At 37.6% G+C, this 52,296-nt stretch carries 48 protein-coding genes and 1 tRNA gene; 30 read left to right on the top strand and 19 right to left on the bottom strand.

Going from position 1 to position 52,296, the window contains the following annotated elements:
* Window positions 1-5,362, top strand: a 5,362-nt coding sequence (locus VIH09_RS02670) for a LamG-like jellyroll fold domain-containing protein (RefSeq protein WP_331577609.1), incomplete at its 5' end; no start/stop codon positions are given.
* A 124-nt stretch (window positions 5,363-5,486) separates the two neighbouring features.
* A complete protein-coding gene (locus VIH09_RS02665; RefSeq protein ID WP_331577607.1) occupies window positions 5,487-5,771 on the top strand; it encodes a hypothetical protein in 285 nt (94 codons plus the stop codon).
* A 95-nt stretch (window positions 5,772-5,866) separates the two neighbouring features.
* Here the strand turns inward: VIH09_RS02665 and VIH09_RS02660 are convergent, their stop codons facing one another.
* On the bottom strand, window positions 5,867-6,319 hold the full coding sequence (locus VIH09_RS02660; RefSeq protein WP_331577605.1) for a DUF4442 domain-containing protein: 453 nt from the start codon (window positions 6,317-6,319) through the stop codon (window positions 5,867-5,869).
* Between the two features lie 195 nt (window positions 6,320-6,514).
* On the opposite strand from VIH09_RS02660, the gene VIH09_RS02655 reads away from it, so the two are divergent.
* The 6 genes from VIH09_RS02655 to VIH09_RS02630 all read left to right on the top strand — a co-directional run bounded on the left by VIH09_RS02655 (window position 6,515) and on the right by VIH09_RS02630 (window position 13,262).
* Window positions 6,515-6,970 carry a DUF4870 domain-containing protein gene (locus VIH09_RS02655; RefSeq protein WP_331577603.1) on the top strand — a complete coding sequence of 152 codons (456 nt, stop codon included), beginning with the start codon at window positions 6,515-6,517 and terminating at the stop codon, window positions 6,968-6,970.
* 147 nt (window positions 6,971-7,117) lie between these two features.
* Window positions 7,118-7,447: a PadR family transcriptional regulator gene (locus VIH09_RS02650; RefSeq protein WP_007136354.1), complete on the top strand. Its 330-nt coding sequence runs from the start codon at window positions 7,118-7,120 to the stop codon at window positions 7,445-7,447.
* Between the two features lie 5 nt (window positions 7,448-7,452).
* Entirely contained in the window at window positions 7,453-9,180 is a 1,728-nt protein-coding gene (locus VIH09_RS02645; RefSeq protein WP_331577598.1) for a PspC domain-containing protein, read from the top strand.
* A gap of 2 nt (window positions 9,181-9,182) precedes the next feature.
* Window positions 9,183-9,923 (top strand): head GIN domain-containing protein, encoded by a 741-nt coding sequence (locus VIH09_RS02640; RefSeq protein WP_331577596.1) that lies wholly within the window; start codon window positions 9,183-9,185, stop codon window positions 9,921-9,923.
* 129 nt (window positions 9,924-10,052) lie between these two features.
* Window positions 10,053-12,329, top strand: a complete 2,277-nt coding sequence (locus VIH09_RS02635; protein WP_331577594.1) for a M1 family metallopeptidase — start codon at window positions 10,053-10,055, stop codon at window positions 12,327-12,329.
* A 99-nt stretch (window positions 12,330-12,428) separates the two neighbouring features.
* Window positions 12,429-13,262, top strand: a complete 834-nt coding sequence (locus tag VIH09_RS02630) for a GIN domain-containing protein (RefSeq protein ID WP_331577592.1) — start codon at window positions 12,429-12,431, stop codon at window positions 13,260-13,262.
* A 106-nt stretch (window positions 13,263-13,368) separates the two neighbouring features.
* Here VIH09_RS02630 and trxB read toward each other — a convergent pair whose 3' ends face one another.
* Window positions 13,369-14,316 carry a thioredoxin-disulfide reductase gene (gene trxB / locus VIH09_RS02625; protein ID WP_331577590.1) on the bottom strand — a complete coding sequence of 316 codons (948 nt, stop codon included), beginning with the start codon at window positions 14,314-14,316 and terminating at the stop codon, window positions 13,369-13,371.
* Between the two features lie 132 nt (window positions 14,317-14,448).
* A tRNA-Pro gene (locus VIH09_RS02620) sits at window positions 14,449-14,523 on the bottom strand.
* Between the two features lie 390 nt (window positions 14,524-14,913).
* Between VIH09_RS02620 and VIH09_RS02615 the strand changes: the two genes are divergently transcribed.
* From VIH09_RS02615 to VIH09_RS02590, 6 genes are all read left to right on the top strand, one after another.
* Window positions 14,914-15,681 (top strand): AAA family ATPase, encoded by a 768-nt coding sequence (locus tag VIH09_RS02615; protein ID WP_331577588.1) that lies wholly within the window; start codon window positions 14,914-14,916, stop codon window positions 15,679-15,681.
* 4 nt (window positions 15,682-15,685) lie between these two features.
* Window positions 15,686-16,585 (top strand): ParB/RepB/Spo0J family partition protein, encoded by a 900-nt coding sequence (locus VIH09_RS02610; protein WP_331577586.1) that lies wholly within the window; start codon window positions 15,686-15,688, stop codon window positions 16,583-16,585.
* Window positions 16,585-17,145 (top strand): DUF5683 domain-containing protein, encoded by a 561-nt coding sequence (locus VIH09_RS02605; RefSeq protein ID WP_331577584.1) that lies wholly within the window; start codon window positions 16,585-16,587, stop codon window positions 17,143-17,145. Before VIH09_RS02610 ends, VIH09_RS02605 begins: the two co-directional genes overlap by 1 nt.
* A gap of 49 nt (window positions 17,146-17,194) precedes the next feature.
* Window positions 17,195-17,896 carry a 4-hydroxy-tetrahydrodipicolinate reductase gene (gene dapB / locus VIH09_RS02600; protein ID WP_331577582.1) on the top strand — a complete coding sequence of 234 codons (702 nt, stop codon included), beginning with the start codon at window positions 17,195-17,197 and terminating at the stop codon, window positions 17,894-17,896.
* A 68-nt stretch (window positions 17,897-17,964) separates the two neighbouring features.
* Window positions 17,965-19,539, top strand: coding sequence for a signal peptidase I (gene lepB / locus VIH09_RS02595; protein WP_331577580.1), 1,575 nt, complete (start codon window positions 17,965-17,967; stop codon window positions 19,537-19,539).
* 87 nt (window positions 19,540-19,626) lie between these two features.
* Window positions 19,627-20,244, top strand: a complete 618-nt coding sequence (locus tag VIH09_RS02590) for a WbqC family protein (RefSeq protein WP_331577578.1) — start codon at window positions 19,627-19,629, stop codon at window positions 20,242-20,244.
* Between the two features lie 14 nt (window positions 20,245-20,258).
* On the opposite strand, the gene VIH09_RS02585 is transcribed toward VIH09_RS02590, so the two are convergent.
* From VIH09_RS02585 to VIH09_RS02560, 6 genes are all read right to left on the bottom strand, one after another.
* Window positions 20,259-21,305 carry an endonuclease/exonuclease/phosphatase family protein gene (locus tag VIH09_RS02585; protein WP_331577576.1) on the bottom strand — a complete coding sequence of 349 codons (1,047 nt, stop codon included), beginning with the start codon at window positions 21,303-21,305 and terminating at the stop codon, window positions 20,259-20,261.
* 67 nt (window positions 21,306-21,372) lie between these two features.
* Window positions 21,373-22,236, bottom strand: a complete 864-nt coding sequence (locus VIH09_RS02580) for a rhomboid family intramembrane serine protease (protein WP_331577574.1) — start codon at window positions 22,234-22,236, stop codon at window positions 21,373-21,375.
* A 44-nt stretch (window positions 22,237-22,280) separates the two neighbouring features.
* Window positions 22,281-23,030 carry a rhomboid family intramembrane serine protease gene (locus VIH09_RS02575; protein WP_331577572.1) on the bottom strand — a complete coding sequence of 250 codons (750 nt, stop codon included), beginning with the start codon at window positions 23,028-23,030 and terminating at the stop codon, window positions 22,281-22,283.
* Window positions 23,027-24,877, bottom strand: coding sequence for a DNA mismatch repair endonuclease MutL (mutL, locus tag VIH09_RS02570; protein WP_331577570.1), 1,851 nt, complete (start codon window positions 24,875-24,877; stop codon window positions 23,027-23,029). The genes VIH09_RS02575 and mutL overlap by 4 nt, the downstream gene beginning before the upstream one ends.
* A 163-nt stretch (window positions 24,878-25,040) precedes the next feature.
* Complete coding sequence (gene ribH, locus VIH09_RS02565; RefSeq protein ID WP_331577568.1) at window positions 25,041-25,616, bottom strand: 6,7-dimethyl-8-ribityllumazine synthase; 576 nt, start codon at window positions 25,614-25,616, stop codon at window positions 25,041-25,043.
* 100 nt (window positions 25,617-25,716) lie between these two features.
* Complete coding sequence (locus VIH09_RS02560; RefSeq protein ID WP_331577566.1) at window positions 25,717-26,490, bottom strand: tetratricopeptide repeat protein; 774 nt, start codon at window positions 26,488-26,490, stop codon at window positions 25,717-25,719.
* Window positions 26,491-26,735: 245 nt separating this feature from the next.
* Between VIH09_RS02560 and recF the strand changes: the two genes are divergently transcribed.
* From recF to VIH09_RS02500, 12 genes are all read left to right on the top strand, one after another.
* On the top strand, window positions 26,736-27,815 hold the full coding sequence (recF, locus tag VIH09_RS02555) for a DNA replication/repair protein RecF (protein ID WP_331577564.1): 1,080 nt from the start codon (window positions 26,736-26,738) through the stop codon (window positions 27,813-27,815).
* 72 nt (window positions 27,816-27,887) lie between these two features.
* Entirely contained in the window at window positions 27,888-28,583 is a 696-nt protein-coding gene (locus tag VIH09_RS02550; protein WP_331577562.1) for a thioredoxin domain-containing protein, read from the top strand.
* Window positions 28,584-28,594: 11 nt separating this feature from the next.
* The gene (locus VIH09_RS02545; protein WP_331577560.1) at window positions 28,595-29,272 is read left to right on the top strand and encodes a DUF2461 domain-containing protein; all 678 of its coding nucleotides are present in this window, start codon (window positions 28,595-28,597) and stop codon (window positions 29,270-29,272) included.
* Between the two features lie 9 nt (window positions 29,273-29,281).
* Window positions 29,282-30,349, top strand: a complete 1,068-nt coding sequence (locus VIH09_RS02540) for a glycosyltransferase (protein WP_331577558.1) — start codon at window positions 29,282-29,284, stop codon at window positions 30,347-30,349.
* A gap of 188 nt (window positions 30,350-30,537) precedes the next feature.
* Window positions 30,538-31,551, top strand: a complete 1,014-nt coding sequence (gene murB, locus VIH09_RS02535; RefSeq protein ID WP_331577611.1) for a UDP-N-acetylmuramate dehydrogenase — start codon at window positions 30,538-30,540, stop codon at window positions 31,549-31,551.
* Between the two features lie 30 nt (window positions 31,552-31,581).
* The gene (locus VIH09_RS02530) at window positions 31,582-32,196 is read left to right on the top strand and encodes an FMN-binding negative transcriptional regulator (RefSeq protein ID WP_331577556.1); all 615 of its coding nucleotides are present in this window, start codon (window positions 31,582-31,584) and stop codon (window positions 32,194-32,196) included.
* Between the two features lie 73 nt (window positions 32,197-32,269).
* Complete coding sequence (locus VIH09_RS02525) at window positions 32,270-33,376, top strand: glycosyltransferase (RefSeq protein ID WP_331577554.1); 1,107 nt, start codon at window positions 32,270-32,272, stop codon at window positions 33,374-33,376.
* Window positions 33,367-33,918, top strand: a complete 552-nt coding sequence (locus VIH09_RS02520) for an RNA polymerase sigma factor (RefSeq protein ID WP_331577552.1) — start codon at window positions 33,367-33,369, stop codon at window positions 33,916-33,918. The genes VIH09_RS02525 and VIH09_RS02520 overlap by 10 nt, the downstream gene beginning before the upstream one ends.
* 168 nt (window positions 33,919-34,086) lie before the next feature.
* Window positions 34,087-34,899 (top strand): energy transducer TonB, encoded by an 813-nt coding sequence (locus VIH09_RS02515; protein WP_331577550.1) that lies wholly within the window; start codon window positions 34,087-34,089, stop codon window positions 34,897-34,899.
* Between the two features lie 339 nt (window positions 34,900-35,238).
* Window positions 35,239-36,108, top strand: coding sequence for a lipoyl synthase (gene lipA / locus VIH09_RS02510; RefSeq protein WP_331577548.1), 870 nt, complete (start codon window positions 35,239-35,241; stop codon window positions 36,106-36,108).
* A gap of 87 nt (window positions 36,109-36,195) precedes the next feature.
* On the top strand, window positions 36,196-37,200 hold the full coding sequence (gap, locus tag VIH09_RS02505) for a type I glyceraldehyde-3-phosphate dehydrogenase (protein WP_331577546.1): 1,005 nt from the start codon (window positions 36,196-36,198) through the stop codon (window positions 37,198-37,200).
* Between the two features lie 10 nt (window positions 37,201-37,210).
* Window positions 37,211-39,400, top strand: a complete 2,190-nt coding sequence (locus VIH09_RS02500) for a tetratricopeptide repeat-containing hybrid sensor histidine kinase/response regulator (protein WP_331577544.1) — start codon at window positions 37,211-37,213, stop codon at window positions 39,398-39,400.
* Here the strand turns inward: VIH09_RS02500 and VIH09_RS02495 are convergent.
* On the bottom strand, window positions 39,375-40,187 hold the full coding sequence (locus VIH09_RS02495) for a purine-nucleoside phosphorylase (protein WP_331577542.1): 813 nt from the start codon (window positions 40,185-40,187) through the stop codon (window positions 39,375-39,377). The two genes, VIH09_RS02500 and VIH09_RS02495, sit on opposite strands and share 26 nt — an antisense overlap.
* Window positions 40,159-41,184: a tetraacyldisaccharide 4'-kinase gene (gene lpxK, locus VIH09_RS02490; protein WP_331577540.1), complete on the bottom strand. Its 1,026-nt coding sequence runs from the start codon at window positions 41,182-41,184 to the stop codon at window positions 40,159-40,161. Before lpxK ends, VIH09_RS02495 begins: the two co-directional genes overlap by 29 nt.
* 111 nt (window positions 41,185-41,295) lie before the next feature.
* Between lpxK and VIH09_RS02485 the strand changes: the two genes are divergently transcribed.
* The 4 genes from VIH09_RS02485 to rluF all read left to right on the top strand — a co-directional run bounded on the left by VIH09_RS02485 (window position 41,296) and on the right by rluF (window position 45,065).
* On the top strand, window positions 41,296-42,390 hold the full coding sequence (locus VIH09_RS02485; protein WP_331577538.1) for a Nif3-like dinuclear metal center hexameric protein: 1,095 nt from the start codon (window positions 41,296-41,298) through the stop codon (window positions 42,388-42,390).
* A 3-nt stretch (window positions 42,391-42,393) separates the two neighbouring features.
* Window positions 42,394-43,173: a hypothetical protein gene (locus tag VIH09_RS02480; protein WP_331577536.1), complete on the top strand. Its 780-nt coding sequence runs from the start codon at window positions 42,394-42,396 to the stop codon at window positions 43,171-43,173.
* Window positions 43,174-43,302: 129 nt separating this feature from the next.
* On the top strand, window positions 43,303-44,151 hold the full coding sequence (locus tag VIH09_RS02475; protein WP_331577534.1) for an alpha/beta fold hydrolase: 849 nt from the start codon (window positions 43,303-43,305) through the stop codon (window positions 44,149-44,151).
* A gap of 101 nt (window positions 44,152-44,252) precedes the next feature.
* On the top strand, window positions 44,253-45,065 hold the full coding sequence (gene rluF, locus VIH09_RS02470; RefSeq protein WP_331577532.1) for a 23S rRNA pseudouridine(2604) synthase RluF: 813 nt from the start codon (window positions 44,253-44,255) through the stop codon (window positions 45,063-45,065).
* Between the two features lie 47 nt (window positions 45,066-45,112).
* Here rluF and VIH09_RS02465 read toward each other — a convergent pair whose 3' ends face one another.
* The 8 genes from VIH09_RS02465 to VIH09_RS02430 all read right to left on the bottom strand — a co-directional run.
* Window positions 45,113-46,501 (bottom strand): DUF4153 domain-containing protein, encoded by a 1,389-nt coding sequence (locus VIH09_RS02465; RefSeq protein ID WP_331577530.1) that lies wholly within the window; start codon window positions 46,499-46,501, stop codon window positions 45,113-45,115.
* Between the two features lie 54 nt (window positions 46,502-46,555).
* Entirely contained in the window at window positions 46,556-46,849 is a 294-nt protein-coding gene (locus VIH09_RS02460; RefSeq protein ID WP_331577528.1) for a transcriptional regulator, read from the bottom strand.
* Between the two features lie 2 nt (window positions 46,850-46,851).
* Window positions 46,852-47,466 (bottom strand): hypothetical protein, encoded by a 615-nt coding sequence (locus tag VIH09_RS02455; protein WP_331577526.1) that lies wholly within the window; start codon window positions 47,464-47,466, stop codon window positions 46,852-46,854.
* 105 nt (window positions 47,467-47,571) lie between these two features.
* Window positions 47,572-47,979, bottom strand: a complete 408-nt coding sequence (locus VIH09_RS02450) for a DUF1801 domain-containing protein (protein WP_331577524.1) — start codon at window positions 47,977-47,979, stop codon at window positions 47,572-47,574.
* Window positions 47,980-48,023: 44 nt separating this feature from the next.
* Complete coding sequence (locus tag VIH09_RS02445; protein ID WP_331577522.1) at window positions 48,024-48,911, bottom strand: bifunctional 5,10-methylenetetrahydrofolate dehydrogenase/5,10-methenyltetrahydrofolate cyclohydrolase; 888 nt, start codon at window positions 48,909-48,911, stop codon at window positions 48,024-48,026.
* Window positions 48,912-49,040: 129 nt separating this feature from the next.
* The gene (gene ffh, locus VIH09_RS02440; protein WP_331577520.1) at window positions 49,041-50,393 is read right to left on the bottom strand and encodes a signal recognition particle protein; all 1,353 of its coding nucleotides are present in this window, start codon (window positions 50,391-50,393) and stop codon (window positions 49,041-49,043) included.
* A 124-nt stretch (window positions 50,394-50,517) separates the two neighbouring features.
* Window positions 50,518-51,231, bottom strand: coding sequence for a hypothetical protein (locus tag VIH09_RS02435; RefSeq protein ID WP_331577518.1), 714 nt, complete (start codon window positions 51,229-51,231; stop codon window positions 50,518-50,520).
* Between the two features lie 53 nt (window positions 51,232-51,284).
* A partial coding sequence (locus tag VIH09_RS02430) for a hypothetical protein (RefSeq protein ID WP_331577516.1) occupies window positions 51,285-52,296 on the bottom strand: 1,012 nt, incomplete at its 5' end.

Below are 52,296 nucleotides of genomic sequence, written 5' to 3'. Positions count from 1 at the left end.
GTCTGCAACGGATGGCGTTACTACTGCTGTTACTTGCAGCTTTACAGTAACAGTATCGGATAATCAGGTTCCAGTAATCACTTGTCCAATAGCTACAAACAAAAATGTAAACACAGGGGCTTGTACCTACACCGCTGTTGGTGCAGAATTTAATGCCACAGCTACCGATAACTGTGCAGTAACTTCTTTGACTTACGCTTTAAGCGGGGCTACTTCTGGAACAGGAACAAGCCTGACAGGAGTGGTTTTCAATAAAGGAATAACTACCGTAACTTGGTCTGCAACGGATGGCGTTACTACTGCTGTTACTTGCAGCTTTATAGTAACAGTATCAGATAATCAGGTTCCAGTAATCACTTGTCCAGCTAATATTTCTGTAAACAACACTCCTGGAACTTGTGGAGCAGCAGTAACCTATACTACTCCTGTTGGAACTGATAATTGTTCCGGTACAACCGTTACTAAAACAGCAGGACTTGCTTCCGGTGCAACTTTTCCAGTGGGAACCACTATCAATACATTTGAAGTAACCGATGCAGCAGGAAATAAAACTTCTTGTAGTTTTACCATTACTGTGGTTGACAATGAAAACCCTACAGCCCCAAACCCTGCTCCAATTGTAGCATCAGGATCAGCACCGCCACCAGATATTACATTGGTTATCAATGAAACCGATAATTGCACTGCCAATCCGGTGGTTGCATGGGTAAGTGACAGTTCTTCCGGATCTTGTCCGGTAACAGTAACTAGAATTTATAAGGTGACTGATAATGCAGGAAATAGCATAAATGTCACTCAAACGATAACCGTTAACGATGGAATAAAACCTATAGCCAGATGTATTGGTGACAATATTCTTGTTGTTACTTTAGATGGAGTTACAGGACAAGCAACTATTTTAGCCAGTCAAATAAACAATGGTTCTACCGATAATTGCGGAACAATAACACTTAGTCTTAATAAGTACACGTTTGGTTGTAATGACGTTGGTGTTAATACTGTAATACTAACGGTTACCGACAGTCAAGGCAATTCTGATACATGCGCCACTAAAATTAGGGTAGACGCTCCTATTATTAATAGCGGAACGTTTACAGGTTATAATGTACAAACGAAAACAGCTGCTGATGCCGCCGATGTTATTGAAATAACGGCTTGCCCAGTAGATATTGATGGAAATACCATACAGCAGGATGTAACTCTATCATTGACGGGTATCGATCCTTCACTAAATGATAAAATAAACCGCTGGGAATATTCTACCAATGGCGGGGTGACTTGGGCGACAATAACTGGCACAACTAATACCACTAATACCTATACCGTTATGGATGTTCAAGTTACAACCCTTGTAAGAGTTGTAATAAATGTTGGTGATTGTGAAGGATTCTCACCGATTGCAATTATAACCGTTATTCCGCCAGATATACCACCTAACATTATTAATGGTACCGCATCTAATACCATTTGTTTGGGGACTTCAGTATCAGTAGTCGTAGAAAGTGAATTTGGTGTTGGTTCAGCCGTAAACCAAGGTGGTCTGTTTAATACTGCTAATCTTGATCAATTAGGATGGAAAGTAGATGGCGAAGCCGAAATGTCCGCTGGGGGTGATAATGGTAAGAACACCTATTGGAAGGAAACCAATGGCCCGACCGCATATAACGGTCGTTGTTATGATAGTAATGACATGAAATTTGCTATTGTTGCTGGAATTCCTCAATATGTAGACAAACCAAACGATCAGCACCTTATTACCCCTAAATCTACATTAGAGACTCCAATTTTTAGCACCCTCGGATTAACCACGATGCAATTAGAATTTGATCAAGCCTACTATCTTGAAGCTGGCGCTTGGATAAAAATAGAAATTTCAACTGATGGCGGAACAACTTACAGTGTTGAACTTGATCCAGGTGCAGCTTATGATTACACGGGGCCAAGTAGTAATAGTTTTACTTCAGCTTACGGTTGTATTAAAGGCCCTTTAGGTGGTGCTCTAGTTAATAATAATCATGTATCAATTGACCTACAAGAATATATTGGTTTAACAAATTTAAGAATTCGTTTCACTTATTATGGTACGGCAAATAGTGCATGGGCGATTGATAATATTCAAATCCCAAACAAGCCTATTAATGAAGTGATAGAATGGACAGATGATTACGGTGTGGTTGTAGCTACAGGTTCAACGGTCGCCATAAAACCTGTGACTCCAGGAATTCAAAATTATGGCGCAACTTCATTAATTAATGGCTGCAGAAGTAATGATATAAAAGGTACTGAATTCATCAAAATAGACGCCACCTTAGCTTATGCGGGAAAAAACATAGCCCCTATTATTGGTGAATGTGGTGAAGACACGGTAAACTTGTCTGCTTACGATAACACCCTTACGGCTCAAGAAAACTATGACAAAGGCGTTTACAATAATAATTATAAAGTTCCTAACATAGCTCCTATGTCTCCTGATTATCCCCCAACTGGTAAAATCGGTACTTGGAGTGTAGCTTCTGCGCCTGTTGCATGTACCGGAACCACTACCTTTTCTGACATAAATGATCCAAACGCAACTTTTACAGGAAAGCCTGGAACATATAAACTGGCATGGACTGTTAATGGATGTGTTAGCACTGTAGACGTAATTATAAACAGTTGCGATCAAATTGATTTCGACGGCATAAATGACTACATCACCTTTAAAGATAACTATGACCGAGAAGCACCTTTTAGTATAGAGATGTGGGTAAAAGCGGGCGACCTGGCAGGGACACAGGCCCTACTATCTAAACGCGATGCCAATGATTTAGCTTCTGGATATGATTTGAGATTGAATGGGGGTTCCGTTGAATTTCATTGGGGCGCAACTAGTTACATATCAACTACTGCCATAGACGCAACAACATGGCATCATATAGCAGTGACTTTTAATGGCAGCACCTACAAATTATATCTGGATGGTGTTGAAAAAGCAAATGCAAATGGAACTGCCCCTACCAAAAACAGCATGCAATGCATGTTAGGAGCAATGGACCAGGCTAATAACGCCCCTAATAAACCTATTAACTATTACCATGGCTGGATAGATGAATTGCGAATTTGGAACAAGGCATTAAATATTGAACATATACGCCAAATGATGAATCAAGAAATAAAACTGGACGGCGGTGATGATGTGATGGGAGAAATAATACCTATAAAAATTCACGGTCCTGATTTAGCACAAAATGGCACTGACGATGATAAGTTACTTTGGTCCAATTTAGATGGCTATTATCGTATGACGGTGAATTGTGGATATTTATCTCCTTATAAAGGTAGCCTTGATGGCAGGTTAAGAAATATTTATTCTGCACAACCAGAAACAGCACCCTTACCATACAAATCAGCTAATGACGGTCAATGGAGTAGCAATAACACATGGGCACAACCGGTAGTTTGGTATACTCCAAACAGCACCATATTTGGAACCAAGATTGACTGGAATATTGTACAAACAAGTCACAACATTAATTCTGGCGATAAGGACATTACCTTATTGGGTTTAATTTCAACAGCCGGCAAATTGACAATAGCTGATCCCACAGTAACAAATCCGATTGAAAAAAATGACGGTCAGGGCTTATTCATTACTCACTATTTAAAATTAGACGGTAATATTGATCTGGTTGGCGAATCACAACTGGTGGAAAAAAGGTGGGGCACCTACGATACAAACGGCAACTTTACCACCACCCAATTCAGCGAAAGTATTCTTCATGAAACAAGTTCGGGATACATCGAGCGCGACCAGCAAGGTAAAAAGAACAGCTTCAATTACAATTATTGGTCTTCTCCTGTAAGTACAATTCAAACGGTCATTAATAACACACCGCACTCCATCGCGGGCATTTTAAGGGACGGCACAAATTCTGCCGCTCCGAAAGTTATCAATTTTGGAGGTAGCGCTTTTTACGCTGATGGTGATTTGGAAACTCCCATAAAAACCAGTAACCGCTGGATATGGTCCTACAATTCCCAAACGCCTGATTCCAATTCGGATTGGCAAAATTACTTTCAATGGAATTTTATCCAAAGCTTTGGATTATTAAAAGTTGGTGAGGGATTCACGATGAAGGGCACTGGCGGTAAAGCTGCGATTGATGCGACACAAAATTACGTTTTTATAGGAAAACCCAATTCTGGAACGATCACATTAAACATGGCTCCGATTCAGACCTATTTAGTTGGAAACCCCTATCCATCCGCTATTGATGCCAACGAATTCATCAAGGACAATTTGGCGGGCAGAAATGCGGAAGGTAAAAACGTCTTTAATGGCGCACTCTATTTCTGGGATCATTTTGGTTTGTCAAACAATCATAATTTGGCTCAGTATGAGGGTGGTTATGCAACCTATACTTTAACGGGAGGAGTTCCGGGCATCAACAACAGTTCACTGACATTAAATGACGGCGTAAGCGGATTAAAAACGCCTGGACGCTATATCCCTGTGGGTCAAGGTTTCTTTGTTGATGGTGATCTCGCTCTAACTCCTGCCATATCGGGGACAACCGCAACGGTTGAAGGCGGTAAAATACTCTTTAAAAATAGTCAACGTGTATTTGTCAGAGAAGCTCCTGTGACTTCTTTGTTTATGAAATCAAGCGGTTCTAAAAATGCAAAGACAACGGGAGATAGTCGCCTAAAAATCAGATTGGGTTTTGATTCTGCTGTGGGTGCTCACCGTCAATTACTGGCTGGAGCTGACAGCAATAGCACGAGTCAATTTGATATTGGTTATGACGCACAGATGTTTGACACGAACGCTAATGACATGTATTGGGAATTAGGTGATCTCCAGCTTGTGATTCAAGCGGTACCTAATTTCAGTGTTGACCAAATAATTCCTTTCGGAGTTGTTGTGCAAAATCAAGGTAAATCCACCATAAAAATAGATGCTTTAGAAAATATACCAGAAAGCCTTCAAATTTATGTGCATGACAACGTAACGGGAATTTATCATGACATTAAAAGTAATGATTTCCCACTTTCACTGGCTATTGGAGAATACAACAACCGATTCTCTCTCAGGTTTACGGATAAAACCCTAAATGTTGACGATTTTAATTTACCCGATGGCCTTATAGTGTACTTTAAAAATACTGATAAAATCCTGAATATAGAAAACAACCTTATAGACGGAACGGTGAATAAAGTATATCTGTTTAATATATTGGGGCAAAATATTTCTAATTGGGACGTTAAAGAGCAAACACAGACTAACATTCAAATTCCAATTAAAAATGTACATTCAGGAGTCTACATTGTGAAACTCAAGACGACTGAAGGAGATTTCAGTAAAAAAATAATCATTCAATAAACCGAAAAAATCCTTCTCGAATAATAGCTTTTAACTACAGTACATAATTTAAAAAGTAACATTAATTTAAGTAAAATCCAGTTGATTTTTATTTATATTTGATAAAGATTTTAAACTAAAAAATATGAAAAAGATAATTACAATTGTGGCGTTTGGGTTATTTACATTAAATGCCGCCGCACAAGAAGCCAAGCCTGTTGTACAAGAAAAAGCTAAAAAAGAATCGTGCTGCGCTGCAAAAGCTTCTGATGAAAAAACGATGACCGCTGCTGAAGTAACAAAATGTCAGGCAAAATGTAAAGCAGAAGGCAAAAAATGCGAGGCAACGATGGCTCAGAATGAAGGAAAAAAATGTGATGAAAAAATGGCCACAGCCGAAGGAAAAAAATGCTGTTTGAAGAAAGCATAATCCATTTTAATAAAAAAGAACGCCGCTAAAATTAACGGCGTTTTTTTTTATCTAATTCTGGTTAAACTACAAACAGCGTTGCAATCTAACTTTATTTATTTTACCCTTACACTCCACTCAAAATCCATTTCGGACACCTGATCACCCTTTTCGTCAGTTCCAATGGACTTCATCCAGAACGTCTGCCCTTCACCAGTGGCAATGGTTTGCTGTATGGCGCGTTCTATTAAATGACCGTCATTGCAAGTAAAAGTTATTCTTCCGGTCGCCTTTTTTGTAAAGTTCCCTTTATTATTGGCAACCAACATGGAAATCTTTTTACCGCTTTTTTGAATTTGATTTATTACCAATGCCCCGGTTGACAGTTCGGCTGCCATTGCTTGAACAGCAAAATACATGGAGTTGAACGGGTTTTTATTAATCCAACTGTGCTTCACTGACACTACACATTTACTATCATCTATTTCCTTTACCCTTACCCCACATAAAAATGCAGAGGGCAATTTGAAAAATAGGAATTTATTGAGTTTAGACGCTGTAACAATCATTATTGCTGGTTTTTTTGCTAATATACGAAAAAATACTATGCGTACATATTAAATTATTTTGTTAAAAAAATGTTAATATTTGGTACTATGCGATACAAGATACTGTCTTTTGGACATATATTTGCATAAGAAATTACTATGTAAGCTAATCGAAATTAGTTTTGGTTTTTCAATCATCAATCAAATTCAAAAAAAATGGAAACAATCAGCGAAAAAAATGCAGCCACCTTTATTCACTTAAGCACGTTAACCCAATATTTTTTCCCTTTTGGAAATTATATCTTTCCAATACTTATTTGGTCTTCAAAAAAAGACAAATCGGAATTTGTGGATTACAACGGCAAACAAGCCCTTAATTTTCAGTTGAGTTTGTTATTGTATTCGTTAGTACTTATCGCGATAGCGGTTCCCATTTTCATTATCACCATTTTCAATAACGTACCCTTTGAAGCCTTAATCCACGACGAGAGTTTTGTTATCAATAACTTTAATTTTGACAACAGCTTTGGTTTACTGACAATCGGAATAATGGCTGTTATTATTTTTGGCTGTTTGAAAATAGCCGAATTCTTTTTAATCATTTATGCAGCAATAAAAACGTCAAACGGTGAACGATTTAAATACCCCATCACTATTCCATTTATAAAATAATGAGCCTAGCCCTGATGGAAGCGGCATCCTTTTACTGGCTTCTTTAGGCAGGAAAAGATAGAGCGAAAAGCAGGAATAGCTTCTAAAAATAATCATCAAAAATCAATCAAAAAATGAACAGTTTAATCACAAAACAAAAATGAAATTATGAACATTGAAAACACAAAAGCACAGATGCGTAAAGGTGTTCTCGAATTTTGCATCCTATCTGTTTTAAAAGAAAAAGACGCATACACATCGGAAATATTGGACACTTTAAAAAACGCAAAATTACTCGTAGTAGAGGGCACCATTTACCCACTGCTAACTCGACTAAAAAATGACGGATTGCTAAGCTACCGTTGGGAAGAATCAACATCAGGACCGCCAAGAAAATATTATGGTCTTACTGAAATAGGACAAACTTTTTTAAACGAACTAAATGGCACCTGGACTGAATTGTCTGATGCCGTAAACCTAATAACAAACCAAAAATAAAAGTCATGAACAAAACTGTAAATATAAACTTAGGCGGCATGTTCTTTCATATAGATGAAGATGCATACCAAAAACTAACGCGCTATTTTGACGCGATCAAACGTTCTTTATCCAATTCATCTGGACAAGATGAAATCATCAAGGATATCGAAATGCGTGTTTCGGAATTATTAAACGAGAAACAAAAAAGCGAAAAGCATGTCGTAGGTTTGAAAGATGTCGATGAAGTGATTACTGTCATGGGACAACCCGAAGACTACATCATTGAAGAAGACAATAATAAGTCACAAGCATATAGCGACAACTCAAGCAGAAGAACAAAAAAACTGTACAGAGATAAAGAAAAAGGAATGATTGGTGGTGTTGCCGCCGGGCTGGGACATTATTTTGGCGTTGATGCCGTTTGGATCAGAATCGTACTAATATTATTAGTTTTCGCCGGATTTGGAACCGGTATTCTTGCTTACATAATCCTTTGGATTGTGACTCCGGAAGCCATAACAACATCGGAGAAACTAGAAATGACCGGGGAGCCGGTAAACATTTCGAACATCGAAAAAAAAGTTCGGGAAGAATTTGAGAACGTTTCTGACAGAATAAAGAATGTCGATTATGACAAATATGGTAACCAAATAAAATCTGGTGCCGGAAAATTTGGAAGTTCATTAGGTGATTTTATCATGACCGTTTTCAAAGTTTTTACCAAATTTCTAGGCGTGATTTTGATTATGACCGGATTATCGATACTGATCCTATTATTAATCGGCGTTTTCACATTAGGTTCATCCTCTTTCATTGATTTGCCATGGCAAGGTTTTATCGAGGCGGGAAACTTCACTGACTATCCTATTTGGTCTTTCGGTTTACTGATGTTCTTTGCGATAGGAATTCCATTCTTTTTTCTAACATTATTGGGCTTTAAATTACTGGCTCCAAACATGAAGTCAATAGGAAACATTGCCAAATACACATTGCTTGCCCTTTGGATAATAGCTGTCGCACTGGCAATTTCAATCGGAATAAAACAAGCATCAGCTTTTGCGGTTGACGGAAGGATTGTACAAAAAGAGAATATCGTACTGCAGCCAACAGATACCCTGCTCATCAAATTCAAACACAATGACTATTACGCCAAAAATGTTGAGGATCGAAATGATTTCAAAATCACCCAAGACTCTACGAATACGGACGTCATCTATTCAAATGAAGTTCGATTTGAAATAAAAAGAACGGACGAAAAAATTCCTTATATCCAAATTGAAAAAGAGGCCAAGGGAAAATCGCTATCTGAAGCCAAAAGGCGTGCAGAACAAATTAAATACAGTTATAAAATTGTTGGAAATCAATTAATACTAGACAATTACCTATTGACTGATTTGAAAAACAAATTCAGAGATCAAGAAATTGAAATTACTTTATTCTTGCCTGAAGGAACTTTGTTCAAAGCCGATTCTAGCGTGCAAAACTACGACCGATCCGATGATGAATTCTTCAACTTGCACTACAGTTCAGACAAGTACCTGTACAAAATGACAGAAAGCAATGTACAATGCCTGGATTGTCCAGCCGACGAAAATGACTATAATGATGCTGACAATGACGAAGACGAGCAAACTGCAGTAACTATCAATGAAAATGGCATTTCAATTACAAATGACACTACAATAAGTAATAACAATGATATCAAAGAGCTGAAAATAAATAAAGACGGTATCATCATCAAAACTAAATAGTCATGCTAAAAATCATCACAATCATCACAAAATTCATACTGGTTGCATTAAGCGCATTATTGTTTGCATCCTGTAACTATTCCGTCAATTCAAAATCGATAAGAGGTAGCGGTCAGGTTACGACCGAAAATAGAACTGTAGAGGAAGACTTTAAAAGTATTGAAGTAAGCAACGGTATTGATCTGGTTGTTGAGCAAGCCGACAAAACGGAAATCATTGTAGAGGCCGATGATAATTTACAAAATAGCATCACGACAAAAGTAGATAACGGAGTCCTTATTATCACCTCCGACTACAATCATTTTATTAATATTGAATCGAAAAAAGTTACAGTGAGAATGCCAATAATTGAAGATCTAAGAGCTTCGAGTGCTTCATCAATTACCAGCGCAAATACTTTGAAAGGCGAAAACATCAGCCTGAGGGCTTCTAGTGCCGCCAATATCAATGTAAAAATAGAATCAGACGAGGTTAATTGCAAATCAAGCAGCGGCAGTACCATCACCGTAGAAGGTTTAGCGTTGCATCTTGATGCCGTTGCCTCAAGCGGGAGCAATATTGATGGGTACAAATTACTGGCGAATGAAGTGACTGCAAAATCCTCAAGCGGCTCATCAATACAAGTTCATCCAATCGTAAGTTTAAAAGCCACAGCTTCCAGCGGCAGTTCCATTTCTTACAATAATACCCCCCATTCGATAGAAAAAAAATCCAGTTCTGGAGGTAGTATTGACAGAGAATAATTAAAATAACGAAAGAGCATCCCTTATCGGGCTGTTCTTTTTTAAATTCAAAATCGAATTAAGTAATCAATAATTCGATTTAAAATAAAATCAATCAATCAATCAATCAATCAATCAATCAATCAAATCATGAAAAACAATTTCTTCAAAGCCACCTCTCTTGTGGCCTTGCTTATCGGAGTTACGACTTTGCAAGCTCAAGAGAAACCCGCTACGGCCCAATCAACGAGTAAAGAAATATCAAAGTACAACTATCACGATGCTTTTGGCCCCAATTTTTATTCAAAAAACGGAACCGATACTCATAGTGCTAGTGGCCAACCAGGCGCAAAATACTGGCAAAACAGAGCTGATTATCAATTAACGGCTACATTGAATGAACATTCCAATGAGATTATTGGGTCTGAAATTTTGACTTACACGAACAATAGCCCAGACAAGATTTCCTTTTTATGGCTGAATGTTGATCAGAATTTGTTCAAAAACAATTCTCGTGGAGAAGCGGTAATTCCTGTAACGGGCAGCCGTAATGGAGACAAGGGACAAGTTTTTGATGGCGGGCATAAAATAAAATCCATAAAAGTGCTCACTACCCAAAAAGGCAGAACTGTTGAAAAAGAGGCCGAATTTGTTGTTACGGATACCCGAATGCAGGTTTTTCTTCCGCAGGATTTGAATCCAAACGGTGCAACGGTAAAACTTAAAATTGAGTTTTCCTTTATCTCACCAGATTTCGGTTCAGACAGAATGGGCGTTTTAGAAACAAAAAACGGCAAAATATTTACCATGGCACAATGGTATCCAAGAATGTGTGTTTATGACGATGTCAAAGGATGGAATACCTTACCCTATTTAGGCGCTGGCGAATTTTACCTTGAATACGGCGATTTCGATGTGACCATTACCGCTCCGGCTAATCATATCGTAGTTTCCTCCGGAGAACTACTAAATCCTTCAGAGGTATATACAGTCGAACAACAAAAGCGTTGGAATGCTGCTTCTAAAAGCGACAATACTGTTGTTATTCGGTCGGCCGAAGAAGTCACAAATGCTTCATCAAGACCAACGGGAAAATCCACTTTGAACTGGCATTTCAAAATAAAAAATGCGCGCGACATTTCATGGGCCTCTTCGCCAGCGTTTATTGTTGACGCTGCGAAAATTAATTTGCCAAGTCACAAGAAATCATTGGCAATATCTGCATACCCTATTGAAAGTTCAGGACAAGAGGCTTGGGGCCGTGCAACCGAATACACTAAATCATCTATTGAAAATTACTCTAAGCGCTGGTTTGAATACCCATATCAATCCGCAACAAATGTAGCTGGAAATGAAGGCGGAATGGAATATCCGGGAATCGTTTTTTGTGACTGGAAATCTAAAGGCGATGATTTATGGCAGGTCACAGACCATGAATTTGGTCATGCTTGGTTTCCAATGATTGTAGGTTCAAACGAACGATTGTTTGCCTGGATGGACGAAGGTTTCAATACCTTTATCAATTCGTTGAGTTCCGTTGACTTTAACGATGGCGAGTACAAATCTCGACCAAGAAATATGCAAAGAATGTCTGAGGTGTTAACTAATCCCGAATTAGAGCCAATTATGACTGCCCCTGATGGAATGAGAGAAAGAAATCTAGGATTGTTAGCGTACGAGAAACCCGCTTCAGGACTTATTATGCTTCGTGAGCAAGTACTCGGTAAAGAACGTTTTGACAAAGCTTTTAGAGTATATACCGAAAGATGGGCTTTCAAACACCCAACACCAGATGACTTTTTCAGAACAATGGAGAATGTTTCCGGGGAAGACTTGAACTGGTTTTGGAGGTCTTGGTTTGTAAACAATTGGCGCTTGGACCAAGGGATCACAAAAGTGAAGTATCTTAAAAATGATCCTAAATTGGGCGCTATTATTACAATCGAAAATTTAGAAAAAATGGCTATGCCCGTTGTTCTTGAAATTAAAACCAAAAGCGGTACCGTGAGCCGTGTCCAACTTCCTGTGGAAATTTGGCAACGCAATACTTCTTGGGCATTTAAGAATAATTCTACCGAGGAAATTGAGACAATCACTTTAGACCCAGATCATGCCCTCCCAGATGTAAATACGACAAACAATGTTTGGAGTTCAGACAAAAGCGAGCTGGAAAAAGCGGTTATTTTGGACAGCTATTTAGGGCTTTTTGCCAGTAAAGAAATTCCAATAAAAATTACGTTTAAAGAAGACAACGGTACTCTTGTGGGTACCCCAGAAGAAGGGCAAGGACCAGCCCTTTCCTTTGAGTCAACAGGAAAAGATAAATTTGCCGCTGAACAAGCGGGTGTCGAACTTCAATTTAATGAAACAAAAAATGAGTTTACTTTAAAAATGAGAGGCAAAGATTTTTTATTCACTAGAGCATAAGAAATAGTAGTCCTCAGAAATTACTCTTTAATATTAAAAATCATCCCTCAAAAGCGGATGATTTTTTTACATTTGTAAAAACCATAATTTAAAACAGCAATGAAAAGATACACGACACTACTCCTACTCCTAATTATTACCACAGTTGCTTTTTCGCAAAAAAAACAAAAAATAAAAGGTTCAAAAAACGTAACCATTGAGCAAAGGGAGATTGGACAATTCAACGCCATCGAAGTGGAAGACAATCTGGAAGTATATTTGGAAAAAGGAGAAAAGCCTGGGATAAAAATTGAAGCGGATGATAATCTTCATGATATCATACAACTTGACTTAAAGGCGAACAATCTCCGTATTTATACATCTAAAGAAGCAACAAAATACAATAAACTTATCGTAAAGGTTACATATACCAATGATTTAAAAATGGTAACGGCAAAAAACGAAACTACGGTTAATGCGATACAAGAGGTACAAATGGATACAGTTACATTTAAAGCCCTAGATTTCTCTAAACTTTATTTGAATGTAAACACAAAGAATTTTCATTTGCAGGGCGATGACAAATCAAAAACAGAGCTAAATTTAAAATCCGCTAAGGCTAAAATTGAATTAAGCAATAGTGCCGAATTGAAATCCTTGATTACAACACAAGAACTGACCTGCGATTTATATCAAAAATCAGAAGCCAGAATAGAAGGAACCGCCAATGATGCAGTGTTGAGAATCGACAGCAACTCCCGCTTAACAGCAAATAATCTGACCGTAAAGAACATCGAAGTAACTGTCGAAGGAAGTTCTGATTGCTCCGTCAATGCGCAAACCAAAATCATCATTGTTGCTTCGGGCAAATCGGAAATTGAACTTTACGGCGACCCAAAAATAGAAATGCAAAAATTTGCGGATGAGGCCAAATTAATTAAGAAAACAAAATAGGAGAGCCTATCTACATTTTAGTACAGACCAGAATTAATACTCAAAGCAAAAAGTCCCGATTTGTAAAAATCGGGACTTTTTATATGTTGAAACATTATAATTCAAGTTATTCTTTGGCAGCCAAATATCTCTCGGCATCCAAAGCAGCCATACATCCCGTACCCGCAGCGGTAATTGCTTGACGGTATACATGATCCGCAGCATCACCGGCTACAAAAACGCCGCCAACATTAGTTTGCGAAGTACCCGCTACATTTACAATATATCCGGTTTCGTCTAATGAAATAAAATCTTTAAAAATATCCGTATTTGGTTTGTGGCCGATTGCTACGAAGAAACCTGTCGCTTCAATCTCAAAGGTTTCATCAGTAGTTTTGTTAAGTGCTTTTACGCCCGTAACCACTTGTTCGTCACCCAAAACTTCTACAGTATCATGGTTCATCAAAATAGTAATATTCTCCGTTTTACGAACGCGCTCTTCCATGATTTTTGAAGCGCGGAATTTTTCGCTTCTCACTAACATCGTTACTTTTTTACAAAGCTTAGATAAATAATGCGCTTCCTCACAAGCTGAATCGCCGGCTCCTACTATTACCACTTCTTGGTTTCTGTAGAAAAAACCGTCGCAAACAGCACAGGCAGAAACTCCACCGCCCATTTTCAAATAATGTTGCTCCGAAGGCAAACCTAAGTATTTAGCCGTTGCACCAGTTGAAATAATCACCGTTTCACAGTGCAATTCGATTGTATCATTAATCCAAACTTTATGAATATCACCCGAAAAATCAACTTTGGTAGCCCAACCATCACGTACGTCCGTACCAAAACGTTGCGCTTGAGCTTGTAATTGAACCATCATCTCAGGGCCAGTAACACCATCAACATAGCCTGGGAAATTTTCGACTTCATTAGTTGTGGTTAATTGTCCTCCAGGTTGGATTCCTTGGTACAAAACAGGATTCATGTTTGCTCTGGCTGCATAAATTGCCGCAGTATAACCTGCTGGGCCAGACCCTATAATAAGGCATTTAATTTTTTCGATTGTGTCAGACATAATAAGATTATATTATAATTTTAAAAGAACAAAAATAAGTTATAATTGATTGATTATAGAACTTGAATAATCAATTTTAGTTATTCCCCAATAAAAAAAAATCCCTTCTGTCAAGACAGAAAGGATTTTTAGTCGGGGTGGCAGGATTCGAACCTGCGGCCTCCTGCTCCCAAAGCAGGCGCGATAACCGAGCTACGCTACACCCCGAAAGCGGTTGCAAATATATAACTATTTTTTGCTTCTCCAAAACTATTTTAGAAATAAGAAATATATTTATTGCCTCCAAAAAACCAGAGAAAATAAGCTCCGTTTATTCCAAAAAACAATTTTACTTTCTAACATGATTCTCATGCCAAGGTACTTCATGGTTGAAAAAAGTAATCTCAGACGAAGAAATAGATTCATTTATCTATCAAGAAAATCATTCACACACAGAAAAAGCAAAAGAACGGCTGCAATAGCTCGCTAAAATGAAGAAGGAGCAAAAAAAGCCGAAGAGTCAATTGGCAACTAATCAAGCTTTAACAAATGTTAACAAAATAGATTTTTAGAAACCATAAATAATTGTATTTTTACGGTTCAAAATTTATAAAATAAATGGGCAAAATCATTGCGATTGCTAATCAAAAAGGAGGAGTTGGAAAGACTACAACATCAGTAAATCTAGCCGCTTCTTTAGGAGTTTTAGAAAAAAAAGTATTACTGATAGACGCTGACCCACAGGCTAATGCAAGCTCTGGTTTAGGAATTGACGTGGATAATGTTGAAATCGGAACTTATCAAATTCTAGAGCACAGCAATACGCCGGCGGAAGCTATCATAAAATGTTCTGCCCCTAATGTAGACGTAATCCCCTCACATATTGACCTTGTCGCAATCGAAATCGAATTGGTCGATAAAGAAAATAGGGAGTATATGCTTAAGCAAGCATTAGAGAGTATCAAAGATGAATATGATTTTATCATCATTGATTGCGCTCCATCACTTGGGCTATTGACATTAAATGCGCTGACTGCCGCAGATTCAGTTATTATACCTATCCAGTGTGAATATTTTGCGCTTGAAGGATTAGGTAAACTATTAAATACGATAAAAAGCATTCAAAAAATCCATAATCCGGATTTAGATATTGAAGGGTTGCTACTGACGATGTTCGACTCTAGATTACGATTATCAAACCAAGTTGTCGAAGAGGTTCAAAAACACTTTAACGACATGGTTTTTGATACCATTATTCAAAGGAACGTGAAGTTGAGCGAAGCTCCAAGCTTTGGAGAAAGCATCATAAACTATGACGCGACAAGCAAAGGGGCTGCTAATTACTTGCATTTGGCCCAAGAAGTTATAAAGAAAAACAGTAAATAGTTTTATGGCAAAAGCAATAAAAAAACAAGCCTTAGGAAGAGGGTTATCTGCATTATTAAAAGATCCGGAAAACGATATAAAATCCGTAGACGATAAAAATGCCGATAAGGTTGTAGGAAACATTATTGAGCTTGAAATTGATGCGATTGAAATAAATCCGTTTCAACCTAGAAGTAATTTCAATGAAGAATCGTTGAGAGAATTGGCTACTTCCATCAAGGAATTAGGGGTAATCCAACCGATTACAGTACGAAAACTAGACTTCAATAAATACCAGTTGATCTCGGGTGAGCGTCGTTTGCGCGCATCCACTTTAGTGGGATTAACTACAGTTCCCGCCTATATTCGCATCGCAAACGACAATGAATCATTGGTTATGGCATTGGTTGAAAACATTCAACGCCATGATTTGGATCCCATTGAGATTGCGCTTTCGTACCAACGTTTGATTGACGAAATTCAATTGACTCAAGAACAAATGAGCGAACGTGTTGGTAAAAAACGTTCTACTATTGCTAATTACTTGAGGCTCCTAAAATTGGACCCGATTATTCAAACCGGTATCCGAGACGGTTTCATAAGTATGGGCCACGGTAGGGCAATTATCAACATCGAAGATCTGGATATTCAAACAGATATCTATCAAAAAATTGTAAGTCAGAACCTGTCCGTCCGCGATACGGAGGCTCTGGTGAAAAACTATCACGATAGCCTAAAACCTAAACCTGCCACTAAGACAAAGTTGACCTCTTTTGAAATTGACGAATCACACAAAAAAGCCTTTTCTAATTATTTTGGAAACAAAGTGGACGTAAAAGTTGCCGGAAATGGCAAAGGAAAAATTACAATTCCATTTCAGTCTGAAGAAGACTTAAAAAGAATCATCGAATTAATAAAGGGATAGTGAATAAAATTATTTCCATAGGGATATTCCTTTTAATTTTAGGAAATACAGCTGTTTTAGCCCAAGCAAAAACCGATACCGTTTTGGTGGCAAAAGACACCGTAAAGACCGATGACATAGATCCTTTAACACCCGCAAAAGCTGCTTTTTACTCCGCAGTATTGCCTGGTTTGGGACAAGCTTACAATAAAAAATACTGGAAAATACCAATTGTATATGGCGCTATAGGTACTAGCTTATATTTTTATTTGGATAACAATAAAAAGTACCATAATTATAGAGATGCCTATAAACGTAGGTTAGAGGGCTATTTTGATGATGACTATACCTATCTTGATAATACTCGTTTAATTGCAGGGCAAAAATTCTACCAACGTAACCGCGATCTGTCTGCTTTATTTATCGTTGCCTTTTATGCCCTAAACATTATAGACGCCAATGTAGACGCGGCACTATTGCAGTTTAATGTTGACGAAAACTTATCAGTAAAACCCGTTATTTACCCAAATGATGTAACATTAAAAACAAATGTGGGTCTAACGTTTAATTACAATTTCTAATCTCATACCCAAAAAGGTAAATTGAACCGAAAATAAAAAAACAAAAGAAATGAAAATTGCGCTTTTAGGATACGGAAAAATGGGCCAGGTAATCGAGAGAATTGCGCTGGAAAGAGGTCATGAAATCGTTTTGAAAAAAGACGAAAACAACACCTACGAAGGCCTTTCAGATGCAGACGTTGCCATTGACTTCAGTATTCCAACAGCTGCCGTAAATAACATCTCTAACTGTTTCAATGCTCACGTTCCGGTAATTTCAGGAACAACCGGATGGCTAGAACATTTTGACGAAATGGTCGCTTTATGCGCAGAAAAAAATGGGGCATTCATCTCCAGCTCCAACTTTAGTTTAGGAGTCAACATTTTCTTTGAACTTAACGAGTACCTTGCTAAAATGATGTCTAAACTAGACAGCTATAGCGTTGAGATGGAAGAAATTCATCATACCCAAAAACTGGATGCGCCAAGTGGCACAGCCATTTCATTGGCCAAAGGAATAATAGAAAACAGCAACTTCACCAATTGGACATTGGATAACCCTAAGGGGACTGAAATCCATATCGAAACCAAAAGAATCGGAACTGTTCCAGGAACTCATACGGTAACATACAATTCAGCAGTTGATGCTATAGAAATAAAACATACCGCACACAACCGAGAAGGTTTTGCACTAGGTGCCGTTATTGCAGCAGAATGGATCATCGGCAAACACGGTGTATTCACAATGAAAGACGTATTAAATTTAAAATAAACTTTTTTCTGTTTTAGGGAAGACTTCCAATTAGGATACCTTAAACTTTAAAACCTAATCAAAAAATTATGACACTATATCAATGGTTTGTGTTTTTCTTATTCGTGCAAATAGTTCACTTTTTGGGAACCTGGAAATTATATGTGGCTGCGGGTAGAAAAGCATGGGAAGCGGCCGTACCGGTTTACAATGCCATTCTGCTGATGAAAATTATTGGTCGTCCTACTTGGTGGACGATTTTGCTATTTATCCCAATCATTAACCTGATTATGTTTCCGGTTATTTGGGTAGAAACCTTGAGGAGTTTTGGAAAAAAATCCAATTTAGACACTTTCTTGGCAATCGCTACATTTGGATTGTATATTTATTATGTCAATTACACCCAAAAATTAAATTACGTAACAGACAGAAGCTTGAATTCTGAAAATAAAGCGGCTAGCACGGTGAGCTCACTACTTTTTGCGATCATAGTCGCTACATTAGTCCATACCTATTTTGTACAACCGTACACCATCCCAACTTCTTCATTAGAAAAATCATTGTTGATTGGTGATTTCCTGTTCGTAAGCAAAATCAATTATGGCGCCAGGGTTCCCATGACAACTATTGCCTTGCCAATGGTACATGATTCAATTCCAATTATTAAAACCAAATCCTATCTTAGCTGGCCTCAATTGCCTTATTTAAGATTGCCTGCCTTGGAAGCCATAAAACGTACGGATATAGTGGTCTTTAACTGGCCCGTAGATACCGTACATTATTTTTTCGAGCCAAAAGGCACGCCAGGCGTAATCAAACCTATCGACAAAAAATCCAATTATGTAAAACGATGCGTTGGTGTTCCGGGAGACAGCCTGTCCATCAAGGACGGACTCGTATACATAGACGGCAAAGTGTTGCAATTGCCGGAAAGGGCTAAACCTCAATTTTCTTATACAGTTGCAATTGATGGGAAAACCCCGATCGATTTTGAATATTTATTAAAGGATCTTGATATTACTGACCAGGTATACTTTAAAAATAATGACACAAGGGACACTTTGCTTTTTAGAGCTTTGACAGCCGCGGGAGCAGCGAGATTGAAAAACGTGCCTGGAATTACGGCAGTAACGCAAGAAATATCAGAAGGGCCCGAAGAAGGCATATTTCCCAACATAAACAAATGGAATAGAGATAATTTCGGACCTGTATACATTCCTCAAAAAGGGAAAACCGTAGCCCTTACGACTGAATCGTTGCCATTTTACAAAAGGATAATCACCGATTATGAAACCAATGATAAAGGTGAAAAAAACGACCTAAAAGTGACCGGAAATGAAATCAGATTAAATGGTGAAGTCGTAAAAAACTACACCTTTAAACAAAATTATTACTGGATGATGGGAGACAACCGTCACAATTCTGAAGATAGCCGTTACTGGGGATATGTACCTGAAAATCACATCGTAGGAAAACCGGTATTCATATGGATGAGTTGGGACACTAACGGAAAGGGATTGAACAAAGTTCGTTGGGATAGGGTTTTCACAACCGTAAGCGGCGAAGGACAGCCACAATCTTATTTCAAATACTTTCTGATCGCTTTGGCAGCATTCTTCATTGGAGAATATTTCTGGAAGAAAAGGAAAGAGAAAAAAAATTAGTCACAAGTTTGAAAGTCGAAAGTCATAAAGTCCACTAGGACGAATTTATGACTTTTGACCTTATGACTTTAAAAACTTTAGACAGCTATGGACATTTTACTCCATCCCACCTACTTCCCTTCCATCAGCCACTTTGCAGCCATGGTTCAGGCAGAAAAAATTACCTTTGAGGTAGAGGATAATTTCCAGAAACAAACCAATCGCAACAGGACTTACATTTATAGCCCAAACGGCATTCAGCTTTTGAATATCCCGATTAAGCACTCGAAAGGAATTCACCAAAAAACTAAGGACATTCAGATAGATTTTGATTTTGATTGGCAGAAACAGCATTTTAAATCATTGGAAACGGCTTACAGAAGTTCTCCTTTTTTTGAATTCTTTGAAGACGACATTCGTCCATTTTTTGAAAAAAAACACAAGTTCCTAATGGATCTAAATTTTGAAACTTTAGACATCGTATCCAGATGTTTACGCATAAAATTAGATTACACCAAAACGACCGAATACATACAAGATGTCGATCCCACTCTTTTTGCAGATTTTAGATTTTTGGCCGATGGAAAAAAAGACTCTTCCTCATTTGAAAAATACAAACAAGTATTTGACGACAAGCATGGCTTTCTAAACAACCTTAGCGTTCTCGATCTGCTTTTCAACGAAGGAAAATTCACGGTCGATTATCTAAGAACCCAAGCCCTTTGACTCTGTAAAAATTGTTAATCTAATGACATTTTGGCCATGATGGGATAGTGATCAGAGTTTTCGAAGTCAGAAAAGCTTTCAAACTTTTTGACAGTCATCTTTTCATCCGCAAAAATATAGTCAATTCTTGTTGGATAATACTTGAATTTATAAGTCTCACCAAATCCCTTTCCGGCTTCTTCAAAACTGTCTTTAAGGGTCCCTTTTATATTTCTGTACACATAAGAAAAAGCACTGTTATTCATGTCCCCGCAAATGATTATCGGGTACTCACATTTTTTTTCATGCTCCTTGAAAATCTCGGCCTGTTGCTGCTGTTGCTTAAAAGCCTTACTAATTCTAATCAGCATCATTTGGGATTTGTCTTGGTCAATCACATTGATGTTCTCGGATATCTCGTTGACGTCCGGAGTGATCTTTATAGACTGCAAGTGCATATTATACACCCTTATGATGTCCTTTCCTTTTTTTATGTCGGCATAGATAACATTGTTGTTGGAATTAGGAAACACTATATTTCCTTGACTAATAATTGGGAACTTAGAAAAAATAGCCTGTCCTGTCCTAATCTTATTCCCCTCCATCAAAATGTATTTATGGCGATATAATTTTAAGTCAATATCGGCTGACGAAGAAAATTCCTGAATGCATAAAATATCGGGATTTTTGTCATTGATAAAATCAAGAATTTCTCCGGGCACATCCTCTTTGTCCAACCATTTAAACAAATTGAATAGGCGTACATTATAGCTCATTACAGTAAAATCTTTATCATCCTTGGGATAATCTTTAGCCGAAAATTTATAAAATTTGTTGATGAAAGTAATTCCCATCAAAAGTACCAAACCCGATAAAATCATCCGTTTCTTAAATTGAATGGTCCAATACAAAAAAAACAAAACGTTCAAAAGAAAAAACAACGGCATGAAAAGCGTCAGTACAGATAATATAGGAAATATTTTTGGCGCCAAAAAAGGCAAGACATAAGCAATAAACGTAACTATTATAAGAAGAACGTTTAAACTAAACATTCCTCTATTGAACCATGAAAGGTTTTTCATATTGTTTTTTATTCATTTAAACTACTAAGGTGCATCTACTTAAATTTTCGAAATCGATCGGAAACCTCTATTTTCCGGCTTTGAACAAAAATTCTTTTTCTTCTTTGGTCAAACTATCGTAACCGGATTTGCTTATTTTATCTAATATTTCGTCAATTTGTTGCTGTGCTTTGTCTTTTGTTACAATTTTAGAAGCTCTTTTTTCTACTGGTCTGCTATAATTTTTATGCACTTTTTTGAAAGGTGTCGACGCCTGCTTCTTAAATGAACTCGCAAAAAAAGCGGTAATCACCGATATAACTTTACTCAGATCGGTGCCATTTTGCAACAATTTGATATAGATAAACCCAAACAAGGCGCCCGATAAATGTGAAATATGCCCGCCGGTATTATCCAAACGAAATTGCATCAAATCAAGTATAAGAATTACTGCAGAAATGTGCCATAATTTCACATTCCCGATAAGCAGCAGTCGCACATTCATCAGAGGCTGATAAGTCGTCACCGCCACTAATACTCCCATAATTGCCGCCGAGGCACCAACGATTGACGCGCTCAAATTTAAAATAAAATACCCCGTCACAAATGCAATACCCGCAAAAATGGCGCTCAAAATATACAAACCTAATAATTGTTTTTCTGTGAAAAAAGTCAAAAACAATGAGCTGGAAAAATTGAGGACCACCATATTAAAAAGCAAATGCCAAAACCCATCGTGAAAAAATGAATAGGTCAAGAAAGTCCAAGGTTTTAGAATAAAATTAGAAGGCTCCGTAGACAAAGCGATCCATGTTGGAAAATTGAACGACCCGGCACTAAATTCATAGAAAAACAACAATGAAACCAAAAAACAAGCGACATTCCAATAGATTAACTTATTGGTTATCCCTCCTAATTTGTACTGTAATTTTAAGTCGTCTAAAATATTCATGTTTTGAGTTTAGAATTTCATTCCAAATGTATTTATTATCGTATTTAATTCCAACGGTTATCATTGAACTGATTTTTTTTCCAGTACCACATGATCAAAAAACCAAATAACGCCCCACCTACATGAGCAAAATGGGCAATTCCAGGACCACCACTTCCAAAAATGGATTGACCAGAAACACCTAAATATAAATCTACCAGAACCAATCCTGGAACGAAATATTTAGCTTTAATTGGAACGGGAATAAACATTAAAGCCAATTCAGCATTAGGAAACATGAACGCAAAAGCGACAATAATCCCATAAATAGCGCCTGAAGCTCCAACTACAGTTCCCTGATAAGCACTTATAAAATTTTGAAAACCAGGACTATTTAAGATAGGTACAATTTCATTACTCCCTTTCCCATTTAAAACAGATAAAACTTCTGTTCTTGAAAAACCTTGATCAATTAACGTATTCATTCCCTCCTGAAAATAATAATAATTGATTCCCGTATGAAGTAGGGCAGCACCTAAACCACATGAGATATAAAAGAACAGAAACTTCTTGCTGCCCCAAATACTTTCTAAAGCGGAACCAAAAGAATACAAAGCAAACATGTTGAAAAAGATATGCATGTATCCGCCATGCATGAACATATGGGTGATCGGTTGCCAATACTGAAAATCTGGGTTTTCAGGAAAAAACATGGCCAGTAGCGCGTAAGCACCATTTCCCACTATTTGCGTTCCTATAAAAAATAGGATATTAACTATTATTAATTGTTTTACCGTTTCGGTTACGTTTCTCATATTGCGAATTTTTTATCTAAATCTTCCACACGCATGGTGATGAAAGTGGGTTTCTGAAAAGGGGAAACATTGGGGTCTTTACAGGCAAAAAGACCATTTACCAAGTTCTCCTGCTCCTTCACCGTTAAAGCTGTTCCTGTTTTTACGGCCAAACTTTTGGCCATAGATTTTGCTATTGTATCATTTTGACTAAAACTACTCTCGGGAATGCCGTCCTGCAAATCGCTCAATAATTGTTCCAATACCAATGAAACTTCACTCTCCGTCACATTCACCGGAATTCCCGAAATAACGATATGGTCCGTCTTTGTTTCCTCAAACACGAAACCGGTGTTGACCAACGACAGTTTCAGTTCTTCGATAAGCTCCATTTCAACAGAGGAAAAAAACAAATCCAGAGGGAATAACAATTGCTGGCTTGACGCCTGATTCACGGTCATATTGATCAGAAATTGCTCATACAAAACCCGCTGATGCGCCCGCTGTTGATCCACAATAACCATTCCTGATTTTATTGAAGACACGATGTATTTTTTATGAATTTGATAAGCACTGTGAACGGTTTGCTCGACTTCTCCATCATTGAACAATGAACCGGTAACCTCTTCGTCCTCGAACGAAAAATCAGCGGTACCTATACTGAATTCAGAATCTTGTTTCAAGCCAACGTATAAACCTTCCCAATTTGCGGTCCGCTCTGGCTTCTTATACCCTGAATAGTGTTTATTAATTTTGTCATCCGAAAAAGGGTTAAAGCTGCCGTCAACCTGAATGGTTGGCGTAGCGCCTTCCAAATCTTTATAATGGTAGGGGGTGTCCAGATTTGAATCCCTATCAAAGTCCAAAACGGGCGCCACATTAAATTGACCCAGACTATGCTTAATTGAAGCTCTCAGAATGGCATATAAAGCATGCTCATCATCAAACTTTATCTCCGTTTTAGTGGGGTGTATATTGATATCGATGGTATTGGGCGGCACAGTCAGGTATAAAAAATAACTCGGCTGTGCGCCGTCTTTCAAAATGCCGTCATAAGCCGCCATCACCGCATGATGCAAATAACCGCTTTTTATATAGCGGTCGTTAACGAAGAAAAACTGCTCTCCGCGGTTTTTTTTGGCAAATTCAGGTTTACTGACAAAACCTTGAATGCTTACTATTTCCGTTTCTTCCTGCACCGGCACCAGTTTTTGATTGGTTTTTCCAGAAAATATATTGACAATCCGCTGTCTCAATGTTGCGCCGGGCAAATTGAACATTTCGCTGCCGTTATGATAAAAAGTAAAATAAATATTGGGATGTGCCAGAGCCACACGCTGAAACTCATCCACTATATGGCGGTATTCCACCGTATCTGACTTTAAGAAGTTGCGGCGCGCAGGAATATTAAAAAATAAATTCTTGACCGCAAATGAGGTTCCTTTTGGCAAAACGGCGACCTCTTGCGACACGAACTTACTTCCTTCGATGATGATTTGGGTACCCAGCTCTTCTTGATCTTGCTTGCTCTTCATTTCCACATGGGCGATTGCTGCAATCGAAGCCAACGCTTCGCCGCGAAACCCTTTGGTATGCAAAGAAAACAAATCCTCCGCCTTGCGTATTTTCGAGGTCGCATGGCGCTCAAAACACAGACGGGCATCAGTAACACTCATTCCCAAACCATTGTCTACAACCTGAACCAGTGCTTTTCCGGCATCCTTAATAATCAATTTAATATCCGTCGCCCCTGCATCGACGGCATTTTCAAGTAGTTCCTTGACGACCGAAGCCGGTCTTTGCACGACTTCCCCGGCAGCAATTTGGTTAGCGACATGATCAGGAAGCAATTGAATGATACTCGACATTAAAGGAAATTTATTTAAAGTTTACGTTTTTATTTAAAAACCAAAGTGCACAAATTTAACGAATTTCTATTGGCTTTTATAGTTTAGTTCATCATAAATGAAACAAAAAAAACCTATACTGTTTTTAGAACAGTATAGGTTTCACAATTAAATATTTACTCTTTTATTCCTTCAATTCTAAAGGCGTCCCCTCTTCCAGTTGCATGGCACCGGCAGACAGCAAATGCTGATGATCCTTTTGATGCGTCAAAGATGCCTGTTGGCGAATAAAAGCCATTTTGATGGCCGCTATTGCAGCTTCGGTACCTTTATTTCCGTGGATTCCGCCACTTCTGTCAATGGACTGTTGCATGGTGTTGTCAGTAAGAACACAAAAAATAACGGGAATGTCTGTCTGCACATTCAAATCTTTTATTCCTTGCGTTACTCCTTCGCAAACAAAATCAAAATGCTTGGTTTGCCCTTGGACCACGCAACCAATTGCGATTACGGCATCGACGTTTTGAGTTTGCAACATTTTTTTGCATCCATAAACCAGTTCGAAACTTCCCGGAACATTCCAGCGGATAATGTGCTCAGCAGGAACCTCGTTTTCCAAAAAGGCTTCATGCGCACCATTATACAATCCTTCAGTTATAACTTCATTCCATTCTGCCACAACAACTCCAAAACGAAAATCTTTCGCCTTTGGAACGGTGTTTTTATCATAAATGGATAAATTTTTATTTACGGTTGCCATTTGATTATAGTTTTTGATTTACATTTTGAATCTGTATGTTAAAGATAGAGTTTTGAATCAACAATCTAAAATCAAATTCAGTAATTTTAAATCATTTTGACTATTGCGCTAATCCGATCAATACATCTATCGAAGCAGCTTCTGGGCTTGAATCAAAATTATCTTTAATATCCGTGAAATATTTCAGTGCATCTTCTTTCTTTCCTAATTCCAGAGCCGTTTTACCAGCTTTTAGCAAGAACCGTGGCGTAGTGAAATCGTTCTTGTTTGCTGCGATTGCTTTTAGATAATAATCTAAAGCCTCTTTTGGTTGTTTATTTTGCGCATACGCATCTCCAATTGCTCCTTTTGCCAAAGCACTCAAAACTATATCTTCAGATTTGAATTTGCCCAAATAATCAATCGCCTCAGTATATTTACCCGTATTTAGATAAGCCATACCCGCATAATAGTTAGCTAAATTCCCCGCATCAGTTCCTGAATATTCATCGGCAATTTTTACAAAGCCAAATTTACCTTCAGAACCATTCAAAGACAACTTATATAATGAATCGCTGGCAACTCCGTCAGTAGCTTGTTGGAAATTTTGTTGAGCTACGAACATTTCTTCCGCTGCTTCGACTTGTTTCGGTTCAGCGATAAATTTTTGATACACTAAATAACCAATAGTTACTAAAGCAACCGCCCCTACAATACCAATGATGAAATTCTGATTTTTAGCCACAAAAGCTTCCGTTTTTGAAGCTGTTTCATCTAAAGTTGAAAACACACCCGCTGTCGTGCTGTCTTTCTCATCAATATTAATGTTTTCAGCCGCATCATCAACCGCTTTTTCTTTTGGTGCTTTATATCCTCTTTTACTGTAAGTAGCCATTTAATTTTAATTTAGTGAACCGCAAAAATAAAATTTTTATTCAAACCGACGCAAAAAAATTAGGATTTTATAGATAAATATAAAAAATATATATTCTGGTTAACATTACTTTACTTATAAGGATAAAAAAATCACGACAGAAAACATTAAAAAACCCATTATATCGATAAATTTCAATAATTTGCACCCACTTTAAACAACACAATCCCAAACAACAAACTCTTCAATAGCAGCAAGCCTTAAAGATGTATTTAAAAAAAATTTCACTATTCAATTATAAGAATTTTTCGGAGGCCAACTTCGAATTTGAGGGTAAAATAATTTGTTTTGTAGGTAAAAACGGCATCGGAAAAACCAATGTCCTTGATGCCATCTATCATTTATCCTACGGCAAAAGCTATTTCAACCCCTTAGCTGTCCAAAATATCAAACACGGCGAGGAGTTTTTCGTGATAGATGCCGAATTCATAAAAAACGAACGAAACGAACAAGTGGTTTGCAGTTTGAAGAAAGGCCAGAAAAAAGTTTTAAAACGCAACGGCAAATCATATGACAAATTTTCGGATCATATTGGCTTTATTCCACTGGTTATCATTTCGCCTGCAGACCGCGATTTGATAGTGGAAGGCAGTGAAACCAGACGGAAATTCATGGATAGCGTCATCTCCCAACTGGATTCCCATTACTTGAAACAGCTCATCCAGTACCAAAAAGTGATGAGCCAACGCAATGCTTTGCTGAAATATTTTGCTTTAAATCACGTTTTTGAAAATGACACCCTCTCTATTTACAATGAGCAACTCGACGGATTTGGAAAGTATATTTTCGAAAAAAGGAAAGAGTTTATCGAACAGTTCTTGCCTATTTTCAATGCGCACCATCACGCGATAACGGGCTCTGAAGAAACAGTGCAACTGGTATTTGAAAGTCATTTGTTCGAAAAAGACTTGTTGTCTCTGTTACAAGAGAACATCAATAAAGATCGCGCATTACAATACACCAGTGTTGGCATGCACAAAGACGATCTTTCGTTTGAAATCGACGGACACCCTATTAAGAAGTTTGGTTCTCAGGGACAACAAAAATCTTTTTTAATCGCTTTAAAACTGGCACAATTCGAATTCCTGAAGAAACAAAGTGGCGTCAAACCCATTTTATTGTTTGATGACATTTTTGACAAGTTAGATGAAAGCCGCGTTGCCAAAATAATCGAAATGGTCAATAGCGACACTTTTGGGCAGCTCTTTATATCAGATACGCATCCCGAGCGGACGGAAGCTATCGTTAAATCGACACACCAATCATATAAAATCTTTAACTTGTAAATAGTAATTTAAACCATCCAAGTCCTGAAAATTTACTTAATTTAGCCTATTCATTCTCTAAAACAAATACAAATGAAATTCCGTTCTATATTTTTCCTATTGCTGTCCTTTGTCATCTTATCCTGCAACGGCCAAACGACAAAAAACATCAAAACCATCGAGGCAAAAGCTTTTGCCGAAAAAATAAACACAACCGAAAACCCACAAATTCTGGATGTCCGCACGCCAGAAGAATTCAACTCCGACCATATAGAAAATGCCGAAAATGTGAATTGGCTGGGGGACAGTTTCGCTAAAGAATCCGAAAAGTTCGATAAAACAAAACCTGTTTTTGTTTATTGCAAAAGCGGCGGAAGAAGCAAAAAAGCAACCGAAAAATTAGAAGAATTAGGATTCAAAAACATCTATGAGCTGGAAGGTGGTTTTTTAAAATGGGATGCGGAAGGTCTTTCTAAGCCATCGGATAAAATCATTGGAATGTCCAGTCAAGAATACGATGAATTATTGAATACGGATAAAAAGGTATTGATCGATTTTTATGCTAAATGGTGCGCCCCTTGCAAAAAAATGTCCCCATATCTTACCAAAATGCAAGCGGAATTAGCTGACAAAGTGGTTATCGTTCGACTGAATGCCGATGAAAACAAGACCCTGATGCATGACATGAAAATTGATGAGCTTCCTACACTAATACTGTACGAAAATAAAGAGGTGAAATGGAAACATTCCGGGTTTATAGATGAAGAAGATTTAAGAAAACAATTGTAATAAGTCAATAAATGCTTTCAAAAGACAGCTTAGAATTTCTGGAAGATCTAAAAAACAATAACAACAGGGATTGGTTTTTGGATAATAAAAAAAGATACGAAGTTTTCAAAAAAGACTACCAAGAACTAGTTTCTGATTTTCTTGACGCCATGAAACCTATGGATTCATCGTTAGAAATGCTAGAGGTAAAAAACTGCACTTTCAGAATCAATCGTGATATCCGTTTTTCAAAAGACAAGTCCCCTTACAAATCACATTTGGGCGTCTGGCTTTCTTCGGGCACCAAAGGTCAAAACCGAGCGGGTTATTACGTTCACATCGAAAAAGACGCCAGTTTTATTGCTGGTGGTTTTTATGCACCCGAATCGGAAGACCTAAAAAAAGTACGCAAAGAAATCGCCTATTTCCACGAAGATTTAGAAGAAATTCTCAGTAATAGCGATTTTAAAAAAGAGTTTGGCGATTTTGATCGAAATGAAAAAAGCATGCTTAAGAATCCTCCAAGAGGCTACGAAAAAGACCATCCCGCGATTGAATTGTTAAAGCTAAAAAGTTTTGAGACTTCCCAAAAATTCGATATTTCCGAAGTCAACAAGAAAGATTTTGTTTCAAAAATGAGCAAAAAGTTGATTCTTTTAAAACCTTTAAACGAATTCGTCAATAGGGCATTAACCACTGAAGAGTTTTAATATATCCCCATGAAAAAAAGGAAAATACTTTTTCTTGGAGAATCCTATAGAGCCGACGCCATTACTTGGACGAATGGTCTCAAAGAGTTTGGTGATTTTGAAATTATCAGCTGGGAACTAAAAACCCCCAGTAATTCACTCTACAATAAACTGATGCGAATTTTAGAATTTAAATTTGCCCTCTTCAAAATAAAAAAATTAGTAAAACTGCATCGACCTGACATGGTTATTGCCGAAAGAACCACGAGTTACGGATTTTTGGCCGCCTTATCGGGAGTCAAGCCCATCGCTATAGCGCAACAGGGAAGAACTGATTTGTGGCCCGAAAACTCCCCTTTTTTACCATTCAAAAAAGCATTGCAAAATTATGCTTTCAAAAAAGCAACTCTAATCCATGCCTGGGGACCAGTAATGGCTATTTCGATGGCAAAAGCCCATGTTGATATGGAAAAGGTGCTGGTCTTGCCAAAGGGTATTGACTTGACAAAATTCGAAAACAGGAACACCGCTAGTCCAGACCAAATTTCCGCCATAGTAACCCGCTCATTGATGCCGGAATACCGCCATGACATAATTCTAAAGGCTTTTGGCATTTTAAATGAAAAAGGCATCGATTTTACCCTCACAATCGTAGGGGACGGAACGCAGCTAGCCATTTTAAAGAATTTAGCTAAAAAATTAGAAATAGAAAATAAGGTCCTTTTCACCGGACGCATTCCCAATACGGAATTACCAAAATTGTTACAGGCATCCAGTTTTTACATCAGCATGCCTATAACCGAAGGGGTTTCGGCATCACTGTTTGAAGCCATGGCATCGAATTGTTTCCCAATAGTAACCGATATTCCAGGCAATCAAAGTTGGATACAGCATCGTAAAAACGGCCAACTCATTGCTTTAGATGACCCCAAGATGCTGGCAGAGGAATTGTTATGGTCATTTGAAAATAAAGACCTTAGGAAAAAAGCGGTTTTGATGAACCGAAAATTTGTCGAAAACAATGCCGATTACAAAGTCAACATGCGAATAATTGCCGATAAATACCACGAATTAATTGACGCAAATACCACCAATTAGCAATGTGTAGCATTAACGCGGTTTTGCGGCAAAGCCGCTATTAGCGGACAAAAACAAGACTGCCAAACGATTCCCCATATTGCGCCATTATTTATGAGGCATCGCTGGATAAAATAATACACAAATAAATTTTAATCCTTACTTTTGGGACTCAAATTCAACAATATAAAGAACTCCCTTTTATGGAAATGGAAATACAAAACAATTTCTCTTTAAAAAATTACAACACCTTTGGCATTGAAGCCAAAGCAAAACAGTTTGTCGCGGTTCAATCCGTGTCCGAATTGAAAACCGTTTTAGAACAAAACAAACTAGAGAAAAAATTCATCCTCGGGGGAGGAAGCAATATGCTTCTGACAAAAGACATAGACGCTTTGGTCATTCACATCAATTTGAAAGGCAAAAAAATCATTGCGGAAAACGAAGATTTCGCATGGGTTGAAAGCCAAGCTGGGGAGAATTGGCATGAATTTGTACTTTGGACCATAGACCAGAATTTAGGCGGTTTGGAGAACATGTCCCTGATTCCCGGAAATGTAGGAACCACCCCAGTTCAAAACATAGGTGCATACGGTACTGAAATCAAGGACACTTTCGTTTCTTGCGAAGCGCTTTCCAAAGAAAACCAACAGACTAAAAAATTCACAAGAGACGAATGCCGTTTTGGCTACCGAGAAAGCATTTTTAAAAACGAGGCGAAAGACCAATATGTCATCACCTCCGTTGTTTTTAAATTGACAAAATGCAACCACAAAATCAACATTTCGTATGGAGACATCACAACCGAATTGGCAAAAAACAATATCGCCAGTCCCACTCTAAAAGACGTCAGTAACGCGGTAATAGCCATTCGCCAAAGCAAATTACCGGATCCCAAAGAACTCGGGAATAGCGGCAGTTTCTTTAAAAATCCCATATTGTTAAAATCGGATTTCGAAAAAATCCATCGGCAATTTCCTGAGATGAAATATTACGACATTTCCGAAACAGAAGTGAAAGTTCCCGCGGGCTGGCTTATTGAACAAGCGGGGTTCAAAGGCAAGCGTTTTGGAAATGCCGGAATACACAAAAATCAAGCCTTGGTTTTGGTGAATTACGGGAATGCCACAGGACAAGAAATCCTGAATATTTCAAAGAACATTCAGGAAACTATCTTTGATACGTTCGGCATTCAAATCGAGGCCGAAGTCAATGTGATATAATATCAGATCGAAATCTTTAACACCAAAGACATGTACATTCCAGATATCTACAAGAACGAAAATCAAGAGGAAATCAGGACTTTTCTGGTTCAGAATAGTTTCGGGATTCTAGTCAATCAAACCAATGGAAAATTGTGCGCGACGCATATTCCGTTAGAACTGGACACGAATAAAGAGGGAAAGGAAATTTTGCTGGGTCATATTTCAAAAGAAAACCCACAGTGGAAAGGCTTTGCTGATAGCGACCAAATTTTGGCGATTTTCTCTGGCCCACATTCCTATATCTCGCCTTCCTGGTACAATCATGAAAATGTGCCTACCTGGAATTACATTGCGGTCCATGTCTACGGGAAAATAAAAATCATAGAAGGCGAGGCGGTAACCAACTCGCTTAAAAAGCTCGTAGACAAATACGAACAACATTCTGAAAATCCCGTTCGAATAGAGGACCTATCTAAGAAAACGATGATACAAACCCGCGGAATCGTGGCCTTCGAGATCGAGATTCAAGAAATTCAAGCCACGAAAAAAATGTCGCAAAATCGTGACGATATCGACCATGCAACCATAATTTTGGAGTTAGAAAAAACAGAAAATAGCCAGTCCGTTGCCGTGGCTAATGAAATGAAAAAATGCCGAAAGTAATTGAAACTATCATGTTGATAATTGGCAATTGCGAATTACCTTTGCGCTCGATTTAATAACACATAAAACTCAAATGCTTATACCGATCCTTTACTTTTTTATTATTGTCGTTGCCATTCAACTCTCCTTTTATCTGGGTGTTTTCGGGAAATTTGCTTTTGCGAAAGCGCAAAAAATAACACCCAAAAAAATCGCGATATCCGTTATTGTTTGCGCCAAAAACGAAGAAGAAAATGTAGCCAATTTTATCCCATTATTGGCCGAACAAGATTATCCCGATTTTGAAATCATACTTATTGACGATGCTTCGAGTGACAATACCTTGGAAATTTTTGAAGATTTTGAAAAACAATACCCAAACATCCGCTTGGTAAAAGTACAGAATAACGAGGCCTTCTGGGGCAACAAAAAGTACGCGCTGACCCTGGGGATCAAAGCGGCAAAAAAAGAGTACCTATTGTTCACGGATGCCGATTGCTACCCGACTTCCAAAGAATGGATCACCGCGATGACTTCGCAGTTTACCATGCACAAAACCATTGTGTTGGGATATGGCGGCTATGATAAAATAACAAATTCTTTTCTTAATAAGTTGATTCGTTTCGAGACTTTGCTCACGGCAATTCAATATTTTTCATGGGCAAAAATAGGGCTTCCCTACATGGGCGTAGGAAGAAATTTAGCTTATAAAAAAGAAGAGTTTTTTAACGTAAACGGCTTTATAAGCCACATTCAAATTCGTTCCGGGGATGATGATTTATTTGTCAACGAAGCGGCTGCAGGGAAAAACACCGCCATAAACTATGCTCCAGAAAGCTTCACGTATTCTAAACCTAAAACGACATTTAAGGAGTGGATCACACAAAAAAGAAGACATGTTGCCACTGCAAACCATTATAAAAAATTTGACAAGCTGCAATTAGGAACATTCTATTGCTCCCAATTGTTATTTATCTTGCTGCCCGTCGTATTACTATCCTTTCAATTTCAGTGGATATTGGTCTTGGGCTTGATAGCAACCAGATACCTCTGCGCTTGGATAGTCGTTGGTTTTTCTGCAGGCAAGCTAAAGGAGAATGATTTAAAATATTGGTTCCCGGTTATAGAGTTAGTACTTATATTCACACAAATTAATATCTTTATAACGAATACATTCTCAAAACCAGTACATTGGAAATAAACAAACAAATAGAAAAAGCAAAAAAAGGGGACCAAGCCGCCTTTACCTTTCTATTGAATCACTATTGGAACGAAGTTTATGGTTTCATGTTAAAACGGACCGAAAACGAAACCAATGCGGAGGATATCACAATCGAAACTTTCTCGAAAGCCTTTGACAAGATAGCCACTTACAATCCCGAATTCCAGTTTAACACTTGGCTCATCAGTATTGCAAAAAATGTGCATATTGATTTGCTGCGCAAAAAAAAATCAAGCCTTTTTGTAGAAATCACTGACAAAGAGGACCAGAAGGCATATAACATAGCGGACACCACACCGTCCAAAGAAGACGAACTAATCACCGAACAAAACCTTTCTCAGTTACTGCGATACATAAAGGAACTGAAACCTCATTACCAAGAAGTTATCCAGTTGCGGTATTTTCAGGAAATGAGTTATCAGGAGATCGCCAATGCCATTGACGAACCCTTGAGTAATGTTAAAGTCAAACTACTTCGCGCCAAAAAATTATTGGCAGAGATTATCCGAAATAAACGATAACTCCACTTTCGTTAAAAAACCAAACATACACGACAATTTTATCACCATCCTTGCTTAATTTTTAAATAATTAACATTTTAAACAATAAAATTCTTACCGTTTTCGTTGTTATTTAAAATAACAACTGCTTATGATTTAACTGCTACCTAACCATTAAATCCTTGAAATATGTCAAAACTAAGCATTTACGAAACCGACTGGATTAATCTAGTTTTCGAGAACAGAAACAAAGAGTATGGCGCGTATCAACTTCGTCAGGAAAGTTCACGAACATCTATGTTTGCGCTATTTATGGGTCTATTTCTATGTGCATCCTTAATGAGCATTCCAAGAGTTTTAAATTATTTTAATGCAGAGAAGAACGTGCCCCAAGACCCTCTTGACAAAATCATTCAGGTAACGACGATCACACCGCCTCAAACAAAAAAAATCGAAAAACAAATTCCACTTAAAACTGTGGCGCAAAAACCTGTAGAAGCGACGGCAGAAAAACAACTTGCTAATCCTACTATTGTTTCGGCTCCACTGGCAAGTCCTGACATTCCGACAAACAATGAGATTGTTGAAATAAAACAGAGCACTGACACAGGTATCGGAATAGCCAATCCCAATTATTCCCAAGGAAGTGGTTCAGCGAGCGCTCCACCCACAGACTATGGGGATACGGTCGTAACGGCGGCAATTCTGGACAAACTCCCTGAATTCCCGGGCGGCATTGCCAAGTTCTATACTTACATCGGCAAAACTTTTGTAACCCCAGATATAAACGGTGAAAGAAGCATACGTGTTTATGTCTCGTTTGTGGTTGAAAAAGACGGCAGTATGACCGATATTCAAGTTAAAAACGACCCAGGATATGGATTGGCAAAAGAAGCCATACGGGTATTGAAATCTTTGAAAACTAGATGGGCACCCGGAATGATTGGTTCAAAGCCAGTACGAACATCCTACAATTTACCCATCACAGTTCAAATGAACTAACTTTAGATCCAAGCACGGAAAGCAGAATCTAGAGGTTCTGCTTTTTTATTGTCATTTAAATCCCAAAATGTCTCACAACAAGGACTTCTCTAGCCCAGATTGCAGTGAACATCCTTGTGTTTAGAAATGACTTTCTTCTTGATAAAAACGAGCGACTGGAAGAAGCTCCGTTATTGTCCTAGAAAAAACCATTTCTAAATGCAAGATGAAACGAAAAGCTGGAAATGGCTTCTGAAATTTTGGGTTAATTTTTCTGTAGCAAATCAATACTAAAGCTTGGGGGCTAAACCCTTTGATTTAAATCCGCTTTCCTTATATTTGTACTTTGAAAAATGAAATATGGAAACTGTTTTAGAAAATACTTTACCGACTGCAAAGCCAAAATGGCTGAAAGTAAAATTACCGATAGGAAAAAAATACACCGAGCTTCGAGGCTTAGTCGACAAATACAGCTTGAATACGATTTGCGCATCCGGAAGTTGCCCAAACATGGGCGAATGCTGGGGTGAAGGGACAGCAACCTTTATGATCTTGGGAAACACCTGTACCCGTTCATGCGGTTTTTGCGGTGTTAAAACCGGCAGACCAGAAACGGTAGACTGGGATGAACCCGAGAAAGTGGCGCGTTCTATAAAAATCATGAACATCAAACATGCGGTGATAACCAGTGTTGACAGAGACGATTTGAAAGATGGCGGTTCCATCATTTGGATCGAAACCGTAAAAGCAATTCGTAGGATGAACCCTACGACTACTCTGGAAACTCTGATTCCTGATTTTCAGGATATAAAAAGAAATATAGATCGTATTATAGAAGCCAATCCCGAAGTGGTTTCGCATAACGTGGAAACGGTACGCAGATTGACTCGCGAAGTGCGCATTCAAGCAAAATATGACCGAAGTTTAGAAGTGTTGAGGTACCTAAAGGAAAAGGGAATCAACAGGACGAAATCAGGTATTATGCTTGGTCTTGGCGAGCGTGAAGAGGAAGTTTTTCAAACCATGAGAGACCTGCGTGCGGTTAATGTGGATATCGTAACCATAGGACAATACTTACAGCCAAGCAAAAAACACTTGCCGGTTAAGGAATTTATCACACCCGATCAGTTTGCGATTTATGAAAAGTTCGGATTGGAATTGGGTTTCCGTCATGTGGAAAGCGGCCCGCTAGTTCGTTCTTCTTATAAAGCGCAGAAACACATTCTTTAAACTTTAAAAAAACATCTCACCTTTAAGTTTCATCCGCCCATCTCAAGATGAGAGCCTTAAACTTGAAACTTTTAAAACAAAAATATATTGAAAACAAGAGTTGCCATTAATGGTTTTGGAAGAATTGGCCGAAATGTATTTCGTTTGCTTTTAAACCATCCCACTATCGAAGTCGTGGCCATAAACGATATTGCCGACACGAAAACAATGGCACATTTGGTAAAATACGACAGCATTCATGGCGTTTTGCCTTACACCGTCAGTGCCGATGAAAAAGGAATTCTGGTCGGCCCCAGCCATTTCTTGTTTTTTCACGAAAAAAGTATTTCAAACCTAGATTGGAAGAGCATAAACATTGATTACGTAATTGAATCAACCGGAAAATTCAAGACGTATGAAGAACTTAATGCACACATCCTTGCGGGCGCAAAAAAAGTGATCCTTTCTTCCCCTTCCGAGGTGGACACCATAAAAACAGTTGTTCTCGGGGTTAACGACTCTATCCTTGACGGAACGGAAACTATCATATCTAATGCAAGCTGCACAACCAATAATGCCGCCCCGATGATGAAAGTTATAGATGAGCTTTGTGGTGTCGAACAGGCTTACATTACAACGATTCACTCCTATACGACAGATCAAAGTTTGCATGACCAACCGCACAAAGATTTGCGAAGGGCCCGCGGAGCAAGCCAGTCCATTGTACCTACAACAACTGGAGCAGCTAAAGCATTGTCAAAAATTTTCCCTACATTAGAGGGCAAAATTGGCGGTTGCGGTATTCGCGTCCCGGTGCCTGATGGTTCATTGACCGATATTACCTTCAACGTAAAACGCATCGTTTCGATAGAGGAAATAAACGCTGCCTTCAAAAGCGCCGCAGCGGGCAGCCTGAAAGGAATCTTGGATTATACGGAAGACCCCATCGTTTCAGTGGACATTATTGGCAACCGGAATTCCTGCGTTTTTGACGCCCAACTGACTTCGGTAATAGACAAAATGGTAAAGGTTGTGGGCTGGTATGATAATGAAATAGGCTATTCCTCGAGAATAATTGATCTGATACTTTTGACAAAAAAGATGAAAAATTAAAAAATCGCATATGAAACAACTCTTGGTTCTTGTCATTTTTTTTAATTCATTACTGTATTCTCAAAAAAAAGAGAATACGGACAGCATTGCATATTTTACCTCCCTTTCCAATTCCAACATAAAAGAAAACAAATACAAAAACGCACTCCTTTATACCCAGAAAGCGATCAATTATTGCATCGCCAACAATGAGATTAACAACCAAGGAATTCAAACTTACAACTTGGGTAAAATCTATTTTGCCGTAAAAAAGTACGATGACGCAAAAGAAGCCTTTTCCGAAAGCATCACCCTACCTGAAAACCTAAAAAACACAGCCTATTATGCCGATGCCTATTATTATTTAGGGTTATGCCATATTCGCACAAACAATTACAAGGACGCTGAAACCTATTTTGAGAAAGCGCTGAACATTAATGAAAATGTACAGATCGCAGGTTTTAACGAGCTGGTTAATCTCCAAAAAGGCATCATTTACAAATCGAAACGCCATTATGACTTGGCCTCGGAAATCTTCAACAGCATAATCTCGAAACCCACCAGCCCAGAAATCTTGGATACAAAAGCGGAGGCATTATACCAAATTGGCCTGATTGAAGAAATAAAAAAACGCAATAATTTAGCATTAAACTATTTCAACAAGGCTTTAGATTTAAATTCCAAAAATGAAAATCTGGAACAAAAATCGAATATCCTATTTGCATTAAGTTCAGTATACGAAAAGATGCTGGACAAGAGTGTAGCTTATTCTTATTTAAAGCAACACCTGAATCTCAAAGAAAGGATTTCCATTTTAAATAGTGAAAAACTTGGAATTGACGATTATGAATCGTTCAAGGAAATCCAACGATTACAAAAAATAGAACAGCTAAACAAACAAAATAGCGAGAAGGCAAAAACAAATAAATTCTCTAAACTCATTAATATCCTGGCCATCGCTTTAATTTCTATTTTATCGTTATTGAGTTTGTCACTATATAAGAATAACATCATTAGAAACAAGTCTAATTTGTTATTGAAGGACAAAAATAACGAATTAATTATAGCCAAAGAAAAAGCGGAGAAAGCATCCAAGGCAAGATCTGAATTTCTATCTACCGTTAGCCATGAGCTTCGCACTCCACTTAATGCGATAAACGGAATCACTCATTTGTTATTGGAAGAAAATCCTAAAAAATCGCAATTACATTATTTGTCCTCGTTAAAATTTTCAGGAAATTACTTGACCACATTTATTAATGAAATACTGGAAATCAACAAAATAGAATCCAATAAGACTGAGTTGGAAAACATCAATTTCAATCTGAAAGAGCTGCTGGAAGACATACAAAATTCGCTAAAAGAACTGGCCCTGAAGAACAACAACGTGTTTTTACTGGAAATTGATCCCAAAATACCGGGGTTTTTGCTGGGGGATCCAACCAAACTGGCTCAAATTTTCATAAACCTTATTAATAACTCATTAAAATTTACCAATAACGGGGATGTCAACACCACTGCCAAACTCATCTCGCTGCAAGATGGGAATGCAGCCATATCCTTTGCGATAACGGATACTGGAATTGGCATTCCAGAAGACAAAATGGCAACCGTCTTTGAAAGCTTCTCTCAAGGTTCCGTAGAAATAAATCGCAAATACGGCGGGACAGGTTTGGGATTAACAATTGTCAAGAAATTAATTGAACTATTGGGGGGAGAGATCAAACTGGAAAGCATCGTCGGCAAAGGCTCCACTTTTTCATTTGATTTGCACTTCAAGGTAGATGAGCAGCAATTGCCCATTAAAGTTAAGACAAAAAAATATGCGAAATTAAAAGACAAGAAAATCCTGGTTGTCGAAGACAACAAAATAAATCAAATGATTACCAAAAAGATGCTCGAGAACAAAGGCATGTTTTGCGAAATAATCGATAACGGAGAAGAGGCAATTGAGGCTGCCAAAATCAACAGTTACGATTTAATTCTTATGGACGTGCACTTGCCCGGAATAAATGGGACAATTGCTACGCAACAAATTAGAGAATTCGATTCTACTATACCGGTAATCGCCATAACTGCCATTTCACTGGATGAAAATAGAGAAATGTTATTATCCTACGGCATGAACGACGTGATTACAAAACCATTTCCACCCGCAGAATTTTACGATGTTATCGATCGAACGATCAAAAAAGCTAATACTTCAAGATCAATTCTCTGATTAAGTTCCTCAGCTTGGGCTCTGCTTTTTGAGCAGCTTCCAAGACTTCATCGTGCGATATCGTTTCGATGCTGTCTTCATCTCCCATATCCGTTATTACGGAGACCCCAAAGGTTTCCAAATCCATGTGACGCGCCACGATGACTTCAGGAACGGTTGACATTCCCACGCAATCTCCTCCAAGAATTTTGACCATTCTGTATTCTGCCAAGGTTTCAAAAGTTGGGCCTTGCAACCCTAGGTAAACCCCGTCTTTAACTTCTATATCTAAATCGCCGGCAAGCTCTTTCGCTTTTGCAATCATCTCTCTGGAATAGGGCTCACTCATATTGACAAACCGAGGCCCAAAACGCTCGTCATTTATCCCTCGCAAAGGATGTTCAGGCGCAAAATTGATGTGATCTTTGATTATCACTATATCACCTACCCTATACCTGGGGTTTACGCCTCCAGACGCATTCGACACAATTAATTTATCTATTCCCAAAAATTTCATTACCCGAACCGGGAAAGTAACTTCCTTCATCGAATAGCCTTCATAGAAATGAAACCTCCCTTGCATGGCAACCACTTTTTTGTCTCCGATTGTCCCAAAAACCAAAGCGCCTTTGTGTCCCTGTACCGTCGAAACAGGAAAGTTTGGAATTTCATTGTATGGCAATACATATTCTACCTTCATTTCTTCGGTAAAACTTCCCAGACCCGAACCCAAAATAACGCCGTATTCAGGTGTGAAAAAGATTCTCTCTTTAATATAGCTAACTGTTTGTTGTACTTCTTCCCACATAGTTTAGTATTCTTTTTTTGAATGCATCCTCCCCTGAAAGAAACTTGCTTTTTATGGGCAAATAAAATAGTTGATCACTTGGAATACTTCCCTTTAATCTCACATAATCTTTCTCGGTGGTGATGATGATTTTATTTATTGATTTGCTTTTAATGTCTAAAATGTCTTTTTCGGTAAAATGATGGTGATCCGGGTAGCTCAAGCACTCGTCCTTTCTATTTTTCAAAAAATCGAAAAAAGGCTTCGGCTTTGCAATTCCCGCCAATAGCACTTTATCCCTTCCCCATATTTCGCTGACTTTCAATATTTGATTCTCCGAATAGACGTTGTCGTCATAAACGATTGTTGTGAAATAGAGCTGCTGATTATCACTGATATCAAGGCTTTTTCTAATTTCGTTTCGCTCCTGAATCGTGAGCTCAGAAGGGCATTTTGTGACTATGATTATGTTGGCTCTTTTGGCACCGTTTCTGCATTCCCGCAAATTCCCCGTCGGAAGCATGAAATCATTCGAATACAAATCACCGTAAGCCGTCAGCATAATATAAAATCCAGCCTTTACTTTTCTATGTTGGAAAGCATCATCCAGCAAAACGACTTCCGGTTTTAGCTCTTGGGAAAGTAATTGTTCAATTCCATTTTTGCGGTTAGCATCAACGGCAACTTGAATGTTGTCAAATTTCTGATAGAACTGAAATGGTTCGTCACCCAAAATTTCAGCGTTTGCTGTTGTGTCGGCCAATACAAAACCTTTGGATATTCTCTTGTAGCCCCTGCTTAAAGTAGCGACCCTATAAGTGTCCGAAAGCAACCTAATCAGATACTCTATTTGTGGCGTTTTCCCGGTACCGCCCACACTCAGATTCCCAACGGCTATAATTGGTAAATCGAAAGTATATGATTTCAAAATTCCATTATCAAAAAGAAAATTCCGAATACTCGTGATTAATCCATACAATAAGGCAAAGGGGAAGAGTATTTTTCGCAGTAAAATCATAATACGAAAGTATAATAAATTATCTTTGAAATAAATATTTTGTATCTTTTGTTTAAAGTTTAAAGTTGGCCAATCATCAAACTTTAAACCTTACGCTTTAAACTAAAAACAATGAAAATAAAAGAAATTCTTTCCGCACTCGAAGAAATGGCTCCGCTCGCTTATGCCGAAGATTTTGACAATGTCGGCCTATTGGTTGGAAACCCCGATGAGGAAGCTACAGGAGTTTTGGTTTGCCATGACGCCTTGCAGAGTGTGTTGGAGGAGGCTATTACCAAAAAATGCAATTTAGTTGTTTGTTTTCACCCCATTCTGTTTTCAGGCATAAAAAAAATAACGGGTAAAAATTATGTGGAACGTTCCATCATAAAAGCCATTAAAAATGATATTGCAATTTACGCCGTTCATACTGCTTTAGACAATCACCAAGATGGTGTTAACAAGATTTTCTGCGACGCTCTTGGCTTAAAAAAAGGTAAAATTTTAATGCCAAAAGAAAATTTCGTCCGAAAACTAGTCACCTATACCATTGCAGAAAATGCGGATCAACTTCGAAATGCACTGTTCGATGCTGGCGCAGGGAATATCGGTAATTACGAGGATTGCAGCTTTAGCTCGAAAGGGATTGGCACTTATATGGGTAACGAGCACAGCAATCCGCAACTGGGGGAACGCTTTGAATTTGTGCAAGGCGATGAGATAAAAATTGAAGTTACTTTTGAAAAGTATTTGGAAACTAAAATCCTGAAAGCCCTTTTCAGCAATCATGCCTATGAGGAAGTAGCTTATGAAGTTTACGAACTGCAAAACAAGCATCAAAATATAGGCTTGGGAATGATAGGGGAATTTGAAACTCCCATGGATGAAAAAGATTTTTTATTGCTTGTAAAAGACAAAATGAAATCGGAAGGCATCCGACATTCTTCCTTTTTGGGAAAACCAATAAAAAAGGTGGCCGTTTTGGGCGGGTCTGGAAGTTATGCGATAAAAAACGCCATTTCGGCTGGAGCAGACGCTTTTTTAACCGCCGATTTGAAGTACCATCAGTTTTATGAAGCGGAAAATCGACTTCTTTTGGCCGATATTGGACATTTTGAAAGCGAACGCTATACAAAAAATTATATTGTTGATTATCTTCGGAAAAAAATCCTTAATTTTGCAATCATTTTATCTGAAGAAAATACAAATCCAGTTAAGTACTTATAGAATATGGCGAATACGAAAGAATTAAGTGTTGAGGACAAGTTAAGAGCAATTTACGACTTACAACTTATTGACTCTAGAATTGACGAAATCAGAAACGTAAGAGGGGAACTTCCTCTTGAAGTAGAAGATTTAGAAGATGAAGTTGCGGGTTTAAGCACACGTTCTGAAAAATTGAAAAGTGAACTTGAAGTTATCGAGGACCTTATCAAAACAAAAAAGAGTGGGATTGAGGAGCACAAAGAAGCTATCAAAAAATACACAAAACAACAGGAAACTGTTCGTAACAATAGAGAATTCAACTCTTTAACAAAAGAGGTTGAGTTTCAAGAGCTTGAAATTCAATTAGCTGAAAAGCAAATGAAAGAAATGAAAGCTTCTATTGAGCACAAGAAAGATACCATCGCTCAATCAAAAGAAAGATTAGAAACTAAATCTAATCACTTGAAACATAAAAAATTAGAGTTGGACGCTATCATGGCCGAAACCGCTAAAGAAGAAGAGTTTTTGACAGCGAAATCTGCTGAATACCAAAACTTAATCGAAGAAAGATTATTGGCTGCTTACACTAGAATCAGAACAAGCGTTCGTAATGGTTTAGCAGTTGTTTCTATCGAAAGAGGCGCTTCTGCAGGATCATTCTTTACCATTCCACCGCAAACGCAAGTGGAAATCGCTTCCAGAAAGAAAATCATCATTGATGAGCATTCAGGAAGAATTTTAGTTGACAGTGTGCTGGCCGATGAAGAAAAAGAAAAAATGGAAAAGCTATTTTCTAAATTTTAATTATATTTAAGTCCCGATAAACATCGGGACTTTTTTTTTACGAAATGAGCATGACAGTAATTTCTTCGCAAACACCAATAATAGTATGCGAATTACACATGACCGATAAAAATCATTAAATATCAACATGTGAAAAAACTAATTTATTTCTTTTACACCAAATCTGTCGGCTTATACATTAACTTTTTGAGTTTTGTATATCCCGAAAAAGCAACGCAACTTGCCTACTCGCTTTTTAGCGAACCCAGAGATGGCCGATTGACAAAAACGAGTCTTCCTAAAATACTTCAAGAAACCCAAAGCGAAACCTATCAGCACAACGGGCATCATTTTCAATCCTACACCTGGAAAGGAAACGACACCGTTATTCTTTTGGTGCACGGTTGGGAAAGCAATGCTTCGCGCTGGGAAAACATATTGCCTTACTTACAAAAGTCAGGAAGTACGATTATTGCTATCGACGCACCTGCGCATGGTTTATCAAGCGGCAAGGAATTTAACATTCCCCAATATGCGGAATTCATTCACGTTCTCTTCGAAAAATACAATCCAAATTACCTTATAGGACACTCTTTGGGTGCAAAAACATGTTTGTATTACCAATCTGTTTATCAAAACAGTGATCTCGAAAAAATGGTGATACTGGGATCACCGAGTGATTTTAGTATAATCCTAAATAATTACATCACTTTATTGAGTTTAAACTCGATTGTTTCCGCGGGCTTGGCAAAACATTATTTAAAAAGTTTCAATCTTAAATTGGAACATTTTTCTGGAAAACTCTTTGCCTCTAAAATAAAAACAAAAGGTTTTATCGCTCATGATACTGAAGATACTGTTGTATTATTTGAAGAAGGAAAAAAGATAGCCGGCAGCTGGAAAAACTCGATTTTCATTGAAACAACTGGATTAGGGCATAGTTTGCATGATGACGAACTTTATAAAAAAATAGCTCGTTTTTTATTCGAAACGGAATAAACCAATTCATTTTATAGCCAAATCCTTCTCTTTTTTCTCCGCTGCTCAAATAAACAAATTAGCCTACAAACGATTAAACAATTTAGTATTACTTTTGCAGTATGGAAGAAAATCTGAAACGTCTTAACAAATTCATAGGAGAAACTGGATATTGCTCGCGTCGAGAAGCTGACAAAATCATCGAAGAAGGCCGCGTGACCATTAATGGTGTCATTCCCGAACTGGGCACAAAAGTTTCGCCAAGCGACGAAGTGCGTATTGACGGTAAACTAATCCGTGAAAAAAACGAGAAATCCGTTTACCTTGCTTTCTATAAGCCCGTTGGAATTGAGTGCACCACCAACTTGGATGTTCGCAACAATATAGTAGACTATATCAATTACCCCAAACGTATTTTCCCAATCGGAAGACTGGACAAAGCGAGTGAAGGATTAATTTTCATGACCAACGATGGAGACATTGTCAATAAAATACTTCGCGCCAGAAATAATCACGAAAAAGAATATACCGTAACGGTTAACAAACCCATTACGGACCGCTTCATTGAAAGAATGGGGAATGGGATTCCTATTCTGGATACCGTGACACGAAAATGTAAAGTAGAACAAATAAGCAAATACATTTTCAAAATCATTTTAACGCAAGGTTTAAACCGCCAAATTCGTAGAATGTGTGAATATTTGGGTTATGAAGTAACGGCCCTGAAACGCATCCGTATCATCAATATTTCGCTTGATATTCCCATGGGAAGATATCGAGAATTGACTGATGCCGAAATAAAGGAGCTAAACGCACTTATAGAACCTTCGAGCAAAACGGAAGAAGCGAGTTTCCCAAAAGAGGAAGTGCCAAAAAGAAGAACAGAATTCATCAAAAGAGATGATCCGAGATTTAAAGGACGAGGCGATTATTAAAAAATACAAATCCCATCTGCCACGGCCGATGGGATTTTTCATTTGCACTATTTCTCAACCTTTATAAACTCATAATATAAAGCTTTTGATAAAAAGGACCTTGATTGCATTCGACTAATCACCTTCTCTCTTGAAATTTCACTGTATTGACTCTCTAATTTATTTTGTGAAAAATAGTCTCTACGCATCTCATCATTGAAATTTAGTCCAGATAAAAATATAGGCTCTACTCCTTTGTTTACAGTAATATTGTAATGAGTAATTATATTTCCCCAATTCACAAAACTGCATAAAAGAATCGTTCCATAAAAATACCAAATCATTTGATTGAAAAGAAAAGCATTCGTTTTTTGCTTGGTGATTTTTATAAAAGCAATAACCAATCCAATTATGGCTAGAATCAAGAAAGCATAAACACCTAACCTTTTATAAGTCAATCCAAAAAACGAAACATATTCTGAGTTTTTGATGATGGCACATAGTATTAAAATTCCGTTCAAAAAAATCCAAATCTCAGCTAATTTTTTAAGTTTTTTAGCTTTTTCATCAAAATTAAACCCTCCTTTAAAATAGAATAAAATAACACCAACTGCCATTATGATTGAAAAAATAACGGCAGTTACTCTTTCGTGTGTATCAGAACTTAAGTTAGATTTTTTGACCACTTCAAAAAACTGTTCGTAATTATAAGTTGCAATGAAAACCAAAAGCAAAGCATTTAAAAGAAACAACGTAATCTCGCCACTTCTTCTTTCAAAATCAATATCCAGAAACGAAAATGAATTTTGATTTTGCTTTTTGGCCTCTTCCTTAAAATCATTGTCCAGTAAATCATTCTTTTCATAACAAACCTCAGGAATCCAATAATTCCAGAAAGTAAACGAGATAAAAAATCCCAAAGCGGTAAGTACAAATGCTTGCCACGCATCAATATCTAAATAATATCCGGTAAACAAAGACGAAAAATGATCGCTTGCAAAAGAATATACAATTAAAAACAACCCAAGAAATAGGACTGGAATAATAAAATAAGCAATCAGTTTTTTAGTAAGACCGTTATTGATCTTTCGCTTAGGAAGATATTGACTGAACATCAATATCCGACCTAATGAAGCAATTCCGTTGATAAACACCAAAGGAAGAGCCTGTAACAATTTAAGTTTTGGTTCCTGGGTTTTGAATTGTAAAAAGATAATCGACAAAGCCATAGCCAAAAATGATGGAAAATCACCATACCAGGCAAAAGCAAAGCAAGATAAAACCGATGTAACCACTAAAATCAAATGTAACCTACTGGTAAATTTCTCTTGGAAGAAATAACATATTAAGGCGGTTTGCATCATCCCGAAAATGGCCCAATTGAGTCCCAAATCCTCATTGTAAAAAAGCAGCGTAAAAACCAAACTGCTGGCTAAAATAAAATGTAGTTTTTTCATCATTAAAATTTTAAAAGTACTTTGTATTTCAAAGTGCAAGGTTAAAAAAAGGAATTACTTAGATTTGATTAATTTTTCAAGACTATTTAGGTGAGAAACAAAAGCAGTTCTTCCGCCATTGGTAACGCGATATGATGTTTTAGGCTTTTTGCCAACAAACTCTTTTTTCACTTCTATGTACCCGGATTTTTCCAATGAAGAAGAGTGACTAGCCAAATTTCCGTCAGTAATATTCAATAAAGATTTCATTTCGGTGAAATCAATCCAGTCGTTTACCATCAGAACAGACATAATGCCTAATCTGACCCGGCTTTCGAAATCTTTATTTAATTTGTCAATGATTCCCATTTCTATTTGTATTTTTTGAACACAATTATTCCGTACAGGATGTGCAAAATTCCAAATCCTATTGCCCAAAAAACAAGACCAAAACCAAGATAAAAAAGGGAAATACATCCTAAAATAATTTCACCTACACCCAAATATCTAATATCAGAAAAAGTATATTTTCCAGCATTTATAAGTGCTAAGCCATAAAACAATAAAGTAACAGGAGCAATCAGAGCGAATAACTGATGGTATAAAAGTGCCATACAAAATACTCCTCCAACAAATAAAGGAATCGCTAAATTCAGTAACATTTTTTTAGTAGTATTAGTCCAAACCGGCAAATCAAACTTTTTACTTTTTTTCAAAGTGAAAAATATACCTGATCCCAATGCTAAGACCAAAATTGCCAAAGCAATAAAAACTAATTCGATTATTAAATCATAGCTATACATCTTTTGCCTGCCATCAAAATATTCAATACCATTATTTTTAAACAACTGATACGCATAAATTGACCCCGCTAGCGCGAATAAGCCAGCAAATACTCCTGAAAGGCCGCTTAACGAAATAAATCTTGAAGAGCGTTCCATCATGGAACGAATGTGCGATAAATCTTCTTGGTGTTTTTGATCCATGATTAAAGTACTTTGTAACGCAAAGTTATTTATTATTTTTTAATATCAATACACTTTATAGAATATTTTTTTAGGTAAAGTATTATTGGTAAAAAAACAATCCAATCACTGGATTTTCCTCCGCCTAGCCTTAACGATTTTCTCGTCAATGAGAATGGCCTCATAAATTTGTCTTTTCAATAATGGGATGTCAATTTCGTCAACTGAACTGAAGGTCAATTTAGAAGCAAATTTTGTAGTTTCAAAGGTTTCGTCCAAAAAGGAATCGCCTTTGCAAAAACCAATAGCGACACCCTTTGCAACTTTTCCCCAGGGAACTGTCGCTGGCCACAGAAAACAGATTCGAGAATGACGATAATAAAAAGGAACATTATAAGCCAATTTCTCTTTACATTCTGGCATACATTCCAAAATAATTTTGCGCAGGAAAAGAACTATTTCAAGCTCATGATCTGGAAGACCGTCCAAAAATTCATCCACCGTCTTAAATTGTATGCCTTGTGTGTTTCCCATAATGATAAAAGCCTATCCGCGGGGGCGGATAGGCTTGTGTATTTCTAGTTGTTTATTGCAATTCTCATTTCCCTTGCCAATAGCGTGTTTTTTAATAACATCGCAATGGTCATTGGCCCAACTCCTCCTGGAACAGGAGTTATAAAAGAGGATTTTTTACTCACATTTTCAAAATCAACGTCCCCTGTGATAACATACCCCTTAGCATTTGAGTCATCAGGCACACGAGTAATCCCAACATCTATCACCACTACCCCATCCTTCACCATGTCGGCTTTAAGATAATTGGGAACTCCCAAAGCTGTGATTATAATATCTGCCTGAATCGTGATTTCCTCAATGTTTTTAGTGTAACTATGCGTCAATGTTACGGTTGAATTTCCAGGAAAACCTTTCCTTCCCATCAAGATACTCATCGGTCTTCCGACTATATGACTACGACCGATAACAACAGTGTGTTTTCCTTTAGTTTCCACTCCGTAACGTTCCAACAATTCTAAGATTCCGAAAGGTGTTGCAGGAATAAAAGTGCTCATATCCAATGCCATTTTTCCGAAGTTCTCAGGATGAAATCCGTCTACATCTTTACTTGGATCAACTGCCATCAATACTTTTTGTTCGTCGATCTGATCCGGAAGAGGCAATTGCACGATGAAGCCGTCGATGTCATCATTCTCGTTCAACTCCTTGATCTTATTCAGCAATTCGATTTCAGTAGTGGTACTCGGCAGCTTCACTAAAGTGGATTCAAAGCCCACTCGTTCACAAGCCTTCACCTTGCTTCCCACGTAGGTTAAACTGGCGCCATCGTTACCAACAATTACTGCCGCCAAATGAGGAACTTTCCCCCCATTATTTTTAATCTTTTGCACTTCGGCAGCGATTTCGCTTTTAATATCTTCTGCTGTCTTTTTCCCGTCTAGTAGTTGCATTTTTAAAAATGTTTAAAGTTTAAAGTTTAAAGATTTTGCCTCCTTAAACTGTAAGGTTTAGTAGTTGTGTTATAAAAAAAATAAGGCTTAAAGTATTCCTTAACATGGAACTTTAAACCTTAAAATAAATTATCCTTGCATTCCGCCCGGCATCCCTTTCATTCCGCCCATCATTTTCATAAGGTTCTTTCCTCCTGGGCCTTGCATCATTTTCATCATCTTGCTCATTTGCTCAAACTGTTTCATTAGTTGATTGACTTGCTCTATTTTTGTTCCGGAACCTTTTGCGATTCTGTTTTTTCTTTTTACGTCTATAACTGATGGTTTTGTTCTTTCGATAGGAGTCATCGAATGAATGATTGCCTCAATGTGCTTGAAAGCGTCATCTTCAATCTCCACGTCTTTCATCGCCTTTGAAGCACCCGGTATCATTCCGACCAAGTCTTTCATGTTACCCATTTTCTTCACTTGCTGAATCTGGGACAAGAAATCGTCAAAACCAAACTCGTTTTTAGCAATTTTTCTTTGGATTTTTCTGGCTTCATCCTCGTCAAATTGCTCTTGGGCTCTTTCTACCAAAGACACAACATCTCCCATTCCCAGGATACGTTCTGCCATACGCACAGGATAGAACACATCAATAGCATCCATTTTTTCTCCAGTACCCACAAACTTAATTGGCTTGCTGACAACTGTTTTTATCGAAAGTGCAGCTCCACCTCGGGTATCACCATCTAATTTGGTAAGGATTACCCCGTCAAAATTCAAAATGTCGTTGAATGCTTTCGCGGTATTCACGGCGTCTTGACCTGTCATGGCATCCACAACAAACAAGGTCTCCTGCGGTTGAATTGCTTTATGCACACGAGCAATTTCGTCCATCATCTCTTTGTCAACGGCCAAACGACCCGCCGTATCGACAATTACGACATTAAAACCATTGGCTTTCGCATGTTTGATTGCATTTTGGGCAATCTCAACAGGGTTTTTATTTTCCGGTTCCGAATATACCTCGACACCTATGGAGTCACCAACTACGTATAATTGTTGTATTGCCGCAGGACGATAGATATCACAGGCAACCAATAACGGCTTCTTGTTCTTTTTTGTTTGCAGATAATTAGCCAATTTTCCGGAAAATGTTGTTTTTCCAGAACCTTGTAAACCCGACATCAAAATAACGGTTGGATTTCCGGAAAGGTTTATTCCCGCTACATCGCCACCCATCAATTCGGTAAGCTCATCTTTAACCAACTTCACCAACAACTGACCTGGTTGAAGTGTCGTTAAAACGTCTTGTCCAAGCGCTTTCTCTTTCACCCTAGTGGTAAAATCTTTGGCAATTTTGAAATTCACATCGGCATCAAGTAAGGCGCGGCGAACTTCTTTTAAAGTTTCGGCTACGTTTACCTCAGTTATTTTCCCGTGCCCTTTAAGTATATGAAAGGCTTTGTCTAGTTTATCGCTTAAATTATCGAACATGATTTTTTATTTATTGAAGTGCAAATTTAAGCATTTGATTTTGAAGTTTAAATACTATTATAAACAAAAAGAGGCCATCTTTGTAAGACGGCCTCTTTTTCACTATTATTCAATCCCATTTTAATTAGTCCTTGTCGTCTAAATGGGTTTCGTGCTCCAATAAATCTTTTATTTGCTCTCCAAAATCATGGTGCCCATCATCGTTATCAGTGCTAATTTCAATAATGCCATCACCGTCGGTATCATGTAATAGGTTCTGACTGGCTAATGATGTTAGTTTTGCAATTAGAGCATCAAGTTGTATTTTAATATTAAGTGTTACATCACTACTATTAACTGTAAAATCTTTAGTTGGATCTGCAAAATCCATTTCAAGTTCAGCGTCCTTACCGCTCCATACAACAAAGTTTTTTCCGTCAATAGTACCTTTTATCAAAAAGGTTTTGCCTTCCATTTCGCCAGGCTGAATGCTTTTTTCAAACTTAAACTTAATTTCCTCATATTTTGCATTTGGAACATTAACAGTAGTTATAATTTGAGACAAAGTTTTGTTAGGATCTAGAATATCCAGTAAAAAAGGGCCCGTAAGTTTAACATCATCATGTAAAGAATCAGTATCATATCTATCATCCTCCACATCGGTCTCTAATTTGATATTTCCAATGTTAATCTTAAAATCCGTGATAACCACACTAGACGCAATACGCCCTGTAGCCGAAGTCATGTTTGTAGCGGACACTGCAGACGCTTTCAGTGTAACATTCCCATCTGTCGAGGCATTATCCGAACAAGAGCTTGCCATTATGGCCAGCAAACCTAAAATTGATAGTCTTTTCATTTTATGTAGTATTTAAGGGGTTAAGTAATTAATAATGTAGTGTTTAGTTTTAATTAGTCCTTAGTAAAATAAAGATAAGTTGTTTCTCCACTACCGCCACTCTCATTTTTCAGTCTAATTTTGGTAGTGCTATATTCTATAATTTTCCAATTGTCATTTAATTCATCCAACTTACTATCATCAAATTTTAATAAAAATATGTCAGATTCGCTATTTACAAACGTTGACCAAGTTCCACCGACAGTATTTGTCCCGTTTACAGCAGCAGCAGTCCCATTAGAATTGAAATTGAAATTATATTCATCGTAAATTGAAGTTTTATCAATCTCGTTAAAAAAGTAAGAAACGTGCCATTTGCCATCCGTCAAAACCGAAATGAAATTTGGATTTCCTACAGCGCCTGAATTAATATCACAATCCTCAATATTGGCTTCAATAGTGTCTTCAAAATTAGAATTACTTGTAATTAAAACTTCTTGACCATTTGAGTCGGTAATAGAAACTGGATAGTCGATAGAAACAATCACATTGCTTTCTATATTCTCTAAGAGACTATATAAATCGGCATCATTTTGAATAGCAATAGTATTTGCAATTTGACTATTTGCATTATAAATGTCAATCTTTATTGGATAATTTATATCTATACAGTCAATTTCATCAAACCCATCATCTTCATCACAATTATCGATAATATCTTCTAATTGATCTGAATTTGCAATCAGTTGAGTATTCCAATTTTGATACTGAATTGTTATTGGATAAACAAAGTTTACTAAATCATCATCACTTGAAAAAGCATCTAATGCGGCTTGAACCGTGAGATAATCATTTTGGTTAGATACTGTGATTTGTTTTCCATTTACGATAACATTAACTGGCAACTGTATATTAAAACAACCCGAATTATCCAAAACATTATCCTGGGAAGTAGCGTTTTGTGACACCCTAGAAATCAAACTCGCAAGAGGAGATAATACTGATAAGTTTTGAGTAGTATCTTGAATAATTAATGTTTCCTCATTTTGACAAGAAATAAATAATATAGCCGTAAAGCTCATTAAT

Source organism: Flavobacterium sp. (assembly GCF_036515215.1).
Lineage (GTDB): Bacteria > Bacteroidota > Bacteroidia > Flavobacteriales > Flavobacteriaceae > Flavobacterium.
This window is presented reverse-complemented; position numbering and strand designations above follow the sequence as displayed.

Bases quoted from the DNA above. Each gene is read 5' to 3' on its own strand.
- VIH09_RS02610 (WP_331577586.1), top strand. From the start codon at position 15,686: ATGGCAAAAGCAATAAAAAAACAAGCCTTAGGAAGAGGGTTATCTGCA.
- VIH09_RS02495 (WP_331577542.1), bottom strand. From the start codon at position 40,187: ATGTGGGAAGAAGTACAACAAACAGTTAGCTATATTAAAGAGAGAATC.
- VIH09_RS02650 (WP_007136354.1), top strand. From the start codon at position 7,118: ATGAACATTGAAAACACAAAAGCACAGATGCGTAAAGGTGTTCTCGAA.
- VIH09_RS02550 (WP_331577562.1), top strand. From the start codon at position 27,888: ATGAAATTCCGTTCTATATTTTTCCTATTGCTGTCCTTTGTCATCTTA.
- ribH (WP_331577568.1), bottom strand. From the start codon at position 25,616: ATGGCAACCGTAAATAAAAATTTATCCATTTATGATAAAAACACCGTT.
- mutL (WP_331577570.1), bottom strand. From the start codon at position 24,877: ATGTCGAGTATCATTCAATTGCTTCCTGATCATGTCGCTAACCAAATT.
- lpxK (WP_331577540.1), bottom strand. From the start codon at position 41,184: ATGATTTTACTGCGAAAAATACTCTTCCCCTTTGCCTTATTGTATGGA.
- VIH09_RS02435 (WP_331577518.1), bottom strand. From the start codon at position 51,231: ATGAAAAGACTATCAATTTTAGGTTTGCTGGCCATAATGGCAAGCTCT.
- VIH09_RS02585 (WP_331577576.1), bottom strand. From the start codon at position 21,305: ATGAAAAACCTTTCATGGTTCAATAGAGGAATGTTTAGTTTAAACGTT.
- VIH09_RS02465 (WP_331577530.1), bottom strand. From the start codon at position 46,501: ATGAAAAAACTACATTTTATTTTAGCCAGCAGTTTGGTTTTTACGCTG.
- VIH09_RS02485 (WP_331577538.1), top strand. From the start codon at position 41,296: ATGAAAATAAAAGAAATTCTTTCCGCACTCGAAGAAATGGCTCCGCTC.
- VIH09_RS02545 (WP_331577560.1), top strand. From the start codon at position 28,595: ATGCTTTCAAAAGACAGCTTAGAATTTCTGGAAGATCTAAAAAACAAT.
- VIH09_RS02615 (WP_331577588.1), top strand. From the start codon at position 14,914: ATGGGCAAAATCATTGCGATTGCTAATCAAAAAGGAGGAGTTGGAAAG.
- lepB (WP_331577580.1), top strand. From the start codon at position 17,965: ATGACACTATATCAATGGTTTGTGTTTTTCTTATTCGTGCAAATAGTT.
- ffh (WP_331577520.1), bottom strand. From the start codon at position 50,393: ATGTTCGATAATTTAAGCGATAAACTAGACAAAGCCTTTCATATACTT.
- murB (WP_331577611.1), top strand. From the start codon at position 30,538: ATGGAAATACAAAACAATTTCTCTTTAAAAAATTACAACACCTTTGGC.
- VIH09_RS02560 (WP_331577566.1), bottom strand. From the start codon at position 26,490: ATGGCTACTTACAGTAAAAGAGGATATAAAGCACCAAAAGAAAAAGCG.
- VIH09_RS02655 (WP_331577603.1), top strand. From the start codon at position 6,515: ATGGAAACAATCAGCGAAAAAAATGCAGCCACCTTTATTCACTTAAGC.
- VIH09_RS02540 (WP_331577558.1), top strand. From the start codon at position 29,282: ATGAAAAAAAGGAAAATACTTTTTCTTGGAGAATCCTATAGAGCCGAC.
- VIH09_RS02630 (WP_331577592.1), top strand. From the start codon at position 12,429: ATGAAAAGATACACGACACTACTCCTACTCCTAATTATTACCACAGTT.
- VIH09_RS02575 (WP_331577572.1), bottom strand. From the start codon at position 23,030: ATGAGAAACGTAACCGAAACGGTAAAACAATTAATAATAGTTAATATC.
- trxB (WP_331577590.1), bottom strand. From the start codon at position 14,316: ATGTCTGACACAATCGAAAAAATTAAATGCCTTATTATAGGGTCTGGC.
- rluF (WP_331577532.1), top strand. From the start codon at position 44,253: ATGGAAGAAAATCTGAAACGTCTTAACAAATTCATAGGAGAAACTGGA.
- VIH09_RS02460 (WP_331577528.1), bottom strand. From the start codon at position 46,849: ATGGGAATCATTGACAAATTAAATAAAGATTTCGAAAGCCGGGTCAGA.
- VIH09_RS02660 (WP_331577605.1), bottom strand. From the start codon at position 6,319: ATGATTGTTACAGCGTCTAAACTCAATAAATTCCTATTTTTCAAATTG.
- recF (WP_331577564.1), top strand. From the start codon at position 26,736: ATGTATTTAAAAAAAATTTCACTATTCAATTATAAGAATTTTTCGGAG.
- VIH09_RS02580 (WP_331577574.1), bottom strand. From the start codon at position 22,236: ATGAATATTTTAGACGACTTAAAATTACAGTACAAATTAGGAGGGATA.
- VIH09_RS02445 (WP_331577522.1), bottom strand. From the start codon at position 48,911: ATGCAACTACTAGACGGGAAAAAGACAGCAGAAGATATTAAAAGCGAA.
- VIH09_RS02450 (WP_331577524.1), bottom strand. From the start codon at position 47,979: ATGGGAAACACACAAGGCATACAATTTAAGACGGTGGATGAATTTTTG.
- VIH09_RS02635 (WP_331577594.1), top strand. From the start codon at position 10,053: ATGAAAAACAATTTCTTCAAAGCCACCTCTCTTGTGGCCTTGCTTATC.
- lipA (WP_331577548.1), top strand. From the start codon at position 35,239: ATGGAAACTGTTTTAGAAAATACTTTACCGACTGCAAAGCCAAAATGG.
- VIH09_RS02500 (WP_331577544.1), top strand. From the start codon at position 37,211: ATGAAACAACTCTTGGTTCTTGTCATTTTTTTTAATTCATTACTGTAT.
- VIH09_RS02665 (WP_331577607.1), top strand. From the start codon at position 5,487: ATGAAAAAGATAATTACAATTGTGGCGTTTGGGTTATTTACATTAAAT.
- VIH09_RS02590 (WP_331577578.1), top strand. From the start codon at position 19,627: ATGGACATTTTACTCCATCCCACCTACTTCCCTTCCATCAGCCACTTT.
- dapB (WP_331577582.1), top strand. From the start codon at position 17,195: ATGAAAATTGCGCTTTTAGGATACGGAAAAATGGGCCAGGTAATCGAG.
- VIH09_RS02530 (WP_331577556.1), top strand. From the start codon at position 31,582: ATGTACATTCCAGATATCTACAAGAACGAAAATCAAGAGGAAATCAGG.
- VIH09_RS02645 (WP_331577598.1), top strand. From the start codon at position 7,453: ATGAACAAAACTGTAAATATAAACTTAGGCGGCATGTTCTTTCATATA.
- VIH09_RS02480 (WP_331577536.1), top strand. From the start codon at position 42,394: ATGGCGAATACGAAAGAATTAAGTGTTGAGGACAAGTTAAGAGCAATT.
- VIH09_RS02525 (WP_331577554.1), top strand. From the start codon at position 32,270: ATGCTTATACCGATCCTTTACTTTTTTATTATTGTCGTTGCCATTCAA.
- VIH09_RS02455 (WP_331577526.1), bottom strand. From the start codon at position 47,466: ATGGATCAAAAACACCAAGAAGATTTATCGCACATTCGTTCCATGATG.
- VIH09_RS02515 (WP_331577550.1), top strand. From the start codon at position 34,087: ATGTCAAAACTAAGCATTTACGAAACCGACTGGATTAATCTAGTTTTC.
- VIH09_RS02640 (WP_331577596.1), top strand. From the start codon at position 9,183: ATGCTAAAAATCATCACAATCATCACAAAATTCATACTGGTTGCATTA.